This window comes from Actinopolyspora lacussalsi, assembly GCA_030803735.1.
In the GTDB taxonomy this organism is placed as follows: domain Bacteria; phylum Actinomycetota; class Actinomycetes; order Mycobacteriales; family Pseudonocardiaceae; genus Actinopolyspora; species Actinopolyspora lacussalsi.
In genome coordinates this window covers 4,491,374-4,549,044 of sequence record JAURUC010000001.1, presented here as the reverse complement: position 1 = coordinate 4,549,044, position 57,671 = coordinate 4,491,374, and the positions used below count along the sequence as shown (strand labels likewise).

The following is a 57,671-nucleotide window of genomic DNA, read 5'->3' as shown; positions in this document are numbered from 1 at the left end:
CCGTCCCGGTGGGCTGGTAACCGCCCCGCACCGGAGGGCCGGGGCGCGGAGCCGCCTGTCCGGGCTCCGGCTGTCCGGCTCCCCTGCCATGCCCGGGAGCAGCCGGAGGCGGTGGAACACCCGGTCGCTGCGGCTGACCGGTGCTCCCCGGCTGTCCAGTGATTCCGGGCTGTCCAGTCATTCCCGGTTGCCCGGCGGGACCCTGCGGGACGGCACCGGGTTGTGGTGCGGGACCGGCGGGTGGCGGTGCGGCCGGACCCGGCGGTGCGGGTGGCGGTGCGGCGGCGGGAGACGCCCATGCCTGGTGCACGGCCTGCGGCGCGGTGATCGGGTCACGCTCGACATCGGTGCGCTCGCCACCCGCGCCCGATGCCGGTGCGACGTCGGGAGTCGAGGACGCGGCGGGATCCACGACAGGTATCGGTCCGGTCCCGGCATCCGGGCCGCCCGCCGGTCCGGCAGCGGCGCGTCGAACCGTGTCCGGCGAGACCGGCCCCGTCAGTTCCCGGTCGGCGGCCTCTCCCGGCTGATTCGCGTGCCGGGGAGGCCCCGTGCCATCCGGTCCCACGGCCGGACCCCGCTCGTCGGGTCCGGAAACGGGTGAGAGGAGCTCCGATATCCGACTGCGGGATGTGTCGGACTCCCCGCGCTCGGATTCCTGCCCCGGCGCGGCGGGCTCGTCAGCCGGTGCCGAAGGCGGGTCCGCCGGCGAAGCCGCACGGTTCCCCGCCGCACCGACAGCGCCTTCATCCACCACGGCATCCGCCCCTGAAACGGCGTTCCCCACCGGACTCACATCCGACACCGGATTCGCGACCGCCTCGACGACACCGGCCGGTTCGTCTTCCGCCTCGGTAGCGCCGAACGGTGCGGAGTCGGGCGGTGCGGCACCGGGGGATGCGCTCGAATCGATGGTGATCCCGCCCGAACTGTCCACCGCCCCGACCAGACTCCGGTTCAGCTCCGCGATGTTGGTGGCCGCGTCCCCCACGGCGGACTCGGCCCGCAACGCGGCGGAGGGGTTCCCCGCCGCGGCGGCCCGCTCGGCCGCGGCGGTCCGCTTGGCCAGCGTGACCAGTTCCCGCACGATGCGCACCTTGGCGGCACCCACCTGCTCCGCAGCGTGATCCAGTCGGTCGGCCGCCGCCGCGCACTCCCGTGCGCAACCGGGCAACCGGCCGGTGTCCGGGTCGACGAAACCCTGCCAGTGACTGCTAGCGGCCCGCGCCGTCTCACCCTCGATCGAGGCGAGCGCTCCACTCGCCGAGGTGTCGGAAGTAGCCGCCAGTCTGTGCAGCGAATCGGCGGCACGGCGCCAGGCGGCCGCCGCCTCGCGCATGGCGTCCTCATCGGCCTCCGGCCAGTGCGTGCCGGTGCGTTCGGCCACCCCGCGCAGTTCGACGGGAAGTTCGATCCCCACTCCGATCACTCCCGTTCCGGCCCGGCATCGATCCCGTCAAGTCGTTCGGCCGCCGCCTCGTCGGTGCGGCGGTAGGTCTCGGCCGCCTCCGACAGCTTCGTTCCCATCTCGGCGAGCTCGTCCGGTAACCGTTCGAGTCCGCGCAGCGCGCGCTCGACGCCGGGGAGGTGCAGCTCGGCGAACCTGGCTCCCGCCTCGTCGGAGCCCCAGCGGTCGCCCGAGGCATCCAGGGCGGTACGCAGCTCGTCCCGGATCCGCCTGGCCTGTTCCGCGTGCTCGGGAAACTCACCGGCGTGCTCGGTGAGTTTCCCGAGTTCACTGTGGAAACCTGTCATCACCGGTCCCGTTCCGCCGCTCCGACGTCCCGCAGCCAGCTGCGGGGTTCGAGCGACTCGTCCTGCTCGGGCTCCGCTGCCGAATTCCGCGGCCCATTGTCCGCAACGCCGGAGCCGTTGGGCACCGACACCCCGGTGACGGAGGAAGCGGACGCCGCGGAGTCGGCGCGTAAGGCGGCGGGGTCGGATCCGGACGGGAGCACCGTCGCGAGCACCGCGTCGGTGCGTTCGGCGATCCGCGCGGTAGCCGTGGCGGACAGCCGCACGATCAGCCTGCCGAGTTCGTCCGGGGAGTGCGTGCGGTAGACCTGCTCGGCCAGCCACACCCGCCGCAACGCTCCCCCGGAGCCGACTGTGACCGACACGTTCCCGCGCTCGTCACCGGCGGTCTCCTCGATCGAGGCGAGCTCCTCGTCGACCTCGGAAAGCCGCTGACTGCTGCGCCGGTAGTCGGCGATCATCTCCTCGACCTGCGCCCGATGGTCGGTCAACGCCACTCACCTTCCTCCCGCTGCCCGCCACCTCGCTCGCTCGGGTCCGCCCCGACGGACAGGGGCGAGCCGCACGTTCGGACGTGTGAACCGCCGAAGCGGTTCCGTCCGAGTAAGAACGTTCCGGGACGGATCGCCGGGACACGCGCTCAGCCGTGCCGCGGATCGGTCACGTGCAGCCCCTCGGTCACCGCCCGGTGGATCACGCGGGCCAGCGGCGCGCCGAGCACGGAACGCGGCCCGCCGTAGGGTTCGGGCGCGCCGTCGGGCGGACACAGCAGCACGGTCGCGTCGGTGCAGGTGCCGGTACCGGGCACCCCCGCCTCCGACAGGGCCTGCGCCTTCGCCTCGGCGACGGTGGCGACCAGGTTGACCAGCGCGGACTCGCTCAACCGCACCGGGAGGAAGCACACCGCGTTGATGGTTCCCGGCATGTGGTCCCGCACCAGGTGCGAGGTGTCGGCGGCATCGTGCGCGGCCCAGATCGGATAGCCCACCCCGGTGGTCACGCTCGCCCGCACACCCGATTCGGCGGCGGTCACCTCGTGCCGCACGTCCACCGCGGTCAACAGTCCGGTGCCCGGCCCTTCGAGCTCCAGTTCCCCGGCCATCTCGGCGATGTGCTCGGCCGGATCGGGGCGGTCGTATCCACTGGGGACGGTGGCGTTGAGCACCCAGCGGCGGAGTCCGAGACCGCCGCCGTACGAGCCGGAGGAAACGGCCAACCACTCGCCGGGGCACTCCCAGGCCAGCAGCGGTTGTCCCCGCAGGGTGCGCGTGCTCGTACCCGGGAAGCGCACGGTCTCCGAGGTCGTCATCGCGCCAGCGCCTTGACCACCGGCGACGGGCTCGGTTTGCCGAGTCGCTCGGCCATCCAGGTGCTGGTGTCGACGAGCAGCTCCAGGTCGACACCGTGCTCGATTCCCAACCCCGAGAGCATCCAGACCAGGTCCTCGGTGGCCAGATTGCCGGTCGCCGAGCCCGCGTAGGGGCAGCCGCCCAACCCGCCCGCCGAGGCGTCGACGGTGCTGATCCCCAGCCGCAGTGCGGCGTAGGTGTTGGCCAGTGCCTGACCGTAGGTGTCGTGGAAGTGCACGGCCAGCCGGTCAGCGGTGATGTCGGCCTCGTAGAAGCCACGCAGCACGCTCTCGACCTGGCCGGGCGTGGCCACACCGATGGTGTCGCCCAGCGAGAGCTGGTCGCAGCCCATCCCCAGCAGGCGCTTGCCCGCGTCGACCACCTGCTCGACCGGCACGGCACCCTGCCACGGATCGCCGAAGACCATCGAGAGGTAGCCGCGGACCCGCATGCCGGAGGAGGCCGCACCCCGCACGACCGGGCGGAACATCTCGAACTGCTCCTCGAAGCTCCGGTTGAGGTTGCGCTGGGCGAAGCTCTCGGTGGCGGAGGCGAAGATCGCGATGTCGGAGACCGCTGCCTCCCTGGCGCGGTCGAGGCCGCGCTGGTTGGGCACCAGCACCGGGTAGCGCACACCGGGTTTGGGGGAGAGCCCGTTGATGACCTCGCCGGCGTCGGCCAACTGCGGAACCCAGTCGGGGTGCACGAAGCTCGTGGTCTCGATGACCGGCAGGCCGGCGGCGTTGAGCCGGTTGAGGAACTCCAGTTTGACGGCGGAGGGGATCACCCCGCTCTCGTTCTGCAGCCCGTCACGAGGTCCCACCTCCCAGATGGTCACCTGTTCGGGGAGTTCCGGCGTGTTCGGGGAACGAGTGGCCTCCGGCAGACCCAGCGCACGTACACCCATCAACAAGTCTCCTTCCACGGATCACGGATCGCACCGCTTCTCGTTGGTCCCAACGGGTGTAGGACGCTACTCGATACGGAGCATCGGCGGGAGAATCCCGGAATCATCGCCTCGTCCGGGGACGGCGAGCGGTCAGCGATCCTCCGGGTAGTGATCGTGTGGTTCGCCCTCGACCGCGCCGTACAGCAGCGACTGCACCCGGTTCACCTCCGGGATGTCGTCGAACTCCAGGGGTTCGTCCGAGGCGGACTCGATTATCAGCGTTCCGCTGCCGAGCAGCCGGTCCAGCAGCCCCCGGCTGGACCGGACGCTGTTGATCCGCCCGAGCGGGATGTGCACGCCGGAGCGGGTGAAGACCCCCTCGCGGATCATCAGCCGGTGGTTGGTGACCACGAAGTGGGTGGTGCGCCAGCGCAGCAGCGGAGTCAGCACCAGCCAGAGCAACAGCACGAACCCGAGGATCCCGCCCACGGCGAGTACCGGGGTGCGCCAGGCGAGCGACTCGGTGAACAGCACGAGAGCGCCGAAGCCGGCCAGCACTACGAGCAGCGCGAGCACCGGACCCACCAGCAGTTTCCAGTGGGGGTGCCGGTGCACCAGCACCTGCTCACCCTCACCGAGCTGATCATCGGGATAAGCCACCTGTAGTCCCCCTTCGGATCAGCGACGGGCCACGCTCACCGTACCGGAACCTCGACCGGTTCCCGTGCCTGTCCGGGAGATCGCGAGCACGCCCCCGCGAAGCACGGAGCGACCGGTTCGGGGCGGGATCGTGACACGTCGGAGGACGCCCGGCCGCCCCCGGCGGCCCGGTGTCGGAACAGCCGTACCGAAGGTCAACGGCTGGGCGGTGGTCAGCGCTGGGCCGTGGTCAGCGCTGGGCCGGACGCAGATGCACCACGTCACCGGCGGAGACCGGCGTGCGCGTCCCGTCGCGGTCGCGGACCACGAGCCTGCCCTGGGTGTCGACGTCGCGGGCCTCGCCTTCGAGTATCCGGCCACCGCCGAGTTCGACACGCACCCAGCGGCCGATCGTGCCGCAAAGCGGCCGATAGCGTTCCAGCACACCGCCGTCCAGGGCGTCCTCGGACACTCCCTCGCGCCAGCGCAGCTCGATCCCGGACAACCGTTCCAGCAGACCGGCCAGCAGCTCGGTGCGGTCGACGTTGGCTCCCTCCGCGGCGATGGAGGTCGCGGGGAGTCCACCCGCGCTCTCGGGCAGGCTCGCCGCGTCGTGGTGCACGTTGACGCCGATGCCCAGCACCACCGCCATACCGTCCAGAGTGCTCACCGCCTCGGCCAGAATGCCCGCCGCCTTGCGGTCGTCTCCCAGGAGGAGGTCGTTGGGCCACTTCAGCTCGGCGGCCAGCCCGGTGGTCTCCCGCACCGTCTCGGCCAGCGCGGTGCCCGCCAGCAGCGGGAGCCAGGACAGCGCGGTACGCGCCGCCACCACGGGACGCAGCAGCACGCTCACGTGCAGCCCGTAGTAACGCGGCGAGACCCAGGAGCGCCGCATCCTTCCCCTGCCCGCCTGCTGCTCCTCCGCGATGAGCACGGTGCGGTCGGGGGAACCGGCACTGGCCGCGGCGACCAGGTCGGTGTTGGTCGAACCGGTCACGGTCACCACGTCGAGCGCCCGGTACGGGCCGTCGTCGAGCAGGCGGGCGCGCAGCGCATCGGCGTCCAGCGGGGGCGGGGCGGTCATGTGCCCAGGCTATGCCGTAGGTGGCCCGAGTGGTGACCGGTCTTCCGATGTACCGCGCGTCATCGATCCCGGGCGCGATGCGAACTCGACCGCGAACGCGGCGACACTTCCCGACAACCCTCAGCGGGCAATCGGTGAACCCCATCCACCGGAAAGGTGATACTCGTCACCCGAGACCTCTTCGTGGGAGACGAGTTCGGCTGGCTAGGCTTCCGGGCATGAGCAGTGCGACCGAACCGATTGGTGAGCCGTCTGTCGGTGAACCGGACATTCACACCACGGCCGGGAAGTTGGCCGATCTGTATCGGCGCAACCACGAGGCGGTACACGCCGGTTCCGAACGTGCGGTGGAGAAACAGCACGCCAAGGGCAAGTACACCGCCCGCGAACGCATCGACATGCTGCTGGACGAGGGCTCGTTCATCGAGTTGGACGAGCACGCCCGCCACCGCTCGACGAACTTCGGAATGGAGCAGTCCCGCCCGTACGGCGACGGCGTGGTGACCGGTTACGGCACAGTGGACGGTCGCCAGGTGTGCGTGTTCTCGCAGGACTTCACCGTGTTCGGCGGTTCGCTGGGCGAGGTGTTCGGCGAGAAGATCGTCAAGGTGATGGATCTGGCCCTCAAGACCGGGTGCCCGTTGATCGGGATCAACGACTCCGGTGGTGCCCGCATCCAGGAAGGCGTGGCCGCGCTGGGGCTCTACGCCGAGATCTTCAAGCGCAACACCCACGCCTCCGGGGTGATCCCGCAGATCTCGCTGATCATGGGTCCGTGCGCGGGTGGCGCGGTGTACTCCCCCGCGATCACCGACTTCACCGTGATGGTCGACCAGACCTCACACATGTTCATCACCGGTCCCGACGTGATCAAGACCGTCACCGGTGAGGACGTGACCTTCGAGGAGCTCGGCGGGGCGTACTCGCACAACTCGAAGTCGGGCAACGCGCACTACATGGCCTCCGACGAGGACGACGCTATCGCCTACGTGCAGGAGCTGTTGTCCTACATGCCGTCGAACAACCTGGCCGAGCCGCCGGTGTCGGACGCGCCCGCCGAGAGCGGGACGGTCGCCGACAACCTCACCGAGGCCGACCGGGAACTGGACACGCTGGTGCCGGACTCGCCGAACCAGCCCTACGACATCCACGAGGCGATCACCCGGGTCCTCGACGACGGCGACTTCTGCGAGGTCTCCGCGCTGTTCGCACCCAACATGGTGGTCGGGTACGGACGCATCGAGGGCCACAGCGTCGGAGTGGTCGCCAACCAGCCCACCCAGATGGCGGGCACGTTGGACATCGAAGCCAGCGAGAAGGCCGCGCGGTTCGTCCGCACCTGCGACTCGTTCAACATCCCGGTGGTCACCTTCGTCGACGTGCCCGGTTTCCTGCCCGGCACGGACCAGGAGTGGAACGGCATCATCAGGCGCGGCGCGAAACTGCTCTACGCCTATGCCGAGGCCACCGTCCCGCTGGCCACGGTCATCACCCGCAAGGCATACGGCGGTGCCTACGACGTGATGGGGTCCAAGCACCTGGGCGCCGACATCAACCTGGCCTGGCCCACCGCCGAGATCGCGGTGATGGGCGCGCAGGGCGCGACCAACATCCTCTACCGCAGGCAGCTCTCCGAGGCCGCCGAGCGTGGCGACGACGTCGAGGCGGTGCGTGCGCAGTTGCAGCAGGAGTACGAGGACACCCTGTGCAACCCGTACGAGGCGGCCGAGCGCGGTTACGTGGACTCGGTGATCCCGCCCTCCCACACCCGGGGCTACCTGGCGCGATCACTGCGGATGCTGCGGAACAAGAAGGACACGCTGCCCGCCAAGAAACACGGCAACATCCCGCTCTGAACGGGGGCCGGTCGTGGTGCTCGCGGTGCGGCGGTCGTGCCGCGAGCACTGTCCACCGCGTGCCGGGCGTCGTTATGCTGGCGTCTCCGGCACGCACACCCGCCGATGGAAGGTGCACCTTGAGCGACGAGCCCGTTGCCGAGTCCGGTGAGTCATCCGCTTCCGAGACGGACGGTGCCCAGCAGCCCGTGCTGCGGGTCGAGCGGGGCAGGCCCGACGACGTGGAGGTGGCCGCGTTGACCGCGGCGCTGGTGGGAATCGCGTCGGCGAGTTCCGGCGACGGGGGCGAACGGTCCGAACGCATGTCGATGTGGGGGGATCCCGGCTCCGCGCTGCGCTATCCCGGTGGCAGACGGCCGATGCGACCCGGCCCGAACGCCTGGCGCGCCTCCGCCCTGCCGATGTGAGTCCGTCCGTTCGGTGTCGATTTCTCGCGAAATCGCCGGGTCCGGGGGGGGTGATGCGGCCGCAGTCGCCGTCGATTTCTCGCGAAATCGCCGCTCCCGAGACCGCTGCCGAGCCGCGCCCATGCGGCTGAGCAGCGCATGGGGACACGGAGCCGAACCCCGACCACTTTCGCGGCTCGCACCGCAGCGGGTTCTCTCGTGCGGCTCTCGTGAGGACGCCGGAGACGTTGTGTAGGTCGCTACCCGAGGTCGCCGGACCCGCAGCGAGAGCCGTGCGAGAGGTTCCGCCACCCGCACCGCCTGGCAACAGGACCGATCCACTTTCACACCGGAGGGCGGAGGCCGGGGGTGTGTCCGTCTCCCTGGCACTGCGGGCAGGTACGCCACTCCCCCAGCGTCATCCCGGCGTGGGTCTCCTCGGTGGCCCGGATCATGTAGAGGCGGGGTTCGCTGACCTTCTGGAATCCGCCGCAGTTCGGGCACACCGTGTTCGGTCCGTGTTTGAAGTTCGGTGAGTACTGCTCGTTCATTCCCCGCGCCTCTCGTTCGTGCCCCGAGTCTTCACACCCCGCCTCTTCGTACCCCGCCTCGCCGGGACAACCGGCCGGAACGCTCGCCGGGACGGCCGGAGCGGCTCGCTGACCCCAATGCTGCCATCCGCGTGCCTCCACGCTGCCGTAGCAGGGCCGTATCCGGCTATTCGCCCTCGGGGGACGTAGCTGCGGCTCCGCCAGCGGGGCACCGTCGATTTCTCGCGAAATCGCCGGGCCACCGGGTCAGGACTCGGGAGCGGTAGCGATGATCACTGTGGCATCGGTCTCCTCGCAGCGGGCCACTCGGGTGGCCAGCCCGTGCTCGGCGCAGACGGCTGCCGAGCGTTCGGCCTGCCGCCCGCTGGTCTCCAGCAGCAGTCGTCCACCCGGCGACAGCCACTCCGGGGCCTCGGCGGCGACCGCGCGATGCACGTCGAGCCCGTCGGCACCGCCGTCCAGCGCCACCGGGGGCTCGTGCTCCCGCGCCTCCGGCGGCATCGACGCGATCTCGTCGGTGGGCACGTAGGGCGCGTTGGCCAGCAGCAGCTCCACCCGCCCGCGCAGTTCCCCGGGCAGCGGCTCGTAGAGATCTCCCCGGTGGACCGTGCCGCCGAGGTCCGCGAGGTTGCGGCGTGCGCAGCGCACGCAGTTGGGGTCGATGTCGCAGGCGTGCGGTTCGATCCGCTTCACGGCGCGGGCCACTGCCGCCGCGATCGCCGCGGAGCCGCAGCACAGCTCGACCACCACGGCACCGGGACTCGCCAACGAGATCGCCTGTTCGGCCAGGAACTCGCTGCGCCGTCGGGGTACGAACACGCCGGGTTCCACCACGACTCGGTTACCGAGGAACTCCGCCCAGCCGAGCACTACCTCCAGCGGCAGGCCGTCGACCCTGCGCCGGGTCAGCTCGGCCAGCTCGGCACGCGTGTCGGCCGCCGCGAGCAGCAGTTCGGCCTCGTCCTCGGCGAACACGCAGCCCGCCGCGCGCAGTTCGGTGATGATGTCGGTCAACAGTCGGGACTCGCCCTCGACGCTCACGAGTCGGACACGTTACCCAGCGCACCGCACCGGTTCGGAAGCCAGGGCGGCCGACGACGGTCCCGTACCGCCGCGGACCGCCCCGCCGAGTCACCTCCAGTGGGCGCCGAGGTGCCCCGGCGGGAGCGATTACTTCCGCTGGGAACTCAATCCTCGACCCAGCCGAAGGTCTTGGTGACGGCCTTCTGCCACTCGCCGTACTGCTGCTCCCGGACCTGTTCGGGCATCTTCGGGTCCCACTCCTTGTCCTTGGCCCAGTTCGCGCGGATGTCCTTCTCGCCGGACCAGAATCCGACGGCCAGTCCGGCGGCGTAGGCCGCGCCGAGCGCGGTGGTCTCGTTGACCTTCGGACGGATGACGGGCACGTTGAGGATGTCGGCCTGGAACTGCATCAGCAGCTCGTTGTTGACCATCCCGCCGTCGACCTTGAGCGCCTTGAGTTCGACACCGGAGTCCGCGTTCATCGCCTCGGCGACCTCGCGGGTCTGGAAGGCGGTCGCCTCCAGCACCGCGCGCGCGATGTGGCCGCGGTTGACGAACCTGGTCAGACCGGCGATCACGCCGCGAGCGTCCGAGCGCCAGTGCGGCGCGAACAGCCCGGAGAAGGCGGGCACGAAGTAGGCGCCGCCGTTGTCCTCCACCGAGGCCGCGATCGGTTCGATCTCGGGAGCGCTGCCGATCATGCCGAGGTTGTCGCGCATCCACTGCACCAACGAGCCGGTGACGGCGATCGAACCTTCCAGGCAGTAGACCGTGGGCTGGTCGTCGATCTTGTAGCCGACGGTGGTGATCAGGCCGTTCTCACTGAGCACGGGCTCGGTTCCGGTATTGAGCAGCAGGAAGTTACCGGTGCCGTAGGTGTTCTTGGCCTCGCCGGGGGTCAGGCACGCCTGCCCGAAGGTCGCCGCCTGCTGGTCACCGAGGATTCCCGCGATCGGCAGCCCGCCGAGCACGCCCCGCTCCCGGAAATGACCGTAGATCTCCGAGGAGGAGCGGATCTCCGGGAGCATGGACATGGGGATGCCGAACTCCGCGCAGATGTCGGGATCCCAGCTCAGCGTCCGCAGGTCCATCAGCATGGTGCGGGATGCGTTGGTGGGGTCGGTGATGTGCAGCCCGCCCTCGGTGCCTCCGGTGGAGTTCCAGAGCACCCAGGTGTCCATGGTGCCGAACATCAGTTCGCCGCGTTCCGCGCGTTCCCGCGCCCCCTCCACGTTGTCCAGGATCCAGCGGATCTTGGGGCCCGCGAAGTAGGTGGCCAGCGGCAGACCGGTCCGGGACTGGTACCTGTTCTGGCCGCCCTCGCCCTGTGCCAGTTCGTTGACGATGGCGTCGGTGCGGGTGTCCTGCCAGACGATGGCGTTGTAGACGGGTTCACCGGTGTGGCGATCCCAGACCACGGTGGTCTCGCGCTGGTTGGTGATGCCGACGGCGGCTATCTCGGACAGCACCAGGTCGGCCTTGGCCAGCGCACCGGCACACACCTGCCGCGTGTTGGTCCAGACTTCCATCGGGTCGTGCTCGACCCAGCCCGCCCGGGGCAGGATCTGCTGGTGCTCCACCTGGTCTACGGAGACCACCTGCCCGGCATGGTCGAAGACGATGCACCGGGTCGAGGTCGTCCCCTGGTCGATGGCTGCGATGTAGGAGGCCATGTCGCTACCTTCCGATCGACGCGTGTGGTTGGTGATGTGCGGGTGTCAGCTCCGAGAATGCCCGCTTTGACAGCGATGGGCAGGGCTCGGATCGGGTACGGGAAACGCTCGGGTCTGCCGGTCGGACGGGAGCGCTGCCCGGCCGGACAGGACCGGCCGGACAGAGCCCGGCCAAACAGGGCCCGGCCAAACAGGGCCGGCCGGGCAGCGCTCAGCCGCGCGGAACTCGATCAGCCGAGGGGCATGGCGAGCGCGAGTGCTCCCGCCGCGGAACCGCCGATGATCGGGCCGAGGATCGGGACCCAGGAGTAGGCCCAGTCCGCGCCGCCCTTGCCCTTGATCGGCAGCAGTGCGTAGGCGATACGGGGACCGAGGTCGCGGGCGGGGTTGATGGCGTATCCGGTCGGACCGCCGAGCGAACTGCCGATGCCGATGACGATGAAGGCCACGGCCGCGTAACCGAGCGCGGCGTTGCCGAACTCCGGAATACCGTCGGGCCCCGAGCTGGCGCCGGGGCTGAGCAGGATCCAGAACACCAGCACGAAGGTGCCGATGATCTCGGTGACCAGGTTCCACGGCGCGTTGCGCACCGTGGGGCCGGTCGCGAAGATGCCCAGGGTGTTGGCCGGGTCGTCGTGGCTGTCGAACTGCAGCTTGTAGGCGGCCCAGCAGACCGCGGCACCCAGCGCACCACCGACGAGCTGTGCGGACAGGTAAACCGGCACCAGTGACCAGTCGAGTTGCCCGTTGACCGCCAGCCCGAAGGTCACTGCCGGGTTGATGTGCGCCCCGGCGGGGGCGGCGATGCTCGCACCGGCGAACACGGCGAAGCCCCAACCGAAGTTGACCAGCAGCCATCCGCCGCTGTTCCCGAGTGTGTCGCGCAACGTCACGTTGGCGACCACACCGCAGCCGAGCAGAGTCAGCGTGGCCGTGCCCAGCAGCTCGAAGAGGAAGATCGCACCCGCGCTCATCTCGCGCCTCCCGTCGGCACATAGCTCGGACGGGGCAGTGCGCCGCTCGGCTGGGCGCTACTCGGCTGGGCGCTACTCGGCTGGGCGCTACTCGGTCGCGACCGAGGCGAACGTTCGTGTGTCGTGTACCACCGCATATCGGTTACCACCTCCGGCTGAAGCCCGGGTTTCTCGGTATGGAAGATTGGGTCACACTAGACCTGTGAAAAGAAACATTGCAATAACCTCAGCTTGATGTTTTTATCGGTTCAGATGGTTTACTTGTGAAGTCCGGGAGCACTCCCCCGCTCACGAGAACCCGTCCGGATGACGGACAGGGGTTCCGGCGGCGGTGGAGGATGGCACCTGTCCGTGAAACAGGAGTGGTGCGAGAGGAATGACGATGGCCACGCAGGGCAGGCGACCTTCCGGGCGACAACAGGACCGCAGGCGCAAGATCACCGATCTGGTCATGGCCGAGGGAAACCTGCGCATCGACGACCTGATCGCGACAGTGGAAGCCAGCGCGATGACCGTCTACCGGGATCTGGCCGAACTGGAGTCCCAGGGGCTGGTGCACCGCAACCGGGGTTACGTCTCCGCCGCCTCCTCACTGCTGTACGAGGCCGCGTCCGAGTACCGGATGCAGCAGAACGAGGCGGAGAAGACCGAGCTCGCCAAGGCGGCGGTCGAACTGGTCGAGCCCGGACAGGCGCTGGTCCTCGACGATTCGACGACCGGGGTCTACCTGGCACGGCTGCTGCCGGAACGGGCTCCGCTGACCGTGGTGACCAACCACCGGGGAGTGTTCGACGAACTCGCCGGACAACAGGGAATCCATCTGATCTGCGTCGGAGGCGACTTTCTGCCCTGGGCGGACGCCTTCGTAGGGGGCATGGCGCTGGACGCGCTCCGCGGTATGCGAGTGGATCTCGCGATCATGTCCGTCTCGGCAGTCACCGACGGTGTCTGCTTTTATCCGCAACAGGAAATGGTGCAGCTCAAAAAGGCCATGCTCGCCTCGGCGAGTCGCCGCGTGCTCTACGTCGACCACACCAAGTTCAACAGGCGCGCACTGCACGCGGTCACACCCGCCGAGCACTTCGACACCGTGATCGTGGATTCGAGAACCCCGGAAGCCGAGGTCGAGGTGCTGCGAGAGCGGGGAGCGACGGTACAGCGAGCCGGATGACCCCGGCCCGGCCTCGCGACCCCGACACTGCCAGTTACGCACCACGCGCGGGGAGTGTCGATCCGGCATCATGAGCGCTGTCGGACGTACTGGCGATGAGGCGTTCCGCCCAGGGGCGGTGGGCTGCGAAACGAGCGAGGAGGACGCTGGTGGCCAGCGACAAACCGGAAGTCACCGGGCAGCCACAGGGCAAGCTCGGCCCCGAGGAGCACGAGGAGAACTGGCGGCGCCTCGGCAGCGAGGAGTTCGACGTCGTCGTCATCGGTGGCGGTATCACCGGAGCCGGGGTCGCGCTCGACGCGGCCACCCGGGGACTGCGGGTGGCGCTGGTGGAGGCCCGCGATCTGGCGGCAGGCACCTCCAGCCGCTCCAGCAAACTGTTCCACGGTGGGCTGCGGTACCTGGAGCAGCTCGAGTTCTCCCTGGTGCGCGAGGCGCTGCACGAGCGGGAGCTGATGCTCAACCGGCTCGCGCCGCACCTGGTGAAACCCGTCAGCTTCCTCTACCCGCTGACCCACCGGGTGTGGGAACGCCCCTACACGGCCGCCGGACTGCTGCTCTACGACCGCATGGGTGGCGCCCGGTCGGTGCCGGGGCAGAAGCACCTGACACGCGCCGGGGCGCGGCGAATGGTGCCCGCCCTCAAGCAGGACGCGATGATCGGCGGTATCCGCTACTACGACGCCCAGGCCGACGACGCAAGGCACACCATGACCGTGGCGCGCACCGCGGCACGCTACGGCGCGGTGGTACGCACCTCCACCCAGGTGGTGGAGTTCCTGCACGAGGCGGACCGGATCGCGGGCGCGCGGCTGCGTGACGTCGAGGACGGCAGGGAGACCGAGGTCCGTGCCCAGGCGGTCATCAACGCGACAGGTGTGTGGACCGACGAGCTGCAGCGCCTTTCCGGGGGACGCGGGCATTTCCGGGTGCGCGCGAGCAAGGGCGTGCACGTGGTGGTCCCGCGCGAGAAGATCGTCTCGGACAGCGGGCTGATCCTGCGGACCGAGAAGTCCGTGCTGTTCGTGATCCCGTGGGGCAACCACTGGATCATCGGGACCACGGACACGGACTGGAACCTGGACCTGGCCCACCCCGCGGCCACCAAGCGCGACATCGACTACATCCTGGACCACGTCAACAGCGTGCTCGCCACACCGCTGAACCACTCGGACATCGAGGGGGTCTACGCGGGGCTGCGTCCGCTGCTGGCCGGCGAGAACGACGACACCTCGAAGCTCTCCCGGGAGCACGAGGTCTCCCGGGTGGCCCCCGGGATGGTGGCGATCGCGGGCGGCAAGTACACCACCTATCGGGTGATGGCCAAGGACGCGGTGGACGCCGTCGGCAACGACGTGTCCGGCCGCATGGCCTCCTCGATCACCGACAAGGTCCCGCTGCTGGGAGCTGACGGCTACCACGCGCTGGTGAACCAGGCCGACCAGCTCGCGGCGGCCCACGGACTGCACCCCTATCGCGTGCGGCACCTGCTGGACCGCTACGGCTCGATGATCCACGAGGTGCTGGCGCTCGGCGACAGCGACCCGGAGCTGCTGAAACCGATCGACGAGGCCCCCAACTACCTGCTGGCCGAGGTCGCGTACGCGGTGCGCTACGAGGGGGCGCTGCACCTGGAGGACGTACTGACCAGGCGTACCCGCATCTCCTTCGAGTACCCGCATCGCGGTGTGGACTGCGCGGACCAGGTGGCCAGGCTGATCGGTGCCGAGCTCGGCTGGGACGAGCAGCGGATCACCAGTGAGGTCGAGCGTTACTCGGCGCGGGTGGCCGCCGAACGCGAGTCGCAGAGCCAGCCGGACGATCAGGCCGCCGACGCCACTCGGGTGGCGGCCCCCGAGGCCCGCGAGGGCATCGTGGAACCGGTGGGCTGACTCCGGGGAAGAGGTGATCGCAGCCCGGCGGTGCGGGAGCTGTTCCGGCTCCCGCACCACCGGGTGACCACCGTCGGGCCGAGCGGCCGATCAGGCGGGCAGCAGTTCCGTCGCGAGCTCCGCGACCCGGTTCACCAGACCGCGCCGGTCCACGGGCGCGACGGTGCTCCACGGCTCGCCGGAGGAGGTGTCGCGCCGCAACTGGACATGGCGACCGGCGCGGGAGTCGAAGAAACCGACCACGTGCTCGGCGCGGTGCCGCACCGCGGCCCCCTGCCGGACCGCGGCGCCGAACTGGCCGCTGGCGTGCACTCCGTCCAGCATCCCCACCAGCACATCGGCCTCGTCGGCGCGCACCCCGCGTGCGGACAGCGCGGCACGCAGCGTCGGGAGATCGTCATCCGCTTCGGCAGCCGCCGCTTCCAGATCCGCGCTCGGCAGGCTGACCGAACGTCCGTTTCCCGCGGCGACCTCGGGAAGCACGGACAGCGCCTCACGGGCCAGCCCGGTGGTTGCCGCCGGACGCAGCAGAAGCCGCTGTTCGTCCTTGACGGCCAGTACCGCCTCGGCGGAGTCGCCCTCCCCACGCGCCGCCGCCAGCACCCGGACACCACGGCCCAACCAGCAGCGGCCGTCCACCTCGCGGGTGGGTGCTTCGAGCACCGACATCATCCGTCGCAGCGAGTCGACCGGGGTGTTTCCGACGCACAACCCGCGCTCGCTCATCGAGCGCCAGGCCGCTTCACACAGCTCGCGGCGCCGCTCGTGGGTTCTGCCCGGTGAGGGCACCTTGAGCACCAGCGGCGGATCGGCGATGCCCAGGTGCTCCAGCAACACGTCGAACTCCAGGTCCGACAACGAGATCGGCTCGACGGGATCGTCCGCGCCGAAGACTCCTGTCACGAGGGCTCACCGCCGATGACCGGACGAGCGGAAACCCGGTGTTCGTCGAACGGGCCGGTCCCTCCCTCGGACTCGGTGGCCTCGACCGAGATCTCGCTTTCCTCCTCCCGCGCGAGGCGGGAGGATCGCGGTGACGCCGTGCCGTGGGTACTCGTCGGGGCTCCGTTGACGGAACCGGAGCGAGGGGAACCGCCCCCGGGGCTGCCACCGGTGGGACGAGCGGAGCTCGGAGTGGCGTTACCCCCGCCCGCACCGCCCCTGCCGGTGACGGCGCCCTCCGAGTGCGGTCTGGTCCAGGAGATCGTGATGTCACCCCGGCCGCTCCCGCTCCCGCCCGAAGGGGCCCCGGCGGGCGCGTCGACCACCACCTGTGGTGGTGTCTCGAAGGAGGCCAGCGAGGTGGTGTTGGTCTCGGAAGCCGCCTGGTAGCGGCGCATGACGTCGAACGCGCGCTGCTCGGCGGCGTGCTGCTGCTGCTCGCGTAGCTCGTAGTCGGTCTGCCCGCCGAACAGGTGAACCAGGGTCGAGGTGAAGGCGTTCGGCTCCTCGGACGTCACCCGGACCGGGGGCGGCATCTCGGCCCGGGCCCTGGCGACGAGTTCGGCCTGGTGCTCGGAGCACTGCCGCATCCGTGCCGCGGCCAGCGTGACCTCGTCGGCCCACTCGTGCAGCGGTAGCAGTCCACGGCGGACACTGTCGGCGGCCTCGCCCTGCCAGTCCGCGGCAACCGCCTTCAGCGCGGCGGCCATGCCGTCGTCGATCTCCCGGAAGGCGGTCTCCAACTCGCGCCACCGATGCGCGGAAGACCCCGAAGCCGAGGGACCGGGCCCCTGGTGCAGCAGCTCGAAGAGCTCGGCATGGGTGTAACCCTGCCAACGGTGGTCACTCATCGACGTCCTCCCACGGGAACTCGACCGGTCAGCAGCCCGTCCGCATCCGGGAAGTGTTGGCGTCCTCGGTCTCCGAGTAGCGGCGCTCCACCGCACGCAACGCGTCGGAAGCGGACTGCAACCGGTCGCGGTACCCGTACAACGCGGTCAGTGCTGCCCGATCGCCACCGACCGAGTGCTCGTTGAACTTCGCGGCGACTCCGGTACTGACCGGGTCCCCGGCCCAGGGATGAATCCGGAGTTCGGTGATGGCGTGCTCGATCTGCACACCGACGGCGTCCAACGAGGACTGCAACGAGCTGATCAGGTTCGGGATGGCTGACGGCTCGACGCGTACGGATCCGGCTCCCACCGCCTCGGTGGCGGAGGGCGAATCGGTCACACCGTCCAGTTCGGAACCATTCGGCACGATCGCCTCCACTATCGGAAATCCGCCAGCACACTCTAATGGCTCATGAGGGAGATGGGCAGTAGTCCGATAGCGGCAAGATTTAGACACGCAACGTTACTCGGAAGCTGTTACCTCGGTCAGCTCGGCGGTGCGAGTGCGGCGTTTTCGCGAGAAATCGACGCCACGGACCGCACGAAGTCAGCCGCCGGGCGCTGGGGAGTCGGTGCTGACCGGGCCCCGCAGCGTTCGTACCGCCGCCGTGGCCACCCGGCGCGCGCCCGCGCACAGCTGGTCCAACGTGGCCGGACGATCGGCACCGTCGTCGCGGTACAGCACGTCCAGGTGCTGCCCCTCCGCCACGTCCACGGCCACGTTGCAGGCCAGTCGCAGACCGGGGGTGCGAATCACCAGTGCCGGGAAATCGTCGAGCACCACCGGAGTCGCCCTGACCTGTGCGGTGTCGCTGGTCCAGACATTCATGTCCTCACCCGTGACCAGTGCGAACCGGGCCCCCACCTTGGCCCGGCTGTTCCGGTAACTGCAGGTGGAAGCGTTGTCGAATCCCTCCTCCACTCCTGGCAACGGGTCGCGGTCGAAGCCGAGCGCGCTACGTTGCCGCACTGTCAGCAACCCACAGGGATTCAGCCCCCGCAACGAGATCTCGGTGGGGCGTGGCGGCAACGAACCGCTCTCGCGCTCGGGCAACGGGATCGGCTCGGGCGGAATCGGCGCGCTGTCGGCGGTATCACGAGTCGGCAGCACCGCACATCCACCGAGCAGGAACAGCACACCGCCCAACCCGGCGAGCAGAAACCGTGCAGCGGTCATCCGGCTGCGCATGCCGCAAGCTTAACCCACCGAACACCGCGGGTGTACGCCACGCACTCCACTCGGAACTCCGGACCGGTCGGCGGGTCGACGAAACGCCCATCGGCGAATCCGATCCCGAGCTCCGCCCCGTGGGGGTCGACAGGTCACTTGCGCGTGCCGAACCAGACGAAGACGAAACCGATCATCGGCAGCAGCGCCCAGAACTGCCTGGTGACCACCAGCAGACCGAGCAGTGCGACCGCGACGGAGATCCCGAGCAACGCGCCGCGCCGAGCACGCGGAGCGCGCGACGCACCTTCCCGCTCCGGTTCGGACGTCGTACCGGAGTCACGAGGAACCAGCACCTCCGGATAAGGAGCGGGCAGGTCGGCGAACAACACCGCCACGTCCGCGCGGAACCGCGCCCGGGCCGCCCGCGTGCACCGCTCGTCGAACTCGTCGATCTCCAGCCTTCCGGCTGAAAAGTGCTCGCCGAGCAGGGCGATCACCCGATCGCGGTCCTGATCACCGATACGAACCCCATCGCCCCGCTCGGCCAACGGTGCTCACCCAGCTTTTCCGCTCGTGTTGTCGCCCGGAGGTAGTTCGGTCAGTCCTTGATCTCGCAGAGCGTCGTCTCCTGGCTGATGGAGTCACCGGGCTGCGCCTTGAGGCCGGTGACCATTCCGCTCTTGTGCGCGGTAACCGGATTCTCCATCTTCATGGCCTCCAGCACCACCAGCTTATCGCCCGCTTCGACGTGCTGCCCGTCCTCGACGGCGACGGTGACCACCGTGCCCTGCATCGGGGCGGTCACCGCGTCACCGGACGGGGCCGCCCCCGAGGTGGCGGAACGCCGTTTACGGGGCTTGGCGGCCGGTGCGGGGTCCGCTCCCCCCACGTTCGCACCCAGCCCCGCGGGCAGTGAGACCTCCAGCCGCCTGCCACCGACCTCGACGGTGATGCGCTGGCGCTGCTCGCTCTCCCCCGCGTCGGTGCCGCCCGTGTGGGGTTCGATGGTGTTGTCGAACTCGGTCTCGATCCAGCGGGTGTGCACGGTGAAACCGTCGGCGCCGGTGAAGGCGGGATCGCGCAGCACCACCCGGTGGAACGGCAGCACCGTGGCGAGGCCCTCCACGGCCATCTCGTCCAACGCGCGGCGGGAACGCTGCAACGCCTCGGTGCGGTCGGCACCGGTGACGATCACCTTCGCCAGCAACGAGTCGAACTGGCCGCCGATGACGCTGTCGGTCTCCACACCCGCGTCCACCCGAACACCCGGTCCTGCCGGCGGCACGAACCCGGTGACCGTGCCCGGGGTGGGCAGGAAGTTCCTGCCCGCGTCCTCACCGTTGATGCGGAACTCGATGGAGTGCCCCCGCGCGGGTGGATCCGCGGTGAACTCCAGCCGCTCGCCCTCGGCGATCAGGAACTGCTGCCGCACCAGGTCGATGCCGGTGGTTTCCTCGGAGACGGGGTGCTCGACCTGCAGCCTGGTGTTGACCTCCAGGAACGAGATCGTGCCGTCCTCACCGACCAGGAACTCCACGGTGCCCGCACCGTGGTATCCCGCCTCGGAGCAGATGGCCTTGGCGGCGGAGTGGATGCGTTCCCGCTGGTCATCGGTCAGGAACGGGGCGGGGGCCTCCTCCACCAGCTTCTGGTGCCTGCGCTGCAGCGAGCAGTCCCTGGTGCCCACCACGATCACGTTGCCGTGCTGGTCGGCCACCACCTGCGCCTCCACGTGGCGCGGCCGGTCGAGGTAGCGCTCCACGAAGCACTCCCCGCGGCCGAAAGCCCCTTCGGCCTCCCGAACCGCCGAGTCGTACAGCTCGGGAATCTCCTCGATGGTGCGGGCCACCTTGAGGCCGCGCCCACCGCCGCCGAACGCGGCCTTGACCGCCACCGGCAGACCGTTCTCCTTGGCGAACTCGACGACCTCGTCGGAGCCGGAGACCGGATCCTGCGTTCCCGGAACGAGCGGCGCGCCCGCCTTGGTGGCGATGTGCCGAGCGGTGACCTTGTCCCCCAGATCCCGAATCGCGCGCGGCGACGGGCCGATCCAGGTCAGGCCCGCGTCCAGCACCGCCTGGGCGAAATCGGCGTTCTCCGACAGGAAACCGTAGCCGGGATGCACCGCGTCGGCGCCGCTGCGCCGGGCGGCCTCGATGACCTTGGCGATGTCGAGATAGCTCTCGGCCGCGGTGGTTCCCCCGAGTGCGAACGCCTCGTCCGCGAGCCGGACGAACGGTGCCTCCGAATCGGGCTCCGCGTAGACCGCCACGCTACCGATGCCCGCATCCGCACACGCCCGCACCACGCGGACCGCGATCTCACCCCGATTCGCGACCAGCACCTTGCGTATCCGATTACGCGTGGTCGAGTCCTGCTCGGGCACCTCGTACCTCCTGTCACGACAGCGTGGGCCGCTCAAGAGTCTAAGAGCTCGACACCTCACCTGGGTAGGTGCCCGCCGAAGCACGAACGGACACAACCGCGGGCGAGCCGGACCGGACGTTCCGCCCCCACTCCCCGTCCGGGGCGGCTGACCTCCGAAACCGGTCCGACCAGGCCACGGCACCGTTCGTCGCGACGTTGCCGGTCAAGCGGGCTCTCGGAGAGTTAAGCTGCACGATCGGCCGGGGAGCGGGAGCACGACGGATCCATCACTGGTGCCTTCCGGTCGTGTTGTCGAGTGGCGTAGTACCTACTCGATCTCGGGCCTCCCGGAGCGAGAGCCGGCGGGAGGTTCCGCCAAGCGAGCGGCTCGACAACCCGACCGGAAAACTTCGATCAGGCCCTCGCCGGAACGGGCTCACCCGTGCCGGTCCCCCGCGAGTCGGCGGACGTCGGCTCCTCCGGGCCGTCGAACAGCGGTGGGGAGCTGGGTGCGCGCAGCACCTCGTCGTCCAGGAGCCCCTCGGTACGCGCGACCACCGTGGGCACGGTGATCTGACCGGCCACATTGGTCATCGTGCGCATCATGTCCATGATCGGGTCCACCGCGTAGGCGATGGCGATCCCGGTGGCGATCATGGCGGGCGGGAAGTCCAGCGCCCCCACGGTCAGCGTCAGCATGGTGAACCAGCCGGTCACGCCGGCGGTCGCGATCGCGCCGAACACGGCGACGGCCACGATGGTCAGGTACTGCACCGGCCCCATGTGGAAGCCGAACAGGTTCGCGATGAAGATGGAGCCCACCGCCGGGTACACCGCGGCGCAGCCGTCCATCTTCGTGGTGGTGGCCAGCGGGACCGCGAAACTCGCGTAGGAGCGTTCCACTCCGAGGTTGACCGCGGTCTGGCGGCTCAGCGGCAGGCTCGCACCGGAGGAGCGGGAGACGAAGGCGAACTGGAGCACCGTCCACGCCTTCCCGAAGAACTTCGCGGGGCTGACCCTGGCCACGAACCACAGCAACAGCGGGTAGACGGCGAACAGCACCAACGCGCACCCCAGGTAGGTGGCCCCCGTGAGCTTGAGCAGCGGGACGAAGAACTCGTTGCCGTAGCTGGCCACCGCGTTGCCGATCAGTCCGAGGGTTCCGAGCGGCGCGAGCCGGATGATCCATCCCAGCACACGCTGGATGATCTCGAACACGGCCCGGTTGAACTCTACGAACGGTCCTGCCTTGTCCCCCAGGCTGTAGGCGGCCGCCCCGACGAGCAGCGAGACGAACACGACCTGCAGCGTCTCACCGTTGGCGAAGGCGCCGACCAGGTGCTCGGGGACGAGCCCCGTGACGAGATCCAGCCACGAGCCGCCGGTCATCTCGTTGACCTCGTCGACGCGCTGCTGGTCCGGCGAGATGTCGAGCCCCTGGCCGGGACGCAGCAGATTGGCCACCCCGATACCGATCAGCACCGCGATCAACGAGGTGGCGGCGAACCACACGGCGGTCTTGCCGCCGAGGCGGGCAGCGGTCCGGCCGCCGCCCACGGAACGAAGACTGGTGATGCCGAGCACGATCGCGGTGAAGATCAGCGGCAGCACCGTGAAGGTCAGCAGCTTGGTGAAAGTGGACCCGATGGTGTCCAGCGTGGTGACGAGCCAGTCCGCTCCGGTCGAGTCGGCGACCCAACCGAGCAGGGCTCCGAGCACCAGCGAGGCGAGCACCGCCAGCCCGAACACCTTGGGATTGAAACGTAACCGGAAACGAGCTGGTCGCGGGGATTCGACGTCGGACACGGTTGTCTCCCGGAGATTCACGGATTCGACCGCCGTGGGCGGGGCGGTCGAGGAACGGACACGAGAACGGCATCGGCTCGGGAGGAGTCGAACGGGATCGCGCGTTCGGGGGCAGCGATCACCGCCGTCGGTAGGAGAGGACTCCGCCCGGAGGAATCACGGGCGACAAACACAACTGGCCTGCCGTCGCAGATCGACGTGCAGGCGTTGCGTCAGGTACAGCGCCGGGGCCCGGCGGGGTGAAGGTGCCATCGCGGTCGTGGTCAACGGCGCCGCGATTTCGTTTTGTTCCGCGAAAGCACCGGATGTAACCGTGCTCACTCCGGCACGGCGGCCTCATCACGCTCGGCGCTCGGTGCGTTCCACAGTGCGACCACGCTGACCCCGACCTCGGCCAGCAACGACCTGGTCAGCGAGAGGCTGATGCCGAGCACGCTGGCGGGATCGCCGTCCACTCCGGTGATGAACCAGCCACCGAATCCGTCCAGGGTGAACCCGCCCGCCACCTTCATGGGCTCACCGGTGGCGATGTAGCTGTCCAGTTCGGCGCGGGAAGGTCGACCGAATCGGACAGTCGTGGCGAGGTGATCGCTGTGTTCGGCCACCGTCGTGCCGTCCCGCAGCCGCAGCACCGCGTGGCCGGTCAGCAGACTGCCGGTGCCGCCGGCCATCCGCCCCCAGCGCTCGGCGGCCAGCTCCGGGGTCTCGGGCTTGCCCACGAGTTCGTCCGCGTGCTCGCCCGGGGTCCACAACATCGAGTCGCAGCCCACGATCACCGCGTCCGGGAACTCGGCTGCCACTTGATCCACCACGGCCGAAGCCTTCGCACGGGCGAGGGCGGTGACGACCTCGGCGGGCGAGGGCTCGGGCAGCGAGGCGGTCACCGCGTGCTCGTCGACCCCGGAGACCCGCACCACCGGCTCCACCCCGGCGCTACGGAGCACGGACAGGCGGGCGGGCGACGCGGAAGCCAGTACCAAACGCACACCGAGGACTGTAGTCGCGAACAGCCGAACGGTTCGCCGCGGTGGTCCCGTCAAGCCGGTGGCCCGCGACCGAGACGAGCGACCCGCCGACAGCGGTGACCGAAATTACCCGATTCGGGTGAGCCCGGGACGACTGTTCGGCACGGTTGCATACTGGCGGTGTGCGATTAGTCGTCCGGCCCCTCGAGAGCGCCGCGGCAGCCACCGACGTGCTGCGTGCTCTCGAACGACGTGCCAGTGATCGCGGGCTGCCACCCCCCGCGGCGCTGACGGGCAGCTGGTTCGGCGGGAGCACCGTTCTGGTTCCCTCGGTCCGGGTACTTCCGGTCGAGCCGGACACCGCGTTCGACGTGATCGACCGGCAGCCGGAGGTCACCCGTGAGCCCGGAGTCCCGGAGGACGCTGTCGGCGGGGGCTGGATCGGGTATCTGGGTTACGAGCTGACCGATCCGGCAGGAGCACGCCCCGACAGGCGACGCCTCCCGGTGGCGGCGTGGGGCTGGACGGATCACGTGTTGCGGCGCGACCGGCGGGGGCAGTGGTGGTTCGAGACGATCGCCGAGGGGGAACCGCGCACCCTGGCCGAGGAACTCGGTGCGCTCGTCGCGGAAGCGGCGGGCCGGGAGGCCGGGAACACCGCGGGCGCGGGCACGGTCGTCGTGCCCGACGCCGATCGACATCGCAAGTCCGTGCGGCGCTGCGTGGAGGAGATCGCGGACGGCGAGATCTTCCAGGCGAACATCTGCAGCCGGTTCGCGGTGCCGTTCACCGGCAGTCCGCTGGAGCTGTTCGCCACCGGCAGCGCGCGGTTCGATCCGGCCCGAGCCGCCTATGTGGCCGGGGACTGGGGCGCGGTGGCCTCGCTCTCGCCGGAACTGTTCCTGGCCCGGCACGGCAGGGTGGTGCGGAGCAGCCCGATCAAGGGGACCACGCCGCGACGCGGCCCCGAGGACGACCACAACGCCGATGTGCTGCGCGGTTCGCGCAAGGACATCGCCGAGAATGTGATGATCGTGGACATGTCCCGCAACGATCTGGGGCGGGTAGCCCGGACCGGCACCGTGACAACACCGAAACTGCTGCGTGTCGAGGCGCATCCCGGGGTGTGGCACCTGGTTTCCGAGGTGCGGGCGGAGTTGCCACCGGATACCGGCGACGCCGAGCTGCTGCGGGCCACCTTCCCGCCCGCCTCGGTAACCGGTGCTCCGAAGGTGCGTGCGCTCGAGATCATCTCCGAGCTGGAGTCCGACCCCCGGGAGGTCTACTGCGGTGCCGTGGGCATGTCCTCGCCCGTGGGCGGCACCGAGCTCAACGTGGCCATCCGGACACTGGAGTACTCGGCCGGTGAGGTCGCCTTCGGAGTGGGCGGCGGGATCACCGCCGATTCGGACGCGACCGCGGAGTGGCAGGAGTGCCTGACCAAGGCGGCGCCACTGCTCTCGCTGCTGGAACGGACGGGCGAGTAGGTTTCCCGGCCGGGGGGCTCATTCGGGAACGCGGCCCACCTCGGGTTTCGCCCGCTCCGTCAGCACTTGACCGACGAACAGGTCGTAGACGACCGCACCGATCACACCACCGACGAGTGGCCCCACTATCGGTATCCAGAAGTACCACGAGAACCACTCGTAGCTGCCCGGGAAGGCGATCTCGTCCCAGCCCGCCACGAAGGTCCACAACCGCGGACCGAAGTCGCGCGCCGGGTTGATGGCGTAGCCCGCGTTCGGCCCGAAGGTCAGGCCGATCACGGTGACGACCATCCCGATCAGGAACGGGCCCATGTTGGAGGAGGGAGCCATGTTGCGCGTGTCGATCAACGCGAAGATCAGGCACACCAGAATCCCGGTGCCGACCACTTGGTCCAGAAATGGCCCCCACCAGCCGCCGAAGTACTCGGCGGGGAAGGTGGCGAAGATGGAGAAGGTGTCCAGCGATTCGGAGCGAGCCAGCCCCTCGGAGGCGTTGAGGGAATCGATGGCGGGCGCGTAGACCGCGTAGACCAGCGCCGCCGCCAGAAACGCCCCCACGACCTGGGCGAACCAGTAGGGCACCACCTTGTACCAGGGAAAGGCCCTGCGAACGGCGAACGCGAGGGTCACGGCGGGATTGATGTGCGCCCCGCTGACGCCACCCGCCGCGTAGACTCCGAAGACCACGCCGAAGCCCCAGCCCCAGATGATGATCAGCCAGTTGGCCGGGCCGAAGTCGGTCACCTGTCGGCCCGATTCGGGCAGCGCGGCCACGGCCACCGCGACGGCGCCACAACCGAGCAGCAACAGGATGAAGGTCCCCAGCACCTCGGCGAGCATCTCGCCACCGAGTCCCCGTCGGTAACGCCAGTGTGTTCGTGCGTGCGCGACGTTTTCGGACATCGATCCTCCCCGTCCGGAGGGCCGTGTGGTGTCTGCCCGGAATCCCCCGTTCTGAGTCCTCCTGTCCTGAGCCCTTCAGCCCGGAGTTCCCCAGCCCGGAGTTCTCCCAGTCGGAAATCCCCGGTTCCGTTCCTGCCGGAGCGGTGATCACACGCTCCGCGCGAACGGACGGACAAAGCGTAACCGAACACCGGGAGGAACGCCGGACAGCCGAGACCGGCGGGAACGGGATGGCGGAGTCAGCGCACCCGCTCGGCGGAGACGTTCCACGTGTCGCAGGCAGCGGTGGTGCGTTCCCGAAAACCCGTCAGCTTCCAGTCCCGCTGGTTGCCCGGTGAACCGTGGGTGTCGCCGAGCTGGGTGCTTCCCGCTGCCGAGACGAACCGCTCCGCGACGCGCTCCCGCAACACCCCGCCCTCGGAGGCGGCGGCCATGAACATTCCGGAATAGCAGTCGGCCTGCAGCTCGAGACGACGCGAGATCCGGAACCACTCCGGACTTCGTACCTCGACCCCCTCCTGACGGACGGTGGAAGCGCGCAGGATCCCGGCACGCTGCTGCACGTGGTGGCCGTACTCGTGCGCCAGCAGTATCAGGTGGGCGGGCTCCCGGGTGCCGATGTCGGAGAGCACCCACTGGCGGGGCATGTGGATGGTGCCGTCGCAGTAGAAGGCGGTGGGGCGGCTCGTACCCTCGGTCTCACTGCAGTCGCTCGTTCGGGACCGCAGGCTCACCTCGGGTGGTGCCCAGCTCAGGTCGGCCCGGACGACAACGGGGCGCCAGAGAGTGTTCAGGCAGCGCACTGCAGCATCGTAATAGGGCCGCATCCGGGTCTCGGACTCGGCGAGCTCCGGCAGGCGGCAGTCGGCGGGCTCCAGTGAGGCGTTCTCCGAATTGAGCGGGTTGTCCTCCAACAGCGCGACGGGTTCGAATCCGGGCTGCGGGACGCCGTCACGCATCTCGGGAACCTCGGTGGTCTCCGAGTCCTCGCCCCCACCGGCCAACAGCTTGCCCGGCTCGGCCACCACGGCCAGCAGCACGATCAGGAACACGACACCGAGTACACCGAAGATCGCCAACGGCGAGTTGCCCGGCTGCCGATCGTCCTCCCACGGATCGGGGACCGCGCCGCCACGTCTTCTCCGAAACACCTTCACTCTCTCCTACCCGCCTGTCCGCGGGACACTCGGCAGCGACAATCCCGAATGATTATCCACGAAAGGGTGACACCGGACTCGTGGTTTTCGGTGGTCGCGGCCGGGGGCCTTCGGAGCCGGAACCGGTACTGACCAGGCACGGAACCATGCGGGGCGCCGCGGCGAGCTCCGGAGTGGATGTCGAACCGTTACACGGTAAGTCCCAATCGACCGGTTGTCGCCATCCGATGTCGGGCCTCCCGGAGCGAGAACCGGCAGGAGGTTCCGCCAAGCGAACAACCCGACAACCCGACCGGAAAACTTCGATCAGCGGCCGGAGTCTCGCTCGGCTTTGCCGGGACGGCGCTCGGGCGGCAGCTGACAGGCAGGAGTCTCACCCGGTAGTCGGTGCCGGTTGTTCGCCACGAGGCGGTAAACCGCATCCGCCACCGAGCGGATCACCGGCGCGGCGAGCACGGATCCGGCCAGCCGCCACGGACCCCGACAGTGCCGCAGCAACGTCGCCACCGCGGCGGCCCCACCGTGGAGTCGGTGGTACTCGTCGACGAACACGACCTCGTTCCGCGCCCGCTGTTCGGGCACTCCCAGCCACTCCAGATTCGCCTCCTGCCAGGGCACGGAACTGACCCGAACCGGAAGCCGGTCGGCCAGGCGCACGCTGCGGGTGCAGAACCCGCAGTCACCGTCGTAGATCAGCGCGGGAAGCTCAGTCACGACACCAATGTCCCGCACCCCACCCCCGCACCGCACACCGAGACGCGGAAGCCTCGCTGATCCCCGGGAGCCAACAGCGGCGCTCCCGGCCCGAACCCGATGCCACGACCTCGTCTCGGCGCGCAGCGCCGAACGGTCACCAACGCAGCTCGCTTGCCACGAACTTCCCAAGCAGCTCGCACCGCCACGCCCCTCCCCGCACGCAACACGCACCGCCGCGGGTTCTCACGGGTCGTCTCGCGAGGACAGCCTCGACATTGTGTAGTAAACCCGATGTCGAGGCTCCCGCAGCGAGACGGCTCGTGAGGTTCCGCCACGCAACCAGCCGCGGAGAGCGCGGCACCGACTCTCACTAATCCAGATCGTCGTGGCGCATGAGTTGCCTCCCCGCCTCGGTCAACGACCCGGAAAGCGCCGGGTACACCGAGAAGGTGTTGGCCAGGTCCTCCACTGTGACCTGGTTCTGCACCGACAGCGCCAACGGCAGGATCAGCTCACTGGCGTTGGGGGCCACGACCACGCCACCGACGACCACACCGGTCGCCGGACGGCAGAAGACCTTGAGGAAGCCGCGGCGAACCCCCTCCATCTTGGCGCGGGGGTTACCGGAGAGCGGCAGCACGACGCTTCGGGCGGGAACCTCGCCGGACTCGATCGCCTGCTGGCTGATCCCGACGGTCGCGATCTCGGGATGGGTGAAGACGTTGGCGGCCACCGTCTTGAGCTTGATCGGGGTTACCCCCTCGCCCAGTGCGTGCCACATCGCGATCCGCCCCTGCATCGCGGCCACCGAGGCCAACAGCAGCACGCCGGTGCAGTCCCCGGCCGCGTAGACGCCGGTCGCACTGGTTCGGGACACCCGGTCCACCGGGATGTAGCCCGCACGGTCCGGTTCGATACCGATGCGGTCCAGCCCGATGTCGGCGGTGTTGGGCACCGATCCCACGGTCATCAACGCGTGGCTGGCCTCGATCTGACGCCCGTCGTTGAGGTGGATCAGCACCCCGGACTCGGTGCGGTCGATGCGATCGGCGCGGGCGTGCTTGACCACGCTGGCTCCCCGCTCGGAGAACACCTCCTCCAGCACAGCGGCGGCATCTGCGTCCTCGTGCGGCAGCACCCGGTCACGGCTGGAGACCAGCGTCACCTTCACGCCCATCTCGGCATAGGCGGATGCGAACTCGACGCCGGTGACGCCGGAACCCACCACCGCGAGGTGTTCGGGGAGCTCGGGCAGGTCGTAGAGCTGTCGCCAGGTCAGGATGCGTTCGCCGTCGGGTTGGGCTCCCGGCAGCACGCGCGGTGTCGCGCCGGTGGAGATCAGGACGGAGTCGGCGACGAGCTCCTCCTGCCCGCCGTCGCTGAGGTCGACCCGAATCCGGTGCTGCGCCAGTCCCTGTGTCTCGTCGACGAACCGCGCACGGCCACCCAGGATCCGGACACCCTCCCGGTGGACCCGGGAACGGATATCGGCCGACTGCGCCAGCGCGAGCCCCTTGACCCTGCCGTGCACCACGGCCGTGTCCACGTCCGCGGCACCTTCCTTGACCCGAATGCCGAGTTCCTGCACATCACGGATGGAAGAGCGAGCGCCCCCGGAGGCTATGAAGGTCTTCGACGGCACGCAGTCGTAGAGCACACAGGCTCCGCCCAGTCCCTCGGCCTCGACCAGCGTGACGTCAGCCCCGTTCTGGGCGGCCACGAGGGCGGCCTCGTAGCCCGCGGGCCCGCCTCCCATGATTACGATGCGGGACACTTCGCTCTACCTCCTCATAGGACTTTGCCACCCCGGGTTGGCCGGGGTACTTGCTTGGCGGAACCTCCCACCGGTTCTCGCTCCGGGAGGACCGACATCGAGTAGGCACGCTCACAGGACCGTGTTCTCGGATCCGCGCTGCTCGCGCTCCGAACCGCCGTCCGGCACCACGCGGCGACCACGGCGCTCGGGTGCGCTCGCGGCCGTGCGAGACGGAATCGCTCTCGCCCGGAATTGGTAGAGACCATTTCGCACCCCTAGTCCCGGGCTCGCAACCGCCGGCCCAACGGTACGCCGCCACCCCGCTCGCGCGGCCCACCGGTACCCGCCGGAAGCCGCGTGTCACACGAGCACACGAAGTAGCGAACCGAGCACGGTCAGCTGGAGGGGACAACGGATCGAGGCGTGGTTATCCTGTGAGCCGTGCCGCTATACGCCGCTTACGGATCCAACATGGATCCGGCCCAGATGCTGCAACGCGCTCCCCACTCGCCGCTGACGGGAACAGGCTGGTTGATGGACTGGCGGCTCACTTTCGGCGGTGAGGACGTGGGCTGGGAAGGGGCACTCGCGACGATCGTCGAGGAGCCGGAGGCGCAGGTTTTCACCGTGCTCTACGACGTCAGCCCCGAGGACGAGCAGGAACTCGACCGCTGGGAGGGCTCGGACCTGGGACTGCACAAGAAACTGCGGCTACGGATCCACACCCTGGACGGTCCGACACTCGCCTGGCTGTACGTGCTCGACGCCTACGAGGGCGGTCTGCCCTCCGCGCGTTACCTGGGACTGATCGCCGAGGCCGCCGAGCGGGCCGGAGCGCCGAACGATTACGTGACCAAACTGCGCACCCTGCCCTGCAGCAACACCGGCCCGGCTCGCTGAGCCCTCCGTCCCTTCGGCGACCCCCTCGGGGACGATCCGGTCATCGGCACGGCCGTCGACCCGACGACAGGCCGCGAGCAGCGCCAGAGCACGGCGCGTGCCGCGCCGATCTGCCCTGATGGCGATGCGCCGCCGTACCAGCTCGACGAGCTGGCGCGCCGCGGCGGGCGTCATCGCCGAAAGCGTCCACCGTAGGCACGCCGAGGCGAACGTCGCGTCGCCCGCCGTGCACAACACCTCGGTCAGCGCGACGTCGAGCACCTGGGTGCGCAGCCCGTCCAGTTCCATCACCTCGGACTCGCGGACCCGGCTCTGCCGGGCCACGAGTCCGCTTCCCCTCGGAGGCCGCCTGTCGTGGACAACGGTGAGGTACGTCGTGGTGGGAACGGGAGCACAGCCGTGCACCGCGAGTGCTGTCGGCCCCGACAGCACCGCCCCGGGCGCTCCCCACAACAGCGCGGCCAGGGCGCGGGTGCGCGGCTGGTGCAGCGACTCGGCAGGCACCAGCACTCCCGGCCACTGCGCGGCCACCGTTCCACGGGACAACGCGGCGCTCAGTCGGCGCTGCCCGAACCGGGCGCGTAGCCGACACCGGGGCAACGCCCCGGCAGCACGTACGGCCGCGAGCAGCTCGGCATCGCACCGGTCTCGCGACAGGATTAGTTCCGTTCGTTCGCTCATACCGACAAGAGAGCCGAACGGCACGCGGTGATACACCCCGGACGGGTGATTTCGCAGGGAAACCCGGTACGACCCGGCAGCGAGCAGTGCGACGAGGAATCCGCTACGAGGATCCCGGTCCGGCCTGTACAACGGACCGGAGAGCGACTACTCCACGTCAAGGGTTCCGTGTGATCGCAGCAAGAACGAACCCCTGTTCATCGCGTTCTACGCGAAAGAACTGCCGCGATCATCATCCAGCGCGCGCTCGGCGAAGGTGATCAGGTTCTGGCAGATGTGGCAATGCGACGGAACCTCCGTACTCACCATGTCGAGTTTGTAGAGCCAGAACGGCGGGAAACTCTCGCCAATCGGTTCGGTCTCGAACGCCGTCCGGGCCTCGGTGGTGAGCCGTTCGATCTCGAACAGGTACTCATCGGTCATCCGGTAGAACGCCTCGAAGCCGTACTGGCGCACGTACTCGAAGTTGAAGCGCACCGACTCCAGCGCGATGAGGAACGAGTGCAAGCCGAAGTGAACACGCATGCTGTCGATGAGTTGATCCACATCGACCGATCGCACCACCGCGTCCAGCTTCGCCCACCGACCGGACTCGCGATACGCCACGATCCGGTCGGCGAGCGGATTCCGGGCAGCGGCCAGGTTGCCCCGCTTCTCATCGATCAGGCGCAGGGTGGCGTCCCGCGCCTGATCGCTACCGGTGTTGTGGACTTCCCGCACCGCCGCGACGAGATGAGTCACGAGCGCGCCGTCCTGCGACATGTACGTGCCGAACTCGTCCCAAGTCGCGGGGATACCGTGCTCTGCGATGCCGTTGAGGAACTGGGTACCGCTCAGGGGCATGGGAACCTATCTTCACTTTTCGGTAATCCTGATACCGCAACAGCTTAAATAGGAACCTATTTTTCAGCCCGGACTCCCGACCGTGGGTCATACGCTCACAAACGAGTGTCACTCGGACGGAATGATCGCCCGTACGGACGAATCCAGCGCGTGCAACGTCGTCTGATGCTGCTCCCCGCTGGCCAGATCCCGCACGGTGACCAATTCGGATACCCAGTCGTCCGGACCGACTATGACCACCGCTCGCGCACCGGCCTTGTCGGCGCGCTGGATCTCTTTGCCGAGCTTGCGCGTATCCAGCGGCGTGGTGACCCGCAGGCCCGCGTCCCGCAGGACCCGAGCAGCGCGTCGCGCCGGATCGAACAACTGTTCCTCTGTGGGGATCACCACCACATCCACATCGGTGCGCGGCCGCGGCAGCAGGCCGTGGGTGTCGAGGAAGTCGATGATCGTGACGTCACCCATCCCGAACCCGAAGCCGGGGATCTCCTTGTTGCTGAACAGGCCCACCAGGTTGTCGTAGCGGCCACCACCGAACAGCGACCGGCGGTTACTCGGGTCGGTGTCGAACACCTCGAACACCGTGGAGGTGTAGTAGTCGAACCCGCGCACGATCAACGGATCGAACTCGATCAGCTCGGCCGCACTCGTGTCGAGCACCTGCATGAGTCGGGACTGGTTGCGCACCTCAACGGGAAGTTCCTCGATCGCGGCGCGACCGTCCTTGACGACCTCGGCCAGCCGGGCGAACTGTTCCTCCGACAGGCCGATCTCGGTGGCACTTTCGGCCAGCGTGTCGGCGCTGACCTTTTCCCAGCGGTCCAGCAGGTTCGCGGTCTCGCGCACCTTGTCGTGTGGAACGCCGACGATGTGGGTCAGCAGCGCGTCCAACAGCACTCGGTCGCTGACCCTCAACCGCCACATGTCGGTGCTCGCGCCCAAGCTGGCCATCATGTCGTGAATCAGTTCCAAAAACTCCACCTCCACCGCCGTGGAGGACGAGCCGAACAGGTCGACATTGATCTGCCAGTGCTCACGCACGCGCCCGCGCTGGGGGCGCTCATAGCGGTGACAGTTCGGGTGGCTGTACCAGCGCACCGGGAAGGTCAGCGACCCCGCGTTGCCCGCGATCATGCGCGCCACCGAAGGAGTCATCTCCGGGCGCAGCGCGAGCCGTCGCCCACCGTGATCGGTCAGCGTGTAGAGCTGCTGATTGACGATCTCCTGGCTGGACTTGGACTCGTAAATCTCGACCGGCTCCAACTGTGGACCGTCGTAGCGCTGGTAGCCGTAACGTTCGAGTACCTCGTAGAGCCGATGGAACACCTGAGTGCGCACCGACATCTCGTCGGGCAGGAAGTCGCGGGTTCCACGGTAGGGCTCGGTGGACAGGTACTCGCTCACGGTGATCCTTCGGGCGACTCGATGACTACGGGATCGCACTAAGCGTAACGGTCGCCTCCGACAGCACGGTGCGTCAGGTGAGCTTGCTCAACCCGTCCAGAACCTCTCGCAGCAGCTCAGGCGCGGGCGGAGCCCACTGGGACGACCACTCACTACTCTGCGACCCGGCCACGTCCGCGCCCGGACGGAAATGGTTACGAGTCAGAAGGTCCGGGTTCAGGTCACCACTCATAGCCAGCATGTAGCCACGCGGTTCGGGCATGAGTCGTCCTCGAAATGGAACCGGCCCACCGCCGAAGGTCGGGGCAGCGACGGTAGGCCGGGCTCTGGTCGATCTGGTTCGTGTAGACGTGACGAGCCGGACAAGCACGTGAGACGCGCACACGCGGCGCATCGCTGTCCGCCGTCGTGATGCATCACGAACGCCAGCGGCAGTACTTCGCCACACTCACTGATCAGGCACTCCACCGGATCGGTCTCCTCGGAGACGTGGCGATCAGCGGAAGGGACGCAGCCGCCCTCGGCGCGAAATCCGTGGCTCGCACGGCATGCCCGCCAACCCGCTGACACTCTTCAATGTGCCCGGCAGAAACTCGGCACCCCTGGAGGACACGGATGGCCACACCCACGGTCAGGCGGTTGCAGCTCGGCAACGAACTACGCCACGCCCGTCAGGCGGCAGGCCTCGAACAGGCGGATGCCGCACGCATCCTCGACTGCGCAACCACGAAGATCAGCCGCTTGGAGCTGGGCCAATCCGGTATCACCAAGGGCGATCTGCTGTTGCTACTCGATGAGTACGGTGACACGCAGGAACACAAGGACTGGTTGCTCGAATTGGCACGCGCCCGGAGCGCACGCGGCAGATGGGGTGGTTACCGGTCGGTCTTCCCCGATTGGTTCCGGCAGTACGTGGACCTGGAGACCGACGCCAGCGACATACGTCAGGCTCGTGGCGAAATCATGCCGGGTATCCTGCAGACAGAGGCATACATCCGAGCGTTGGAGACGTCCTCGCCACGAGCCGATGACAGCAATGTGGACGCGGCGGTGTCCGCCAGACTGGAGCGGCAGTCGATCCTCACCCGGTCGACCCCACCCTCGGCATCCTTCGTACTCTCCGAGTCGTGTCTACGTCGGCAGATCGGCGATCGCGGGGTCATGCGACAGCAGCTTGACTATCTGTACGACCTGGCGCTGGAAGACAACATCCACATGCAGGTCATACCTTTCGACGCTCAGACGTACGCGGGAGCGATCAGCTACGACTTCACGATCCTGACAATCCCCTCACCTGGTACCACACCCGACCTGGACTTCGTCTACGTCGAATCATTCGACGATGCGAGATACCTGGACAGCAAGGAGGCCGTGAGCGACTACGTTAGTTTGTGGAACCGACTGCAAGCCGCCGCAGTGGGCCCCAGGGAATCCTTGGAACTGATCCGCTCAGTGGCCGAGCAGTCGTATGCCCCCGAGACATAAGCGAAAGGTCCCACACCGTGCACAAGCCTGACTTGCAGGGCGCTCACTGGTTCAAGAGCAGTCGCAGCCAAACACAGGATGCCTGTGTGGAAGCAGCACTCGTGCCCGGCTTCGCGGGTGTACGCGACACGAAGAACCGCGACGGCGGCACGCTCGTGTTCGGCAGCGGCCAATGGGCATCGTTCCTGGGTGCGATCAAGCGAGAGAACAACGGTCTCACCTGAGCCTGCTCGAACGGGAACGGCCCGCTTCCGGCATTCCCCACGCGTAAACCGAAAGCGGGCCGTTTTGCCCAGGGAAAGCTCGTCGACGCAAGGAAAACGATACTCCAGGACAGAAATCAGGGACGAAGCACCATCCGCACAGGAGACAGTGGAAGGTGGATTTCCCTACTCCCGCAACGCGGTCAACGCGGTGTGGACCATCGTCCGAACGCCCACAAACAGCGCGCGCTCGTCCAGCACGAAGTTCGGTTGATGCAGGTCGTTCGCCGGCATTCCCTCACCCGCCACGCCGAGTCGGGCGAACGACCCGGGCACGTGCTCCAGGTACCACCCGAAGTCCTCACCGCCGGAGGACTGCGGTGTACCGCTCTGCGCCTGTTCCCCCAGCGCCTCACCGATGGCCGCTCGCATCAGCCGGGTGCTCTCCGCGTCGTTGACCACCGGCGGCACACCGCGCCGGTGCTGCAGGTCGTAACCGACCCCGAGTGGAGCCAGCAGCCCCTGGACCAGCTCCTGCACCAGCGGACCGAGCTCGGCCCAGGTGTCACGGTCGGCGGTGCGCAGCGTGCCGCGCAGGGTTCCCTCCTGCGGGATGGCGTTGAGTGCCTCCCCGGAACGCACCGCGCCCCAGGCGAGTACGGTCCCGGTACGCGGATCCACCCTGCGCGAGAGCAGCGTCGGCAACCCGGTTATCAACGTCCCCAACGCGTGCACCAGGTCGGCGGTCAGATGTGGCCGGGAAGTGTGACCGCCCGGCGAGGTCAGCCGCACCTCCACCGGATCACTGGCCGAGGTGAGGGCTCCGATTCGAGTCCCGACCGTGCCCACCGGCAACCGCGGGTCGCAGTGCAACCCGAAGATCCGGTCGACACCGTCGAGCCCACCCGCGGCGAGCACGTCCAGCGCGCCACCGGGCATGACCTCCTCGGCGGGTTGGAAGATCAACCGCACTCGGCCGGGCAGCGCGCCGGGAGCCGAGGCCAGCGCCATCGCGGTCCCCAACAGCACGGCGGTGTGCGCGTCGTGGCCGCAGCAGTGCGCCGCGTCCTCGGTGTTGGAGGCGAACGGCAGACCGGTGGATTCGGTGAGCGGCAGCGCGTCGATGTCGGCACGCAGCGCGATCGTGCGGGCGACGTGGGTCTCCTGCCCGATGTCACAGATCAGCCCGGTCCCGACCGGCAGTCTGCGGGGACGGAGACCGAGCGATTCGAGCTGCTCGACCAACAGCCTCGTGGTGCGGTGTTCGGCGCGCGAGAGCTCGGGATTGGAGTGCAGCTCCCTGCGCCAGGCCACGACGAGATCGGAGTTGTCGGCCATCCACTCGTCCAGCCAGGCGGGCCCGCGCCCTTGTCCCGGATCCGCAACCCCGGATCGCACGGGACCGATGGTCTCGCTCGTGGCGCGTTCCAGCCCGTTGGAGACGACGGCGGTCGTGGAGTCCGCCCGGAAGGACCTGCCACCGGGGTCACCGGGTGCCCGCGCGGCGTCCTCCTCCGCGAGCGGGTCTGCGGGTGGATGGTCGACCACGGAGTTACCACCGTGGGTGTTCGGACCTAGCGAATCCAACGCGGTCACGTCACGCCTCCCGACGCGAAGAATCGGTTCGACAACCGTCGAAACCCGGAAGCGGTTCGATTGCGGACGGCGGCCAGCAAGCGCTCTCGCTGGTCCCCGTCGAGAGCGGCAGCCGCCGCGGTGCGCGCGAGCGCGGCGGCACCGTCGAGGACGGCTCTGTCGGCCGAGGGTGAGGCACACGCCGCCGCGAACTCGGCCTGGTGATTGACCGCATCCCCGCACTCCAGAGCGATCATCGGATGCACGGCGGGTACCCGAAGGCTCACGTTGCCCATGTCGGTACTGCCGATCACACCCTCGCGTTCCGCCGCACGCGCGACCGGATCACGATCGAGGTCGACCACGGCGCGGCGGTACGCATCAGCGAGCCACTCGTCGGAGGACAGCTGGGTGTAGACGGGCGAGACACGCACCACTTCCGTGGAGCAGCCGGTGGCGGTGCCCCCCGCCTCGAAGCAGGCGCGTATCCGGTCCTCCAACCGGGCCAACGACTCCGGATCGGCCGCTCGCAGGTTGTACTCAGCCGCGGCCCGCTCGGGCACGATGTTCGGCGCGGCCCCTCCGGAGGTCACTATGCCGTGCACCATCTGACCGGCTTCCAGATGCTGCCGCAGCAGACCGACGGCCACCTGGGTCACCGTGAGCGCGTCCGCCGCGTTGACCCCCAGTTCCGGAGCCGCGGCCGCGTGCGCCGCACGCCCGGTGTAGCTGACCCGCAGATCGGTGATGGCCAGCGAACGCGGCGCACACACCTCCGCCGGACTGGGGTGAATCATCAGAGCGGCCGCCAGCGGATCGAACAGCCCCGCCTCCAGCATCGTGATCTTGCCACCACCGATCTCCTCGGCGGGGGTACCGAGCACACGCACGGTGATTCCGAGTCGTTCGGCGACCTCGGCCAGCGTCAGCGCGGCCCCGACGGCGGAGGCCGCGATGATGTTGTGCCCGCATGCGTGGCCGACCTCGGGCAGCGCGTCGTACTCGGCACAAAGCCCGACGACGAACTCCCCCGAGCCGTAATCGGCGGTGAAAGCGGTGTCGAGTCCGGCCACCGGTCGCTGGACGCGAAAACCGTGCGCGGCGAGTGTCCCGGCGACGGTTTCGGCGGCACGGTGCTCGGCGAAACTGACCTCCGGGTCGGCGTGGAGACCGTGCGACAGCCCCAGCAGCTCGGCCCGGTACTCGTCCACCGCGGCGCGCCACGCCGAAGCGAGGCCCGGGTCACCCGCCGATGGTTCCGGCCCGGCGGAACCGAACGGGTCCCTCGCCGGACGAACCGTGTCGTGACCACTGTTGTGCGGGGATTCGGTACTCATTTGCGACCCATAGTGCAGGATACGAGCACTTGTGGCCGCCTCGGACGCGCCTCGGATAGCTCACCGGTCGCTTCGGCGCGCCGAACGGGTGAAGGAGTTCAGAGGGACCGAAGACCGGACGAAGCCGTCACACGGCCACCGGTGAACGAGCGGCGCCATAGGGCGGATGCGCGCTGTGGGGCGGGGTGTCGGGTGGATCGGCACCGGTCGGGGGGCTTCCCGGCGCCGACCCACTTCTCCGGGCCAGTGCCCGAAGTCGAGAGGCGAATTCCGACAACGTCACAGTGTCGTCGGTTCGCCACGCGATCCGTCGACTGTGAAACTCCCACAGGATTTCGCTCAGGTCTAGTCCAAGTGACGGAAAATTCACGCAAAACAGACCGTGAGTTCTGTTAAGCGGGGGTTCAGCTGCGTTTGCGCCACCGAACCATGAGCGACTGCTTGCCGCGCTTGCGACGGAGCAACAGTACCCCGACGACGAGGACGACACCGAGCGCGCCGATCACGGTTCTGCGGTCCTGCCCGCCCTCTGGATCGTCAGAGGGGGAGTTCCCCTCCGACTGCGCCACCGTGTGACCGTCCTCACGCGACGCGACGCCGTGCGTAGCGCGGCTCGGACTTTCGGAGGTGGCGGACTCGGCCACCACCGGACGGACTTGGGATTCGGCGGCCACCGCGACTCCGGACTGCCCCGCGAGGAGGATCGCGAAGCAGAACAGCAACGAGCAGAACAGGCGCACCGGCGCCGAACGGCGTCGCGTGGCTTCGGTCACACGATCGCCTGCTCTCGTGGGTCGCTTTCGGACAGCACACGCAACAGACAACCGAACCTCCAACCGTGGCCACTCTTAAGTGTGACCATTGCACCATATTGGGCACCATGAGTGACTTTTCAGCGAAAAATCCCCCAGATCGGAGCAGAACGACCATCAATGGTCACTCGAACGTGTAAAGCCTGGAACTTCCTGCCGGCGCGAAAGCCAACCGAACGAGGGAACCACCCCTGTGAAAACCGCCACACGGTTCCCGGGCACGTCGGTCGGATCCCCGCACTCCGAGCGCCGTCGATTTCCCGCCAAATCGCCGCGTCACTTCGACGCAGCGCCGAACTCCGACCACCCATGCGGATCGAACCCCGACCACCCTCGCAGCAGGACCGACCGCGGGTTCTCCCGTGCGGCTCTCGCGAGGACGCCGGAGACGTTGTGCAGGTCGCTACCCGATGTCGCCGGCCCCGCGGCGAGAGCCGTGCGAGAGGTTCCGCCAAGCACCCACCTACGCCGCCCCCCAGCACTCTCGAAAAGAAAACGGGGCTTCCCGGCCGGTGTGCCCGGGAAGCCCCGTTTGTTTCAGCGAACGGGCTCAGCTCAGGAGTCGGAGTCCCTCTTGCCGGAGCCGTCCGAACCGGAACCACTACCGGTGCTCGCGCCCGAACGCGTCCTGGCAGCACTGCTGCGGATGCCCTCCACCGGGCTGGGCTCACGCTGCACGGCCAAGTTGGGCCGCTCTTGGCTGAGCGCCTTGGCGATACCCAGGCACATCAGCAACAGCACGATGCAGAACGGCAGCCCGGTCACGATCGAGGCGGTCTGCAGCGCACCGAGTGCGTCGGCGCCGGCGGCCGCACCGGCGGCGAGCAGCACACAGGCGATGACACCTTCCGCGATCGCCCAGAACAGTCGCTGCTGCCACTTCGGATTCGGGTCGCCACCGTTGGTGAGGATGTCGACCACCAGCGAACCGGAGTCCGAGGAGGTGGCGAAGAACAGCACGACCACGACCACCGCGAGCACGGAGGCGAGGATCGAGAAGATGTCGGCCACCGGGAGCTGGTCCAGCAACACGAACATCGCCTTGTTGAACCCGGCATCGGCGAGTGCCTGACCGTCCTCGGAGCCGGAGAGCACACTACGCAGGCCGGAGTTGCCGAAGATGCTCAGCCACACGAAGGAGGCACCGACCGGGGCGAACATGGCGCCGCCGATGAAGTTGCGGATCGTCCGGCCATAGGAGATCCGGGCGATGAACATACCCACGAACGGCGACCAGGCGATCCACCAGCCCCAGTAGAACAGCGTCCAGTCGGCCTGCCACGCCTGAGCGCCGCCGTTGCCGTTGTTCGGGAAGGTCTGGAAGCTCAGCTCCGGCAGGTGCTGGAAGTAGTAGCCGACGTTGCTGGCCAGCATGTTCAGCAGGTCCAGCGTGGGACCGAAGAAGAACACGAACAGCATCAGGACGAACGCCAACCACAGGTTGATCAGCGAGAGGTTCCGGATGCCCTTGTCGATGCCGAACATGACCGAGACCACGGCCACGGCCGTGATCGCCAGAATGATGATGACCTGCAGCATCGTGGTGTTCTCGATGCCGAACACCGCGTTGAGACCGGCACCGACCTGGTTACCGCCGAGCCCCAGCGAGGTCGCCAGGCCGAACAGCGTGCCGAACACCGCGAGCACGTCGACGATGTGCCCGGGCCAGCGGTAGATCCAGTTGCCGATCAGCGGGTAGAAGGCGGCGGCCGGACGCAGCGGCAGGCCCTTGCGGAAAGCGAAGTAGCCCAGTGCGAGGCCGAGCACGATGTAGATCGCCCACGGATGCAAGCCCCAGTGGAAGAACGTGAAGTTCATCGCGCGTTGCGCCGCGGCCTGGGTGTCGGCCTCACCGATCGGCGGGTTCCCGAAGTGCCAGACCGGCTCGGCGACGGCGTAGAAGACCAGGCCGATACCCATACCGGCGGTGAACAGCATCGCGAACCAGGCGAGATTGCTGTACTCCGGCCGGGATTCCGGGGGACCGATCCGGATCGTTCCGAAGCGGCTGACCATGATCGCCAGCACGAAGACCACGAAGAACGTGGCCGAGAGGATGTAGAGCCACTCGAAGTTGGTGGTGATGAAGCTATTCACATTGCTTGAGACGGTGTTCAGATTCGCCGGAGCGAGCACACCCCAAAGCACGAAAGCGATCACCAGGATCCCCGAGGTGATGAACACCGGGGGATTGGTGTGCTCTTTCAGATGCTGTTTCATTACTGTACGTCACCTTTCCAGCGCATATCGACACAATTGCCATCTGCGCCGTAAGCAACCAAAGATCGCAACGGACGCGTTCGGCCACTGTGGTGGCTTCCCCAGCGCGGACCGCATATCACAGCGAACCACGGTAAAGACTGTTCCGCCGAATGTGAAACTCCAGCGCCAAACGATATGCAGTTGAAACACGAAAAATGTCGCCGGTCACAAAGTCCGGCCGTGTTCGTGTTCGACCCGCCGCGCAAGGTGGTCGGTGTCGAGAGTTTCACGGCGAACGCTGCCCGCCCGGTAGGCGGCACGCCCGACGAGCTGGGCCAACACCGGTGCCGTTATGGCCTGGAACAGGCCGACCAGAATGAGCCCCGAGGCGTATCGCACTTCCAGATGGACCGCGCTGCCGAGCAGTATCAGCACGAGTCCGAGGGTTTGCGGCTTGGTCGCCGCCTGCAGCCGGGCCGCGACATCGGGAAAAGTCAACAATCCTATCGCACCGAACAGACAGGACAGGGCACCGGCTATCAGACATACCGCTGAGAACAGATCCAGCCAGCTCATCGATGCGACTCCTTCTTCTCGACGAGACGAGCGGCGCTGACCGAACCGATAAACGCCAGCAGGGCGAATGCCGCGGCCAACGCGACATTCGATCCGTCCTCGTTCATGCCCATCCCCACACATGTGGCGGCGACGATCAACGTGATGAACACGTCCAACGCCACTATGCGATCCAAAGTGCCCCGTCCGAGCAGCAAACGCACCAGAGAAAGCAATCCGGCCAGACACAACAAACCGAATGTGATAGCGAACACCACGCCCATCATCCGACCTCCGACCGATGATTCCGATCCACCAACCGCACCTGCTCGCCCGTTCCCACCGCGCGAACCACTCGACGCTCCCAGCCGAGCACTTCACGTCGCACCCGCTCGGTGGCGTTCTCACCGGCACCGAGCGCGTAGACGTAACAGATCCGGTTGGCCCGATCGATCTGCAACACGAAATTGCCGGGGGCGAGCGAAACCGCGTTGGCCACCATGGCCATCAGGTGATCCGAGTCGGTGACCAGCGTCACCGCCACGATCGACGCCCGTACCCGAGGTCCCCGCACGACCGCCTCGAAAGCCACTCGCCCCGTGGAGACCACCAGATCCCATGCCAGGAAGAGCCCGAGCTGACCGGCGCGCAGCGGACGCAGCCGGATGTCGGTGGCGATCGGCGGTGCCGGGAAGAACCCGATGACGAGCAGCCCCACCACGATCCCGAAGAAGATCGTGCCGAAATCGTAGGTCCCCCAGAGCAGCAACCAGACCAGCACCAGCCAGCCCAGCAACGGCAACCTGCGGACGGCTCTCCCGACCGGGTGCCGTCTGCTGATCACGTGCTCGCCGCCACGGCGGCGCCGGTGCCGATGGCGCGGTTCGGGATCAACCACCGGAATCACCTCCCAACACCGCCGTGCGGTACGCCTCCCCGGTGATCAGGTCGGTGGCGGCACGTTGGCTGACCTCGGCGAGCGGCCCGGCGAGTGCCGCGACGAGCACGGTGGACAGCACCAGCACCCCGGTGGCCTGCACCATCCCCGGCGAGGTGTCACCGGTACCGACGACGAGCTCATCGGTGGGGTCGGGATCGCCCTCCGGCTCACGCACCTGGCCCCAGAAGGCCCGGCTCCACACCCGGGCCACCGCGTAGAGCGTGAGCAGGCTGGTCAACACCACGACTCCGGTGGCAACGTAGCCCCAGACCGTGCCGACCCCGATCCCGGACCGCAGCAACGCGAGCTTGGCGACGAAGCCCGAGAACGGTGGCACGCCGGCCAGGCTCAACGCGGGCACGGCGAACAGCACGGCCACCAGCGGGGATATCTTGGCCAGACCACCCATCCTGCTCAGCGCGACCGTTCCGGTGTAGCGGGTGATGAGACCACTGACCAGGAACAGCGTGGCCTGCACCGTGATGTGGTGCACGATGTAGAGGATCACCCCGGTCAGCCCGGCGATGTCGTAGACGCCGAGCCCGAACAGCATGAACCCGATGTGGCTCACGAGCAGGAACGACAGCATCCGGTTGAGGTCGTTCTGCGCGAGCGCGCCGAGCGCGCCGACGATCATCGTCGCCATCGCCAGCGTGAGCATCAGCGGCCAGCTCGGCTCGCGTTCGAAGACCAGGATCTGGGTGCGGATCATGGCGTAGATACCGACCTTGGTCAGCAACGCGGCGAGGATGGCGGTGATCGGCGCGGGCGCGTTGGGGTAGCTGTCCGGCAGCCAGAAGTGCAGCGGAACCATGGCCGACTTGACGCCGAACACGATGACCATCAGCAGCGCGAGTGCGCGCACCGGCGCGGGCGGCAGTTGCCCCATCTCCAGGGCGAGGTCGGCCAGGTTCACCGTGCCGGTGGCGGCGTAGACCAGCCCGATCATGGTCAGGAACAGCACCGAGGAGGACAGGCTCACGATCGTGTAGGTCATCCCAGCCCGCACCCGGCTCGCGGTGGTTCGCCGGTTGATCAGCACGTAGGAGGAGGCGAGCATGATCTCGAACGCCACGAACAGGTTGAACAGGTCACCGGTCAAGTAGGCCAGTGAGACTCCCGAACACAGCACCAGGTAGATGGGGTGGAAGGTGGTGCTGGCGGTTCCGCGCCCGTAGTCGGTGATGCGCTGGCCGATGGAGTACAGCAGCACCGCGAACATCACGACCACGCTGATCAGCAGCAGCAGCGCGGCCAGCCGGTCGGCCACGAGCGCGATCCCCACCGGAGCGGCCCAACCGCCGAGGTGCAGCACCAGCGGTCCGTGCACATCGGCGAAGTACAGCAGCACCGCCGCGTCCACGACGATCACGCCGAGTACCAGCAGCCCGAGCAGGCGTTGCACGTCGGCGAACCGTCCGAACGCCATGGACAGTCCGGCCGCCGCCAGCGGAAGCAGCACCGGGACGGCTACCAGTTCGCTCACCGGGTGGCCTCCGAATCCAGTTCCCGCTCGGTCTCCTCGTCCCCTTCGGCCAACTCGGCCTCCAACCTGCGGATCCTGCGGTCCTCCACGTCGTCCTGCACCTCGTCGTGCCCGAGCAACTGCCAGGCGCGGTAGGCGAGGGCGAGCAGGAATGTGGTCAAGGCGAAGGTGATAACGATGGCCGTGAGGGCCATGGCCTGCGGCAACGGATCGGCCATCCGCTCGATCGGGGCATCGCCGAGCATCGGGGGGCGTCCGGCCTGACTGCCACCCGCCAGCTGCAACAGCAGGTTGGCGCCGTGCCCGAGGATCACGATGCCCAGCAGCACGCGCATCAGGGAACGCTGCAGCAGCAGGTAGAACCCGGTGGCGTAGAGCCCGCCGAGCACGATCGCCATCGTCAGGTTCACGGTGTTCATCGCGGACCACCTCCCGGCGCGGCGATGTCGGCCTCGATTCCCGATCCGAGTGTGCGCAGCAGGTCGAGCACCACTCCGAGGATCAACAGATAGACACCGATGTCCAGGAACAGACTGCTTACCACCTTGATCTTGCCGAGCAGCGGGACGGCGAAGGTGAAGCTCGCGCTCTCCAGCACCACACCGCCGAACAGCACCGGAACCAGACCGGTGAGCACGGCGGTCGTCAGTCCGATCCCGATCAGCACCGGTGGGCGCATGGACACCGTGGAGCTGTCGTCCAGTCTGCCGCCCGCGAGGTAGCGCAGCACGAATGCCTGCCCCGCCACCAGACCACCGCTGAATCCGCCGCCGGAGCGGTAGTGCCCGGCGAACAGCAGGTACACCGAGAAGACGATCACTGTCGGGAATACCACGCGCGCGACGAGCTCCAGCAGGATGGTCCGCTCCCGGGGATCCCGGCTGTAACCGGAGAGCAACCAGCGCTCGGCCGGAGCGTCGGAGTGGAACCAGGCACCCTCGGCCGCTTCGCTCCGCCCGTCGGATGCTCGGGGATCGGTCATGTGCGCCCCTTTCCGCCGCGTTCGTCGGGAGCCCGCCCGGCCGCGGCCAGGGATTCCCAGTCGGACCTGGCGTGTTTCCTGCGACGTGCGGACCTGGCACTGAGCACCAGGCTGGCCACTCCGGTGGCGGCCACGGCCAGTACCGAGAGTTCGCCCACGGTGTCGAAGGCACGGAAGTCGATGATGATCGCGTTGACCACGTTGGTGGCGGAGGTGCCCTCCTCCGCGTGTTCCAGGTACTCCCCGCTCACCGCCGAGGGGGTGTCGCGCGCCGAGCTGAAGATCAGCGCGGCGAACCCGACGAACACTCCGCCCGCCAGCGAGATCAGCACCTTCGGCAACCGCACTCGAAGTGAGGAGGGAGTCTCGGTGAACCGGGCGGGCAACCGGCGCAGCACCAGCACGAACGCGATCAGCGTCAGGGTCTCCACCAGGAACTGGGTCAGTGCGAGGTCGGGACCGCCACCGACGATGAACATCCCACCGATGGCGTAGCCGATGACTCCCACGAGCAGCACCGCCGTGATCCGTCGTGTCGCTCGGAGCACCCCTGCCGCGGCTATCAGGATGACCAGCGCCAGCGGCAGTTGGAGCACGTTGTCCCACCAGCGCAGCTGTTCGATCGGGGTAACCCTGATCAACAGCACCGAGCCGGGAACGACCAGCACCGTGAGCAGGATGATCCCGAGGTAGGTGGGCAGGGAACCCACCTGCACCCGGCCGGTGACCCCGACGGCGAGCCGCTCCAGCGAGCCCATGACGCGTTCGTAGCCGCGCTGGGCGTCGAGCGGGCTCGGCAACCGGTCACGCAGCCGGTTCAGTCCGGCGTTGTAGGCGGCGAGCGTCAGGCCACCGAACAGTGTGATCAGGGAGAACACCAGCGGGAGGTTGAAACCGTGCCAGAGTCCCAGGTGGTATTCCCCGGAGTGGCCCACGGATCGTTCGGCGTAGGTGGCGGCGAGTTCGTCGGTCACCGGGTAGGCGACTCCGAGCGCCAGGCACAGCAGCGCCGTGACGGCGGGTGGGAGCAGCATCCCGGCGGGCGGGGGGTGGACCTCGGTGGGCATCGTGTCGCGTTTGGAGGCGAAACCTCCGACCAGCAGTCGTGCGGTGTAGGCCACCGTGAGCACGGATCCCAGTACGAGCCCCGCCTCGACCGCGACCGCGGGCCCGGCGCCGAGATAGGCCTCGAACGCGGCCTCCTTCGCCACGAAGCCGATCATCGGAGGCACCCCGGCCATGGACATGGCGGCCAGCACCGCCATCGCGGCCACCCAGGGAAGACGGCGACCGACCCCCGAGAGTTCACGGATGTCCCTGGTGCCGGTCTGGTGATCGACGATACCGATGACCAGGAACAGCGTGGCCTTGAAGGCACCGTGGGCCAGCAGCATGCCCGCCAGTGCCAGCTCTCCGGTGTAGCTCCCGGAGCCCGCCAGCACCATCAGGAATCCCAGCTGGCTGACAGTGCCGTAGGCCAGCAGCAGTTTGAGGTCGTACTCCCGCAGCGCACGCCAACCGCCCACGAACATGGTGACCAGACCGAACACCGCGGTCACCACGGGCAGATAGGACACTTCGGACAGTACCGGCGTGAGCCTTCCGACCAGGAAGACGCCCGCTTTGACCATGGAGGCGGCGTGCAGGTAGGCGCTGATCGGGGTGGGTGCGACCATCGCGGCGGGCAGCCAGTTGTGGAACGGAACCTGCGCCGACTTGGTGAACGCCCCTACCAGAATCAGCCCGGTGGCGATCGCGGCAGCGGAGCCGGTGGGCGGTTCGGCAGCCAGTTCCGAGATCCGGTAGGTGCCGCTCGTCTCGCCGAGCACGATGAACCCCAGCAGCATCACCAGGCCGCCCAGCGTGGTCACCAGCAGGGCCTGCAGTGAGGCCCTGCGGGATTCCCTGCTCACCCCGGACTGACCGACGAGCAGGAACGAGCAGATCGTGGTCAGTTCCCAGAAGATGTAGAGGGTGAGCAGGTGGTCGGCCAGTACCAGTCCGAACATGGCACCCGCGAAGGCCAACAACAGCGGGGCGGAGCGTTTCGCGTCCCCGCTCGGGGTCTCGAAGTACCACCTGGAGTACAGCAGGACGAGCACACCGATCCCCGACACCAGTAGCGTCATCACCAGCGCCAGGGTGTCCAGCCGGAACACGAACTCCAGCCCCAGCGTTGCCGACCAGGTCACCCGCTCGACGGGCTGATTACCGGCCAGCACCGCCGCCGCGTGCGCCAGCGCCCAGCACAGCGCAGCGGCGGGCGGCAGCGCGGCCACGAGGTAGGCGGCGCGGGTGTGGCGCATCGCGACCGGAGGCAGCAGGAACGCCACCAGCAGGTGCGAGATCACCAGCGCGAGCACGAATACCTCCCCTGCTGTGGCGTTGCGGGTCTGCTGTGGCGTTGCGGGGCCGCCGTGGCGTTGCGGGCCGTCGGCGACGCGACACGGTCCGTACGACGGTGCTTCCGCCACCACCTGCCGCCGTGGTGGCGGACCGGTTACGAGCCCCGAGCGATACCGCGTCTGTGCTGTCCGGACCAGTCACGATGGCCCGATCACCGTCAAACTTAGCCCACGATCGCCCGAAACACCCGATCGTTCCGGCCCGCGGACCAGGGTGTTTCGCGGCCTGTCGGAGCGTTTCCGCCGGTTTCGGCGGCGAATCGGCCGTGCGGCCGACTCCCGGAAGAGCCGATCACGTGGGAAAGTTCACTGTCCGTAACACGCCGGGAACACGAACGGGGGCACTTCGCCGGATTTGCCCGTTCACTCCCGGAAGTCGGCCGGTACGGCGGTGCGGGGCCGCCGTACCGGGCACCACGCCGTCGTGAAGTCGTCCGAACACCTTGTGGAGCAGTCGTGGCGGGCTGTTGGACAATCGGGGCGTGCCCGAGGAGGAACCGGAAGAAAGCGGTATCGGTCGGCTGATCGCCGACCGATACCGAATGCGCGCCAGAATCGGCGGCGGCGCTATGGGCTCGGTTTGGTCCGGCATGGACGAACTGCTGCGCAGGCCGGTCGCCATCAAGGCTGTGCGGCTACCACCGGGCATCCCGGAGGCCGAGGCCGCGGAGATCCGCGAACGCACGCTGCGGGAGGCACGCGCCACCGCGGTGGTGGTCCATCCCAACGTGGTCACCCTCTACGACGTCGCCCGCGAGGGCGACGAGCCGTTCGTGGTGATGGAGCTGGTGCCCTCGCACAGCCTGGCGAGCATCATCGCCGACCACGGTCCGATGGACGACGGCCAACTCGCCGTCGTGATCGACTCGGTCGCCTCGGCGCTGGAGACCGCGCACCAGGCCGGTGTGGTGCACCGGGACGTGAAGCCGGGCAACATCCTGCTGGCCGCGGACGGGCGGATCAAGCTCAGCGACTTCGGAATCTCCCGCAACGTGGCCGAGCCCACGCTCACCCGCACCGGGATCATGCTGGGCACTCCGGCGTTCATCGCTCCGGAGGTGGCGGCAGGCGAGACCGTCACCGCCGCGGCCGACCTCTGGGGGCTGGGTGCGGCCCTGTACGCCGCCGCGGAGGGCGTGCCGCCGTACGACACCGACGACAATCCGGTCGCCACCATCAACTCGGTGGTCAACGGCCCCGTCCCCGGCACCGCCAGACCCGGCCCGATCGGTGAGGTCATCACGGCACTGCTGGTCAAGGATCCGCGACGACGCATGTCACTGCGCGAGGTGCGCGGTCTCGTGCAACCGCTGCTGCCGGATCCCGGCGCGGAGCCGTTCGCGGGGCTGGTCCCCGAGGAATCGGCGACGGTGCGGACACCGCTGCCGGAGGGGTCCGATTCGGAACCGGGCAGGCGGTCCTCGTGGCCCGCGGAGCCCGCCTCGGAGTCCGGCCGAGGGTCGAGGGAGGCCTCCGGCAGCGGTTCCCAGCACGACAACGGTCCGCAGTACAGCGGTGGGTTCTCCGACAGCCTCGCCGCTTCGGGCGGGGTACCGGACGAACCGGGATCGGCACCACTCGCGGCCGATCCGGGACCACTGCCGTTCACCCCCAGCGAGCCACCGAGGCAGCGGAAGCGTCGCTCGCCGCTCGGCGTGTTGCTGCTGACGCTGGCGGCGGTGCTGCTGTTCATGACTGCCGCGGGCACCTCGTTCCTGGGAATCCGAGCATTCGTGAGCGGGAACGTGTTCCCGGACTTCGAGGACTCGGGACCCGAGACACTCCAGCAACGGGAACTCGTGGAGCTGGAGGGGAACAACGGAACGCTGGAACATCGCAACGACGGTGGTGGCGGCTACTACTCCATGCCCGTACCCGTGGGGTGGAGCCGCTACCAGGAGTACACCAGTGAGACCCCGACCCGCAGCATGACCGCTCGATTCGTTTCCCCTGGCGGGCGGACGGAGCTGGCGGTGCAGCGGTTCGGGGGCTACTACGAGCGCGGCTACACCACGGAGGGCTACATAACCGCCCTCGAGGAGAGGCAGCGCGGCGCGAACAACACCTTCGAGATGCGTTCCAGGACCCCCATCGGCAACGATTCGAGGCGCGCGGCGCGAGATACGCAGCTGACGTACAACGTGATTATCAACTCGTACGACGCGAATTCGACGGCGCGGGAGCCACTGCTGCGTCACGTGGCGGCTCGGCTGATGCCTCGCGGCGGTGATCTGTGGATCGTGCGGGTGACCACTTCCGCCACGATGCCAGAGGCGCAACGACTGCTGGCACGAACCGTGAACCAGTTCGAGACCCAAGGCTGACCACTCGCCGAACAGGCCGACTCCCGATCGCGCGAAGCGCCCTCGAACACGGCGAGGACGAACCACGGTTCCGAGCGACCTCCGGCACGGGCGAGAGACTCGTGACGGGCTCGTTGGTTAGGCTGACCGACTGTGACGTCTTCCACCACATCGGAGTTGCCCGATCCGGCGGCCGTGGCGAGCAACGCGGCGGCGACCCTGGCCGAGCTGACCGGAGTCGCCGGTCACGACCTGGCTGTGGTGCTCGGTTCGGGATGGCAGCCCGCGGCCGAGGAGCTGGGCTCGCCCGACAGCGAACTCGACATGTCCGAACTGCCCGGTTTCGACCCCCCGGCGGCGGTGGGACACACCGGCAGGATCCGCTCGCTGCGAATCGGGAACAAGCGGGTCCTGGTGCTGCTCGGCCGAACCCACCTCTACGAGGGTCGCGGGGTGGAAAAGGTCGTCCACGGGGTGCGGACCGCCGTGGCGGCGGGCTGTCGCACGGTGGTGCTGACCAACGCCGCGGGCGGTCTGCGCGAGGACATGAGCGTGGGGCAGCCGGTGCTCATCAGCGACCACCTGAACATGACGGCCCGCTCCCCACTGGTGGGAGCCAGGTTCGTCGACCTCACCGACCTGTACGCGACGCGGCTGCGCGAGATCGCGACCTCGATCGACCCCTCGCTGACCGAGGGCGTCTACGCGTGCATGCCGGGACCGCACTTCGAGACGCCCGCCGAGATCCGGATGCTGCGCACCCTGGGTGCCGAGCTGGTGGGCATGTCCACAGTGCAGGAAGCGATCGCCGCACGCGCGGGAGGTGCCGAAGTGTTCGGGCTGTCGCTGGTCACCAACCTCGCGGCCGGTATGACCGGGGAACCGCTGAACCACCAGGAAGTGCTGGAGGCGGGCAGGGCCGCCGCGGGCAGGATGGGCAAGCTGTTGCGCTCGCTGGCCGAGCGCGCCTGAGCTGGTTCTCCGGCCCGATCGGCGCGCATCGCCGGAGGTGATCGTGATGTCCCGGGAACAACGAGTCCTGGAAGCCGCGCGGGAGTGGCTGGCGGGTGAGGTCGACGAGGCCGACCACGCGGAGCTGTCCGAGTTGACGCGGCGTGCGGCGAACGGGGACTCGGACGCCGCGGCCGAGCTCGCGGATCGCGTGGCGGGATCGCCCGCCTTCGGCACGGCCGGGATTCGCGCGCCGCTCCGGGCGGGACCGAACGGGATGAACCGCGCCGTGGTGATCCGCACGACCGCCGGTCTGGCCGGTTGGCTTCGTCGACGCGGCACGGTGGGCACCGTGGTCGTCGGCCACGACGCCAGGCACGGTTCCCGCCGGTTCGCCGCGGACGCGGCCGACGTGCTGTGCGCGGCCGGTTTCGAGGTGCGGGTACTGCCGGAACCGCTGCCCACCCCGGTGCTGGCCCGCGCGACACGGGCGCTGGGAGCCGTCGCGGGGGTACAACTGACCGCTTCGCACAACCCGCCCACCGACAACGGTTACAAGGTCTACCTGGCGGGAGGCGACCCGCTTGTCGCACCGTACGACGCCGAGATCGAGGATGCCATCTCCGAGGTGGGGGCCGCCGACACCGTGCCCCGGGAGCACGGTTGGCATCACTACGAGCGTGCCCTGCCCGAATACCTCGAACGAGTGGCCGAGCTCGTCGGGGACGGTGCCGGCGGGCTAAGGGTGGCGGTGACGGCACTGCACGGTGTGGGGGCCGAACCGCTGGAACGGGCCTTGCGGATCGCCGGTTTCACCGACACGTACTTCGTCACAGCACAGCGGGAACCCGATCCGGACTTCCCGACCGTGGAATTTCCCAACCCCGAGGAGCCGGGCGCCACCGACGCCGTGCTCGAACTGGCACGTGACGTCGACGCCGATCTCGCCGTGGCGCTGGATCCGGACGCCGACAGATGCGCGCTGGGCGTGCCCACCCGGGAGGGCGGCTGGCGGATGCTGCGGGGCGACGAGACCGGAGTACTGCTCGGCGATCACGTACTGTCCACAATTGACAGGAAAACCAACCCGGATCCGCTGGTGGCGACCACGATCGTCTCCTCGTCCATGCTGGAATCGGTGGCACGCGCGCACGAGGCGCGTTACGACGAGACGCTGACCGGCTTCAAGTGGCTGATGCGAGCGGGCGACGGCAGTGGCGGCGGACTGGTCTACGCCTACGAGGAAGCGCTCGGGCACTGCGTCGACCCGGATCACGTGCGGGACAAGGACGGGATCGCCACGGCGGTACTGGCCTGCGAACTCGCGGCCACGCTGGCACGTGACGGCACGACACTGTCGGAACGGCTGGCCGAGCTGGAGATCGAACACGGGGTGCACGAGACGGAACAGATCACGGTACGCATGACGGATCCGGAGACGAGGGCGGAGACGATGCGACTGCTGCGGCGGAACCCGCCGACCGAACTGGCCGGAACACCGGTGGAAACACGTGACCTGCTGCCCGAGGCCGATGTGCTGATTCTGCGGGACGCGGGCGACGAGGAGACCGGAAGACCGAGGGTGGTGATCCGTCCTTCCGGGACGGAGCCCAAGCTCAAGTGCTATCTGCAGACCATCGTCCCCGTCGAGGGACCGGATCGGGTGTCGGGGCTGACAGCCGCGCGCGGCCGTGCGCGGGAACTGCTCGCCAGCCTCAGCTCGGAGGTTCGTTCGTTGGTCGACTTCTGAGAACGCGGGCCCGACCGTTCGGGAACCGCTGCTCCCCTCGGTAGGAAGCGGTAAAACGACCCGACTCGTGTGCCGGTATCGAAAAGCGCGATCGCCTACGAGGGACCCGCGCGACCACCAAGCCGTGCGGTGGTGTCCACCGGTAGGCTCACGTACCGACCGAAGCGCACACGAGTAGGCCGTACCGTACGAAGACCGTGGGCGACACGGTTCCGCGGGACCGTCACGGCGGCGGCACGCGACCGCCAAGCCGCGTGGCGTGACCCCCAAGCCACGCCTTCCGACCGCCCGACCGCGACGGAGCCGGAACGTCGCCACGCTGTTCTACGCACAGCGGGTTTCGCGGCATCCGCCTCATTGCCGGATCGGAGCGAATAGGTCACTTCCCTGACTCCCATGCCGAACGTTCCCTCGATTCGACCGGTGTCGAACCGGATGGCTCCGTTCCTGTCCGGAGCATCATGGATCTGACGCAGCACGAGCGCGTTCGGTTCCATCGTGTCGGAAATCTCCGGTCGATTCTTCCGTTCGGATCTTCCGATCGGGATGGGCGACGATCCCCCACGAGCTCGGTTTCGCGGGATTCAGCCCCGCCGCGCCACGAGCTCGGCCCAACCCGGCTCGTCGGGCAACGGTCGTTCGGTCCAGTCGGCGGGCCATTTCCGGCGCGTGTCGTCGTCCAACCGGGTCATCGCCCCGGTGAGTGCGGCAGTGGTGTGCGTGCCGAAGTCCACCTCTCCCGCGAAGGTCGCGCCTCGGAATGTCACGCCCTCGCCCTCGAAGCCGACGCGGCGGAAATCCCCGAGGCCGCTGAATCGCACTCCTCGGAAATCGGCTTGCCGCTCGAACAGCGTCCCCCGGAACACGGCCGGACCGTGGAAACTGGCATCGGCGAAGGTGGCCGAACGCACGCGGCATCGGGAGAACGTGAAGGTGTGCAGTACGGCTCCGGACAGGTTCAGCGCTATGTCCGGCCAGAACAGCGAGTCCTCCGCCGGTTCCTCGTCCAGCCGCAGGTGGGTGACCAGCACCTGCTGCGCGGCCTGCCGCACCTCGAACTCCTGGGGGCCGCCGTGCTCGGGACTCGGCTGTTCGTCCGGTGCCTCCGGGGACATCCGCAGATAGGCGCAGATGAGATCGACGATCGTCTGCCGGTGCGTCGGGTAGGTCTGGCCCAGCCGTTCCAGGGCGAAGATCCCGGCCAGCCGGACCGGGGCCTTGTCGGTGCTGAGCTGCTCGGCGGCCCTGCCGTAGAGTTCGGTGACCCGGGTCTCGGTGGCATCGTGATCCCGTCGCAGAATGCTGACCTCGGTGCTGCGCTGCCGCCGGGCCGCCAACCAGAGAGCGGCGGCGCCGCCCGTGCCCACTCCGATGCTCGCGGAGGTGCGCACGGCTTCCAGGATCACCTTGGGCGGCGCGTCCCGCAGCACGACCACCAGCAGGGTCGTCGAGAGCAGCGTGATCCCGACGACCACGACGGCGCCGATCGTGATCGCCCTGTTGCTGAGCACCCGGGGAACTTCCGGGGTTGGCTGGGAACGTGCCACGGTTCCCGATCATGGCAAACACCGCGGCGCGATTGGCCGGGATCGGCGAACTCCGCACCCGAAATCTCCGGTGATGCGGCCACCACGCCGTGCTACGGAGAAAAAGCATTCGAAGAACGGGCACGAGCAGGGTACGTTCGGGACATGGCTACCGAGATGATCCCTTCCCGAAGGGAAGATGCCGCGTAACCGGCCCGCGCGCGTTCGGCGCGCACCACGGACGAGTCCGACGAGCGAGATTCCCGGTGTGTCACGCCGCGTGGCACACGCCCTGGACCGGCTGGACCGCGAAGATCTCGACGCGGCGAGCGTGGGCGTAGCGCTCAGGCAGTGGAAGTGGGCTTGTCATGCCCCCACCGCGAAACTTCAGGGCGAGCACAACGACCTCACCGAGTTCATCGCCCCGTTCGAAAGGGACACGCTGGAACGCGCGCTCCGAGCCCTGCCGAGGCATCTCGCCAGGGAGCTTCGCTCCCACGTCGCACCGCTGGACGAGCTCTACATCGCCAAAACAGTCCCGGTCCCCACGTGGACCAACGGGAACTGGTGGGAGAACCGCTGCTGAGTACCGGCGTTCCCGCCGCCGGGAAAACCCCGCCCCAGCCGCCTCGCCCTCGGGGAGACACCGGACTCCTAGACTGACGGCATGGCCCGACTGCTGATCGTGCACCACACCCCTTCACCGGGGATGCAGGCGATGTTCGAGAAGGTCGTCGAGGGGGCGACCACCGACGAGATCGAGGGTGTCGAGGTGGTGCGCAGGGCCGCGCTGTCCGCCACTGCCGCCGACGTGCTGGCGGCCGACGGGTACCTGCTGGGCACCCCGGCCAACCTCGGCTACATGTCGGGCGCGCTCAAGCACTTCTTCGACCAGATCTACTACCCGTGTCTGGACGCCACCGGGGGCAGGCCGTTCGGCATCTACGTGCACGGCAACGAGGGCACCGAGGGCGCGCTCCGGGCCGCTCGTTCCATAACCACCGGACTGGGATGGCAGCAGGTCGCCGAACCGGTGGATCTCACCGGACAACCCGACTCGACGGGCTTGGACGCGTGCTGGGAGCTCGGCGCCACCGTGGCGGCGAACCTGATGGAGTGAGTCAGTGCCGCCGTGCCCGAGGTCTCCGTGGGGGACGACACGAGCGGGGACAACCCGAACCGAAGAGAGTCCCGCAGCTGAATCCTCGCGGGAGCCCACCACTTCAGAGACCCCAACCGCACGAGGAGGCCACTGTCCGCGAACCGTTCCCTCGTACCGGAATCGATCCCGTCGGGCGTCGTTCCACCTGCCAGCGAACGGGCCGCGCGAACGAGTTCCGGATCACTCACCGTGTAGCATTCCACAGCCGATCCCCTCCTGTCCCGGATCTGGAGAAAACCCGGCCCTTCCCGCTGGACGCACTCGCACGGGAACCAGGAATCGGCCCACTCGTCGAGCTTGGTGGTCAGTCTCGTCTACGAAGCTACGCCTCAGGTATCGAGTCGAACGTGGCTGGTCGAGTACGCGGAATAGCTCCGTTTCGAACGGATCCGCGAGCACCAGCTCGGTGTCGGGAAAAGCCGGTCTGGCACCGAGAATCACGGTCTCGTCGCCGGTGACCGCGTACTTGAGCCAGCTGCGCGAGTGGGTCGTCGACCACTCCTCCACCGCGTGCGGCAGTTTCCGCTCCGGCGTTCCGACTATTTCGGTCGGAATCGTATCGAACAGGTAGGCGACATCGACCATTTCCTCGTAGCAGCACTCCGATGTCTTGCCGCGGGACTTTATGAACGAGCCGTTCAGTCCGCAGCAGGTGTAGTGGTGTTTCTCGCCCCACCAGCATCCGCTCGATCCCTCCAGTAGGAGCTTGGGTTCGAGCCTGTTCGAGGCGATGCTGTGGCAGAAGAAGTCCGGATTGGCATTCAGAACCGTCACGGAATCCGTTCTTGCCGACGTGGATTCCACACCGGACACTATCCAAATCTTCCGGTATTCGCCCTGATCCGATAACAGGAAATTTCGACGGACTCGACTGGCCCGTTCGCCGCATCCCGCGGGTCCGGAAGTCGGGAGCGTCGAAGCGACATGGAAAGTTGGTCACCGCTCCCCGGCGTCATCAGCCGAAGCATTCCCCAGCGACGAACCGAAAAAGGAGCGCGATCACGAAATGTACGCGGAAAAATTCAAAACGTGTTCAACACGGGGCGCGTCTGCCGTACGTTCGGGCAGCGGACCGCGATCTCGCGACAATCCGCCGTGAGGCTCTCGTGTATTCGATCAACGGCGACGTTACACACCACACGAGATCGACCAGGGACGATGCCCCGCTTCAGAACTTCGCGGCGCGTCCCTTCCAGCTGGTCACTCCCCGCGCCACCTCCAGCGCACCGTGCAGCATGATGCAGCCGAAGACCGCGTTGGTGAACGGTGCGGCCGGTGCCAACCAGGGTCCCGCGTGCATGACGCGCGCGGTGCGGGCGTGCGTCGCGCTCTGTGCCGTCCAACCGAGTGAGCCGAGCGCGATCAACGCCGGATTCCGACCACGCACTCCCGCCGCGAAGATCGCCGGAGAGGCCAGCGACAGCGAGATCTGGCCGAACCCGATGCCGAGCAACAGCGGAAGCGAACCGTTGGTCCCCGCCACGAAGCTCTTGCGGAAGGAGTCCCACCCCTGCCGGAATGGGTCCATACCGCTGGTGGTCGCGTACGAGAGCCCTTCCACAACCCTGGTGATCCCGCCGTGATCGCGTACGGTGGTGGCGATGGCGATGTCCTCGTTGCGACGTCCGGACAGCGCCGCCCAGCCGCCGATCTTCTCGTAGTGCGAGCGACGCAGCAGGATGCAGTGGCCGATGGCGAACGCCTTGCTTCCCTTGCCGACCGGATCGGCGTTCTCACCGATCATCTGCAGCCCGGCGGGCATCAGTATCGGCCAGCTCGCCGAGTGTTCGGCCGGCGGCCCACCCGGTGTGGAGACCAGATCGGCGTCCGCGTGTTCCGCGGTCGCCAGCAGCTTCGCCAGCAGTTCGGGAGCGAGCACGGTGTCGGCGTCGACGAACATCAGCCACTCACCGGCCTCTGGCTCGCCAGCGGCCTCGACACCGACGTGCATCGCGTGCACCTTGCCGGTCCATCCCGACGGCGGCCCCTCGCTGCGTACGACCCGTACTCGCGGGTCCTCGGCCGCGTGGCGGGCAGCGATCTCGCTGGTACCGTCGGTGGAACCGTCGTCCACCACCACGACCCGCAGGGCGGGTTCCTCGTCGTCCGGGCCACGTGCGCAACCGTAGGTCTGCTCGCGGATGCCGCGCAGACAGTTGTCCAGCACGTCTTCCTCGTTGCGCGCGGGAACCACCACGGTCACGGTAGGCGGCAGCACGGTACTCGCCGGCTGCTGCTCCAACGGCAGAATGGCTCGCGCTTTCCGAAGGGTGCGCAGGCTGCGATACACGGTCCCGCCCACCGTCGCGGCCAGCAGAGCACCTCGGACAGCGTTATGTCGTGATACCACACGCACAGCTTGCCATGCGTCCCCGGAAAAGGACCCCACCGGCAGTGCGAACCCCACCTCAACAACGTGCGTACGCCGGGTTAGTGATGTTCGGACGGCATGATCGGCCGGACACGCGGTCACAATCGGTAATCAACGCCGTTCGCCGCTCCAGCGCGGCGGTGGCGGCGGTGCCTCCCCGGCTGGCGTCGATTTCTCGCGAAATCGCCGCGCCGCGGAAATCCGCCCCGGCGACGGGGATCGCCGGGGCGGACCATGGGCCCGCCACGTGGCCCATGCCTGGGAAGGGATCAGTTCAGGTTCTCGTCGATGGCGGTCATCAGTTCACCGTCCGCGGTGTCACCGTCCAGCGACCAGATCATGGCGCCGCCCAGACCGTTGCCGTTGACGTAGTCCATCTTCCTGGCGATCTCCACGGGATCGTCGAAGGTCCA

55 protein-coding genes and 1 pseudogene (2 of these 56 running past the window's edge) are annotated in these 57,671 nt (G+C 68.3%); 14 read left to right on the top strand and 42 right to left on the bottom strand.

Annotation, left to right across the window (positions count from 1 at the left end; all coding sequences use genetic code 11):
• The 7 genes from J2S53_RS20265 to J2S53_RS20235 all read right to left on the bottom strand — a co-directional run.
• Nucleotides 1-1,420 carry the 5' portion of a glycohydrolase toxin TNT-related protein gene (locus J2S53_RS20265; protein ID WP_456242318.1) on the bottom strand. Its footprint begins 1,076 nt before the window's first position, so the window shows 1,420 of its 2,496 coding nt (coding positions 1-1,420); it begins with the start codon at nt 1,418-1,420; the stop codon falls past the left edge of the window.
• A gap of 5 nt (nt 1,421-1,425) precedes the next feature.
• Nucleotides 1,426-1,755: a WXG100 family type VII secretion target gene (locus tag J2S53_RS20260; protein WP_456242317.1), complete on the bottom strand. Its 330-nt coding sequence runs from the start codon at nt 1,753-1,755 to the stop codon at nt 1,426-1,428.
• A complete protein-coding gene (locus J2S53_RS20255; protein WP_456242316.1) occupies nt 1,755-2,246 on the bottom strand; it encodes a YbaB/EbfC family nucleoid-associated protein in 492 nt (163 codons plus the stop codon). Before J2S53_RS20255 ends, J2S53_RS20260 begins: the two co-directional genes overlap by 1 nt.
• A gap of 149 nt (nt 2,247-2,395) precedes the next feature.
• Nucleotides 2,396-3,064: an adenosylcobinamide amidohydrolase gene (locus J2S53_RS20250; RefSeq protein WP_456242315.1), complete on the bottom strand. Its 669-nt coding sequence runs from the start codon at nt 3,062-3,064 to the stop codon at nt 2,396-2,398.
• The gene (locus J2S53_RS20245) at nt 3,061-4,011 is read right to left on the bottom strand and encodes a hydroxymethylglutaryl-CoA lyase (RefSeq protein WP_092974742.1); all 951 of its coding nucleotides are present in this window, start codon (nt 4,009-4,011) and stop codon (nt 3,061-3,063) included. Before J2S53_RS20245 ends, J2S53_RS20250 begins: the two co-directional genes overlap by 4 nt.
• Nucleotides 4,012-4,143: 132 nt before the next feature.
• The gene (locus tag J2S53_RS20240; protein WP_456242314.1) at nt 4,144-4,653 is read right to left on the bottom strand and encodes a PH domain-containing protein; all 510 of its coding nucleotides are present in this window, start codon (nt 4,651-4,653) and stop codon (nt 4,144-4,146) included.
• A gap of 229 nt (nt 4,654-4,882) precedes the next feature.
• Entirely contained in the window at nt 4,883-5,716 is an 834-nt protein-coding gene (locus J2S53_RS20235) for a biotin--[acetyl-CoA-carboxylase] ligase (protein ID WP_456242313.1), read from the bottom strand.
• Nucleotides 5,717-5,934: 218 nt separating this feature from the next.
• On the opposite strand from J2S53_RS20235, the gene J2S53_RS20230 reads away from it, so the two are divergent.
• Both J2S53_RS20230 and J2S53_RS20225 read left to right on the top strand, forming a co-directional pair.
• Nucleotides 5,935-7,572 (top strand): acyl-CoA carboxylase subunit beta, encoded by a 1,638-nt coding sequence (locus tag J2S53_RS20230; protein ID WP_456242312.1) that lies wholly within the window; start codon nt 5,935-5,937, stop codon nt 7,570-7,572.
• A gap of 119 nt (nt 7,573-7,691) precedes the next feature.
• Nucleotides 7,692-7,979: an acyl-CoA carboxylase subunit epsilon gene (locus J2S53_RS20225; protein WP_456242311.1), complete on the top strand. Its 288-nt coding sequence runs from the start codon at nt 7,692-7,694 to the stop codon at nt 7,977-7,979.
• 323 nt (nt 7,980-8,302) lie between these two features.
• Here J2S53_RS20225 and J2S53_RS20220 read toward each other — a convergent pair whose 3' ends face one another.
• The 4 genes from J2S53_RS20220 to J2S53_RS20205 form a co-directional block, all read right to left on the bottom strand.
• Nucleotides 8,303-8,509: a hypothetical protein gene (locus J2S53_RS20220; RefSeq protein ID WP_092629646.1), complete on the bottom strand. Its 207-nt coding sequence runs from the start codon at nt 8,507-8,509 to the stop codon at nt 8,303-8,305.
• 246 nt (nt 8,510-8,755) lie between these two features.
• Nucleotides 8,756-9,550, bottom strand: coding sequence for a putative protein N(5)-glutamine methyltransferase (locus J2S53_RS20215; RefSeq protein WP_456242310.1), 795 nt, complete (start codon nt 9,548-9,550; stop codon nt 8,756-8,758).
• A gap of 146 nt (nt 9,551-9,696) precedes the next feature.
• Entirely contained in the window at nt 9,697-11,205 is a 1,509-nt protein-coding gene (gene glpK, locus J2S53_RS20210; protein WP_456242309.1) for a glycerol kinase GlpK, read from the bottom strand.
• A gap of 230 nt (nt 11,206-11,435) precedes the next feature.
• Nucleotides 11,436-12,179: an MIP/aquaporin family protein gene (locus tag J2S53_RS20205; protein WP_092928152.1), complete on the bottom strand. Its 744-nt coding sequence runs from the start codon at nt 12,177-12,179 to the stop codon at nt 11,436-11,438.
• A 376-nt stretch (nt 12,180-12,555) separates the two neighbouring features.
• On the opposite strand from J2S53_RS20205, the gene J2S53_RS20200 reads away from it, so the two are divergent.
• Both J2S53_RS20200 and glpD read left to right on the top strand, forming a co-directional pair.
• A complete protein-coding gene (locus J2S53_RS20200; RefSeq protein WP_092974720.1) occupies nt 12,556-13,350 on the top strand; it encodes a DeoR/GlpR family DNA-binding transcription regulator in 795 nt (264 codons plus the stop codon).
• 149 nt (nt 13,351-13,499) lie between these two features.
• Complete coding sequence (gene glpD, locus J2S53_RS20195; protein WP_456242308.1) at nt 13,500-15,242, top strand: glycerol-3-phosphate dehydrogenase; 1,743 nt, start codon at nt 13,500-13,502, stop codon at nt 15,240-15,242.
• A gap of 90 nt (nt 15,243-15,332) precedes the next feature.
• Here the strand turns inward: glpD and J2S53_RS20190 are convergent, their stop codons facing one another.
• The 9 genes from J2S53_RS20190 to J2S53_RS20150 all read right to left on the bottom strand — a co-directional run bounded on the left by J2S53_RS20190 (nt 15,333) and on the right by J2S53_RS20150 (nt 23,407).
• Complete coding sequence (locus J2S53_RS20190) at nt 15,333-16,145, bottom strand: ESX secretion-associated protein EspG (RefSeq protein WP_456242307.1); 813 nt, start codon at nt 16,143-16,145, stop codon at nt 15,333-15,335.
• Nucleotides 16,142-17,035 carry a PPE domain-containing protein gene (locus J2S53_RS20185; RefSeq protein ID WP_456242306.1) on the bottom strand — a complete coding sequence of 298 codons (894 nt, stop codon included), beginning with the start codon at nt 17,033-17,035 and terminating at the stop codon, nt 16,142-16,144. Before J2S53_RS20185 ends, J2S53_RS20190 begins: the two co-directional genes overlap by 4 nt.
• A 28-nt stretch (nt 17,036-17,063) precedes the next feature.
• Complete coding sequence (locus J2S53_RS20180) at nt 17,064-17,444, bottom strand: PE domain-containing protein (protein ID WP_217643365.1); 381 nt, start codon at nt 17,442-17,444, stop codon at nt 17,064-17,066.
• 180 nt (nt 17,445-17,624) lie between these two features.
• Nucleotides 17,625-18,266 carry a DUF3558 domain-containing protein gene (locus J2S53_RS20175; RefSeq protein ID WP_456242305.1) on the bottom strand — a complete coding sequence of 214 codons (642 nt, stop codon included), beginning with the start codon at nt 18,264-18,266 and terminating at the stop codon, nt 17,625-17,627.
• A 134-nt stretch (nt 18,267-18,400) separates the two neighbouring features.
• Nucleotides 18,401-18,796 carry a DUF1707 SHOCT-like domain-containing protein gene (locus J2S53_RS20170; protein ID WP_456242304.1) on the bottom strand — a complete coding sequence of 132 codons (396 nt, stop codon included), beginning with the start codon at nt 18,794-18,796 and terminating at the stop codon, nt 18,401-18,403.
• A 50-nt stretch (nt 18,797-18,846) separates the two neighbouring features.
• Nucleotides 18,847-20,634, bottom strand: a complete 1,788-nt coding sequence (locus tag J2S53_RS20165; protein WP_456242303.1) for an acetyl/propionyl/methylcrotonyl-CoA carboxylase subunit alpha — start codon at nt 20,632-20,634, stop codon at nt 18,847-18,849.
• 395 nt (nt 20,635-21,029) lie between these two features.
• A complete protein-coding gene (locus tag J2S53_RS20160) occupies nt 21,030-22,421 on the bottom strand; it encodes a dicarboxylate/amino acid:cation symporter (protein ID WP_456242302.1) in 1,392 nt (463 codons plus the stop codon).
• A gap of 156 nt (nt 22,422-22,577) precedes the next feature.
• Entirely contained in the window at nt 22,578-22,673 is a 96-nt protein-coding gene (locus J2S53_RS20155) for a putative leader peptide (protein WP_425427425.1), read from the bottom strand.
• Nucleotides 22,674-22,738: 65 nt separating this feature from the next.
• A complete protein-coding gene (locus J2S53_RS20150) occupies nt 22,739-23,407 on the bottom strand; it encodes a Maf family protein (protein WP_456242301.1) in 669 nt (222 codons plus the stop codon).
• Between the two features lie 161 nt (nt 23,408-23,568).
• On the opposite strand from J2S53_RS20150, the gene J2S53_RS20145 reads away from it, so the two are divergent.
• Nucleotides 23,569-24,873: an aminodeoxychorismate synthase component I gene (locus tag J2S53_RS20145; protein ID WP_456242300.1), complete on the top strand. Its 1,305-nt coding sequence runs from the start codon at nt 23,569-23,571 to the stop codon at nt 24,871-24,873.
• Between the two features lie 18 nt (nt 24,874-24,891).
• Here the strand turns inward: J2S53_RS20145 and J2S53_RS20140 are convergent, their stop codons facing one another.
• The 4 genes from J2S53_RS20140 to J2S53_RS20125 form a co-directional block, all read right to left on the bottom strand.
• Entirely contained in the window at nt 24,892-25,776 is an 885-nt protein-coding gene (locus tag J2S53_RS20140; protein ID WP_456242299.1) for an MIP/aquaporin family protein, read from the bottom strand.
• A gap of 239 nt (nt 25,777-26,015) precedes the next feature.
• Nucleotides 26,016-26,927, bottom strand: a complete 912-nt coding sequence (locus J2S53_RS20135; RefSeq protein WP_456242298.1) for a neutral zinc metallopeptidase — start codon at nt 26,925-26,927, stop codon at nt 26,016-26,018.
• A 312-nt stretch (nt 26,928-27,239) separates the two neighbouring features.
• Nucleotides 27,240-27,647 carry a thiol-disulfide oxidoreductase DCC family protein gene (locus tag J2S53_RS20130; RefSeq protein ID WP_456242297.1) on the bottom strand — a complete coding sequence of 136 codons (408 nt, stop codon included), beginning with the start codon at nt 27,645-27,647 and terminating at the stop codon, nt 27,240-27,242.
• 352 nt (nt 27,648-27,999) lie between these two features.
• On the bottom strand, nt 28,000-29,403 hold the full coding sequence (locus J2S53_RS20125) for an NAD(P)H-quinone dehydrogenase (protein WP_456242296.1): 1,404 nt from the start codon (nt 29,401-29,403) through the stop codon (nt 28,000-28,002).
• Nucleotides 29,404-29,826: 423 nt separating this feature from the next.
• On the opposite strand from J2S53_RS20125, the gene J2S53_RS20120 reads away from it, so the two are divergent.
• Together J2S53_RS20120 and J2S53_RS20115 are read left to right on the top strand one after the other, a co-directional pair.
• On the top strand, nt 29,827-30,285 hold the full coding sequence (locus J2S53_RS20120; RefSeq protein WP_456242295.1) for a gamma-glutamylcyclotransferase: 459 nt from the start codon (nt 29,827-29,829) through the stop codon (nt 30,283-30,285).
• Between the two features lie 354 nt (nt 30,286-30,639).
• On the top strand, nt 30,640-30,870 hold the full coding sequence (locus J2S53_RS20115; RefSeq protein ID WP_456242294.1) for a hypothetical protein: 231 nt from the start codon (nt 30,640-30,642) through the stop codon (nt 30,868-30,870).
• Between the two features lie 303 nt (nt 30,871-31,173).
• Here J2S53_RS20115 and J2S53_RS20110 read toward each other — a convergent pair whose 3' ends face one another.
• The 3 genes from J2S53_RS20110 to J2S53_RS20100 form a co-directional block, all read right to left on the bottom strand.
• Nucleotides 31,174-31,809 carry a hypothetical protein gene (locus J2S53_RS20110; RefSeq protein WP_456242293.1) on the bottom strand — a complete coding sequence of 212 codons (636 nt, stop codon included), beginning with the start codon at nt 31,807-31,809 and terminating at the stop codon, nt 31,174-31,176.
• 108 nt (nt 31,810-31,917) lie between these two features.
• Nucleotides 31,918-33,213, bottom strand: coding sequence for a histidine--tRNA ligase (gene hisS, locus J2S53_RS20105; RefSeq protein WP_456242292.1), 1,296 nt, complete (start codon nt 33,211-33,213; stop codon nt 31,918-31,920).
• Between the two features lie 73 nt (nt 33,214-33,286).
• A complete protein-coding gene (locus J2S53_RS20100; RefSeq protein ID WP_456242291.1) occupies nt 33,287-33,475 on the bottom strand; it encodes a hypothetical protein in 189 nt (62 codons plus the stop codon).
• A gap of 353 nt (nt 33,476-33,828) precedes the next feature.
• Here J2S53_RS20100 and J2S53_RS20095 point away from each other — a divergent pair, with 353 nt between their 5' ends.
• Entirely contained in the window at nt 33,829-34,698 is an 870-nt protein-coding gene (locus J2S53_RS20095) for a helix-turn-helix domain-containing protein (RefSeq protein ID WP_456242290.1), read from the top strand.
• A gap of 17 nt (nt 34,699-34,715) precedes the next feature.
• Nucleotides 34,716-34,922 carry a DUF397 domain-containing protein gene (locus J2S53_RS20090; RefSeq protein WP_092974672.1) on the top strand — a complete coding sequence of 69 codons (207 nt, stop codon included), beginning with the start codon at nt 34,716-34,718 and terminating at the stop codon, nt 34,920-34,922.
• A 165-nt stretch (nt 34,923-35,087) separates the two neighbouring features.
• Here J2S53_RS20090 and J2S53_RS20085 read toward each other — a convergent pair whose 3' ends face one another.
• The 11 genes from J2S53_RS20085 to mbhE form a co-directional block, all read right to left on the bottom strand.
• Nucleotides 35,088-36,332, bottom strand: coding sequence for a M20 family metallopeptidase (locus tag J2S53_RS20085; protein WP_456242842.1), 1,245 nt, complete (start codon nt 36,330-36,332; stop codon nt 35,088-35,090).
• A 161-nt stretch (nt 36,333-36,493) separates the two neighbouring features.
• Nucleotides 36,494-37,813 carry a M20 family metallopeptidase gene (locus J2S53_RS20080; protein WP_456242289.1) on the bottom strand — a complete coding sequence of 440 codons (1,320 nt, stop codon included), beginning with the start codon at nt 37,811-37,813 and terminating at the stop codon, nt 36,494-36,496.
• Between the two features lie 404 nt (nt 37,814-38,217).
• Entirely contained in the window at nt 38,218-38,586 is a 369-nt protein-coding gene (locus tag J2S53_RS20075) for a hypothetical protein (RefSeq protein ID WP_456242288.1), read from the bottom strand.
• A 594-nt stretch (nt 38,587-39,180) separates the two neighbouring features.
• On the bottom strand, nt 39,181-40,845 hold the full coding sequence (locus tag J2S53_RS20070) for a BCCT family transporter (RefSeq protein WP_456242287.1): 1,665 nt from the start codon (nt 40,843-40,845) through the stop codon (nt 39,181-39,183).
• A gap of 207 nt (nt 40,846-41,052) precedes the next feature.
• Complete coding sequence (gene mnhG, locus J2S53_RS20065; protein ID WP_456242286.1) at nt 41,053-41,403, bottom strand: monovalent cation/H(+) antiporter subunit G; 351 nt, start codon at nt 41,401-41,403, stop codon at nt 41,053-41,055.
• Complete coding sequence (locus tag J2S53_RS20060) at nt 41,400-41,666, bottom strand: monovalent cation/H+ antiporter complex subunit F (protein ID WP_092928174.1); 267 nt, start codon at nt 41,664-41,666, stop codon at nt 41,400-41,402. The genes mnhG and J2S53_RS20060 overlap by 4 nt, the downstream gene beginning before the upstream one ends.
• Complete coding sequence (locus J2S53_RS20055; RefSeq protein WP_456242285.1) at nt 41,666-42,280, bottom strand: Na+/H+ antiporter subunit E; 615 nt, start codon at nt 42,278-42,280, stop codon at nt 41,666-41,668. Before J2S53_RS20055 ends, J2S53_RS20060 begins: the two co-directional genes overlap by 1 nt.
• Entirely contained in the window at nt 42,273-43,808 is a 1,536-nt protein-coding gene (locus J2S53_RS20050; protein WP_456242284.1) for a Na+/H+ antiporter subunit D, read from the bottom strand. Before J2S53_RS20050 ends, J2S53_RS20055 begins: the two co-directional genes overlap by 8 nt.
• The gene (locus J2S53_RS20045) at nt 43,805-44,227 is read right to left on the bottom strand and encodes a Na(+)/H(+) antiporter subunit C (RefSeq protein ID WP_092974654.1); all 423 of its coding nucleotides are present in this window, start codon (nt 44,225-44,227) and stop codon (nt 43,805-43,807) included. Before J2S53_RS20045 ends, J2S53_RS20050 begins: the two co-directional genes overlap by 4 nt.
• Nucleotides 44,224-44,790: an MnhB domain-containing protein gene (locus J2S53_RS20040; RefSeq protein ID WP_130469164.1), complete on the bottom strand. Its 567-nt coding sequence runs from the start codon at nt 44,788-44,790 to the stop codon at nt 44,224-44,226. The genes J2S53_RS20045 and J2S53_RS20040 overlap by 4 nt, the downstream gene beginning before the upstream one ends.
• Nucleotides 44,787-47,153 carry a hydrogen gas-evolving membrane-bound hydrogenase subunit E gene (gene mbhE, locus J2S53_RS20035; RefSeq protein ID WP_456242283.1) on the bottom strand — a complete coding sequence of 789 codons (2,367 nt, stop codon included), beginning with the start codon at nt 47,151-47,153 and terminating at the stop codon, nt 44,787-44,789. Before mbhE ends, J2S53_RS20040 begins: the two co-directional genes overlap by 4 nt.
• Nucleotides 47,154-47,716: 563 nt before the next feature.
• On the opposite strand from mbhE, the gene J2S53_RS20030 reads away from it, so the two are divergent.
• The 3 genes from J2S53_RS20030 (at nt 47,717) to J2S53_RS20020 (ending at nt 52,199) form a co-directional block, all read left to right on the top strand.
• Nucleotides 47,717-49,519 carry a protein kinase domain-containing protein gene (locus tag J2S53_RS20030; protein ID WP_456242841.1) on the top strand — a complete coding sequence of 601 codons (1,803 nt, stop codon included), beginning with the start codon at nt 47,717-47,719 and terminating at the stop codon, nt 49,517-49,519.
• A gap of 132 nt (nt 49,520-49,651) precedes the next feature.
• On the top strand, nt 49,652-50,470 hold the full coding sequence (locus J2S53_RS20025) for a purine-nucleoside phosphorylase (RefSeq protein WP_092974645.1): 819 nt from the start codon (nt 49,652-49,654) through the stop codon (nt 50,468-50,470).
• 46 nt (nt 50,471-50,516) lie between these two features.
• Nucleotides 50,517-52,199 carry a phospho-sugar mutase gene (locus tag J2S53_RS20020; protein WP_456242282.1) on the top strand — a complete coding sequence of 561 codons (1,683 nt, stop codon included), beginning with the start codon at nt 50,517-50,519 and terminating at the stop codon, nt 52,197-52,199.
• Between the two features lie 584 nt (nt 52,200-52,783).
• Here J2S53_RS20020 and J2S53_RS20015 read toward each other — a convergent pair.
• Nucleotides 52,784-53,746, bottom strand: coding sequence for a pentapeptide repeat-containing protein (locus tag J2S53_RS20015; RefSeq protein ID WP_456242281.1), 963 nt, complete (start codon nt 53,744-53,746; stop codon nt 52,784-52,786).
• A gap of 247 nt (nt 53,747-53,993) precedes the next feature.
• On the opposite strand from J2S53_RS20015, the gene J2S53_RS20010 reads away from it, so the two are divergent.
• Nucleotides 53,994-54,311 carry a hypothetical protein gene (locus J2S53_RS20010; protein ID WP_456242280.1) on the top strand — a complete coding sequence of 106 codons (318 nt, stop codon included), beginning with the start codon at nt 53,994-53,996 and terminating at the stop codon, nt 54,309-54,311.
• An 81-nt stretch (nt 54,312-54,392) separates the two neighbouring features.
• Complete coding sequence (locus J2S53_RS20005; protein WP_092928184.1) at nt 54,393-54,845, top strand: flavodoxin family protein; 453 nt, start codon at nt 54,393-54,395, stop codon at nt 54,843-54,845.
• A 137-nt stretch (nt 54,846-54,982) separates the two neighbouring features.
• Here J2S53_RS20005 and J2S53_RS20000 read toward each other — a convergent pair.
• The 3 genes and pseudogenes from J2S53_RS20000 to J2S53_RS19990 all read right to left on the bottom strand — a co-directional run.
• Nucleotides 54,983-55,195, bottom strand: a pseudogene (locus J2S53_RS20000) (DUF5825 family protein); the annotation flags it as partial.
• An 860-nt stretch (nt 55,196-56,055) separates the two neighbouring features.
• Nucleotides 56,056-57,237: a glycosyltransferase gene (locus tag J2S53_RS19995; RefSeq protein WP_456242279.1), complete on the bottom strand. Its 1,182-nt coding sequence runs from the start codon at nt 57,235-57,237 to the stop codon at nt 56,056-56,058.
• Nucleotides 57,238-57,527: 290 nt separating this feature from the next.
• Nucleotides 57,528-57,671, bottom strand: partial view of a glycoside hydrolase family 18 protein gene (locus J2S53_RS19990; RefSeq protein WP_456242278.1) — the final stretch only. Its footprint extends 1,242 nt past the window's final position; only the last 144 of its 1,386 coding nucleotides appear in the window; its start codon lies off the right edge, out of view — the gene reads right to left on this strand; its stop codon occupies nt 57,528-57,530.

Excerpts from the sequence above, each read along its gene's own strand:
- J2S53_RS20235 (WP_456242313.1), bottom strand. The coding sequence starts at position 5,716 with ATGACCGCCCCGCCCCCGCTGGACGCCGATGCGCTGCGCGCCCGCCTG.
- J2S53_RS20005 (WP_092928184.1), top strand. The coding sequence starts at position 54,393 with ATGGCCCGACTGCTGATCGTGCACCACACCCCTTCACCGGGGATGCAG.
- J2S53_RS20140 (WP_456242299.1), bottom strand. The coding sequence starts at position 25,776 with ATGTCCGAAAACGTCGCGCACGCACGAACACACTGGCGTTACCGACGG.
- J2S53_RS20175 (WP_456242305.1), bottom strand. The coding sequence starts at position 18,266 with ATGCGCAGCCGGATGACCGCTGCACGGTTTCTGCTCGCCGGGTTGGGC.
- J2S53_RS20250 (WP_456242315.1), bottom strand. The coding sequence starts at position 3,064 with ATGACGACCTCGGAGACCGTGCGCTTCCCGGGTACGAGCACGCGCACC.
- J2S53_RS20155 (WP_425427425.1), bottom strand. The coding sequence starts at position 22,673 with ATGGCACCTTCACCCCGCCGGGCCCCGGCGCTGTACCTGACGCAACGC.
- J2S53_RS20220 (WP_092629646.1), bottom strand. The coding sequence starts at position 8,509 with ATGAACGAGCAGTACTCACCGAACTTCAAACACGGACCGAACACGGTG.
- J2S53_RS20200 (WP_092974720.1), top strand. The coding sequence starts at position 12,556 with ATGACGATGGCCACGCAGGGCAGGCGACCTTCCGGGCGACAACAGGAC.
- glpK (WP_456242309.1), bottom strand. The coding sequence starts at position 11,205 with ATGGCCTCCTACATCGCAGCCATCGACCAGGGGACGACCTCGACCCGG.
- J2S53_RS20230 (WP_456242312.1), top strand. The coding sequence starts at position 5,935 with ATGAGCAGTGCGACCGAACCGATTGGTGAGCCGTCTGTCGGTGAACCG.
- J2S53_RS20205 (WP_092928152.1), bottom strand. The coding sequence starts at position 12,179 with ATGAGCGCGGGTGCGATCTTCCTCTTCGAGCTGCTGGGCACGGCCACG.
- J2S53_RS20080 (WP_456242289.1), bottom strand. The coding sequence starts at position 37,813 with ATGAGTACCGAATCCCCGCACAACAGTGGTCACGACACGGTTCGTCCG.
- J2S53_RS20110 (WP_456242293.1), bottom strand. The coding sequence starts at position 31,809 with ATGCCCCTGAGCGGTACCCAGTTCCTCAACGGCATCGCAGAGCACGGT.
- mnhG (WP_456242286.1), bottom strand. The coding sequence starts at position 41,403 with ATGAGCTGGCTGGATCTGTTCTCAGCGGTATGTCTGATAGCCGGTGCC.
- J2S53_RS20185 (WP_456242306.1), bottom strand. The coding sequence starts at position 17,035 with ATGAGTGACCACCGTTGGCAGGGTTACACCCATGCCGAGCTCTTCGAG.
- J2S53_RS20070 (WP_456242287.1), bottom strand. The coding sequence starts at position 40,845 with ATGAAACAGCATCTGAAAGAGCACACCAATCCCCCGGTGTTCATCACC.
- J2S53_RS20260 (WP_456242317.1), bottom strand. The coding sequence starts at position 1,755 with ATGACAGGTTTCCACAGTGAACTCGGGAAACTCACCGAGCACGCCGGT.
- J2S53_RS20245 (WP_092974742.1), bottom strand. The coding sequence starts at position 4,011 with ATGGGTGTACGTGCGCTGGGTCTGCCGGAGGCCACTCGTTCCCCGAAC.
- J2S53_RS20100 (WP_456242291.1), bottom strand. The coding sequence starts at position 33,475 with ATGCCCGAACCGCGTGGCTACATGCTGGCTATGAGTGGTGACCTGAAC.
- J2S53_RS20060 (WP_092928174.1), bottom strand. The coding sequence starts at position 41,666 with ATGGGCGTGGTGTTCGCTATCACATTCGGTTTGTTGTGTCTGGCCGGA.
- J2S53_RS20095 (WP_456242290.1), top strand. The coding sequence starts at position 33,829 with ATGGCCACACCCACGGTCAGGCGGTTGCAGCTCGGCAACGAACTACGC.
- J2S53_RS20020 (WP_456242282.1), top strand. The coding sequence starts at position 50,517 with ATGTCCCGGGAACAACGAGTCCTGGAAGCCGCGCGGGAGTGGCTGGCG.
- J2S53_RS20045 (WP_092974654.1), bottom strand. The coding sequence starts at position 44,227 with ATGAACACCGTGAACCTGACGATGGCGATCGTGCTCGGCGGGCTCTAC.
- J2S53_RS20040 (WP_130469164.1), bottom strand. The coding sequence starts at position 44,790 with ATGACCGATCCCCGAGCATCCGACGGGCGGAGCGAAGCGGCCGAGGGT.